Below are 42,256 nucleotides of genomic sequence, written 5' to 3' on the forward strand. Positions count from 1 at the left end.
CCGCCACCCGCTTCTGCCGGGCGCGACGGGCCAGCATGTTCAGCCCTTCGATGGCCGCCGAGAAGGCCATGGCCGCGTACACATAACCTTTTGGTACATGGGCACCGAAACCTTCGGCGATCAGCGTCATGCCGATCATGATCAGGAAGCCCAGGGCCAGCATGACCACCGTCGGGTTGTCATTGATGAACTTGGCCAGAGGATCGGCCGCCAGCAACATCACCAGTACCGACACCACCACCGCGATGATCATGATCGGCAAGTGTTCGGTCATGCCGACCGCGGTGATGATGCTGTCGATGGAGAACACCATGTCCAGCATCAGGATCTGGCCAATCGCCGCGGCAAAACCCAGGGACACGCCAGCGGTCTCGCTTTTGCTGTCCTGCGGCTCCGGGTCCATGCTGTGATGGATCTCCGTGGTGGCCTTCCACAGCAGAAACAGGCCGCCGGCAATCAGGATCATGTCCTTCCAGGAGAAGACCTGGCCGAAGACATCGATCACTGGTTCGGTCAGTTGCACGATGAAGGCGATGGTGCTGAGCAGCGCCAGACGCAGGATCAAGGCCATGCCGATACCGATCCGCCGGGCCTTGGCCCGGTGCTGCTCGGGCAGCTTGTTGGTCAGGATCGAAATGAAGATCAGGTTATCGATGCCGAGCACGATTTCCATGACCACCAGGGTTGCCAGGGCGACCCAGGCGGTGGGGCTGGCGGCGAGTTGTAAAAGGTATTCCATGGCTCAGTCCTGAGTCGGGGGTATGGGGGAATCAGATTTCCTGGGACGACGAGGTAGGCTCTTTGGCCTCGTCAGCCGGTTTTTCCTGCTTGCTGATCAAACCTTGGGTCGCGTCGCTGATCGCCTGTTCGGCAGCCTTGTGCGTGTCGTCGATCGCCTGCTTGGCGTTTTCAGCGGCCTTGCCCAACAGCTGTTGCGCGCTTTTTTCCGCCTGTTCGCAACCGGCGAGGGTGATCAAGGACAACGCCAGCAACGATGCGGCGATGGATTTATAGGTCATTGCGCTTTCCTCGTTAGAACGGACCGGGCCGTGATGATGGCCCGTCAATAGCGAGGCATTCTATGGAGGTGAACACTTCAGGAAAATTCGTATTTTTAACAGCTATACTTCGGTTTTTACGAATCAAAAGCCAGCCATGCTCAATTACCGCCAACTCCACTACTTCTGGGTCGTCGCCAAGACCGGCAGCATCGTCCGGGCCTGCGAGCAACTGAACCTGACCCCGCAAACCATCAGCGGGCAGATCACCCTGCTCGAACAGACCTACGGCATCGAGTTGTTTCGCCGGGTCGGCCGGCAGCTGGAACTGACCGAAGCCGGGCGCCAGACCCTGCCCTACGCCGAGCAGATGTTCCAGCTCGGCGGCGAACTGGAAGCCATGCTCCAGGCCCAGCCCAACGAGCAGCAGATCCTGTTCCGGGTCGGCGTGGCCGATGTGGTGCCCAAATCGATCGTCTATCGCCTGATCGCCCCGACCATGGAACTGAACGAACCGATCCGCATCACCTGCCGCGAGGACAAACTCGAACGCCTGCTGGCCGACCTGGCCATCCAGCGTCTGGACCTGGTGATTTCCGACAGCCCCATGCCTTCGCACCTGGATATCAAGGGCTACAGCCAGAAACTCGGCGAATGCGGCATCAGTTTTTTCGCCACCGAGGAACTGGCCGAGCGCTATGGAACGGACTTCCCCCACAGCCTGCATGGCGCTCCGTTGCTGATTCCCGGACAGGAAACAGTAGTACGCAGCCGCTTGCTGCGCTGGCTGGCCGAGCAACAGATACAACCCAGGATCATCGGTGAGTTCGACGACAGCGCCTTGATGCAGGCATTCGGCCAGTCGGGCAGCGGGATCTTTATCAGTCCCAGCGTGATCGCCGACGAAGTGCGGCGCCAATACGGCGTGCAACTGATCGGCCAGACCGACGCGGTCAGCGAGTCGTTCTACGCCATTTCGGTCGAACGCAAGGTCAAGCACCCCGGCATCGTGGCGATCACCGAAGGCGCCCGCCGCGAGCTGTTCACCGCCATGGGTGCTTGAGGAGGATCAGGCGCAGCTGGCCTGTGGCTTGAGGGTCATCAACAGCAGGGCCAGCAGGATCGACACCAGGATAAAACCGGCGGCGGCAAACCCCAGGCTGCCCAGCCCCAGGGTGTCGATCACCCGGCCGCCGACCATGGCGCCCAGGCCGATCCCCAGGTTGGCCCCGGCGATATTCAACGATGCGGCAAACGCTGGCGCCTGAGGCGCGGCCTTGATCAGGCGGACATGGCTGACCAGGAACAGCGCCGCCTGGGTCACGCCCCAGACACCCATGGCCGCCGCCAGGCCCAGCGGCGAGTGGATACTCGGCACCAGCGCCACCATGCCGCCGATCATCAAGGCGCAGAAGCCCATGGACGCCAGCAACGGATGACGGTCCACCGCCCGGCCGCCCAGCGAGTTGCCGATCAGCCCCACCGCGCCGAAGCCCATCAGGCACCAGCCCACCAGCGTGCCGTTGAAACCGGCCAGGCGCTCGAGGATATCCGCCAGGTAGGTGTAGGCGGTGAACATACCGCTGAACACCAGGATCGACAGCAGCACATGCCCCTGCATCAAGGGGCTGCGCAGGATGCCGAACTGCGAGCGCAGGCTGGCCTGCTCGTTGTGCACCCGGGTCTGCGGCAGGTAGACATACAGCAGCAACGCCTTGGCAAAGGCCACCAGCGCCAGGATGCCGAACGCGCTGCGCCAGCCGAAGGCATCGGAAATCAGCGTGCCCACCGGAATGCCGAACACCGTGGCGCAGACGATGCCGAAGCCGATCTTGGCGATGGCCCGCCCGGCATAGTCAGGGCCGACGATGTCCACCGCGGTTTCGCTGGCCAGGGCCCAGAACACCGGCAAGCCCAGCGCCGGGATCAGCCGCGCCACGGCCATCACCCAGATATTCGGCGCCAGCGCCGCCAGGGTGTTGGCCAGGCCGAACATCACCAGCACCGAAATGAACAGGCGCTTGCGCTGGAAACGGGCGAAATAGGCCGTGAGGAACGGCCCGAATGCCGCCACGGTGAAGGCGAACAAGGTCACCAGCAGGCCGGCCTGCGGCACGCTGACCGCAAGATCCCGGGCAATCGAAGGCAGCAGGCCGACAATGATGAACTCCGTCGTCAGCACGGTAAAACCGGCGGCCGACAACAGCAGAATGGGCAACAGCATGGAAAACTCCGAAAACGACGACATCAGCGATGGCCTGGGGGCCCGCTGACTGGAGATGAGAAGAGGATGGCGAATCCTAACAGAATGAGTCAGCGCCTGTCTGGGACAGCGGCGAAAAAACCGCAGGCTACTCTAGAAGGCTCAGGTGGCAGATCGTCACATCCGTGGGCGAACCCTGTGTGATAAAGTCCGCCCCCTGCCGCAACACCCCGTACCTTCAGCAACTCATCAGCACGGCGTCCCCCGTCGACGCACGGCATATTAAAAAAATCAGAGATACCGTTATGACTGCTTCACCCCCGTCGCTCCTGGAAAAACTCAAACGCACCAGCCTGGTCACGCAGATCGTCATTGGCCTGATCGCCGGTATCGCCCTGGCGCTGCTGGCCCCCGAACTGGCGAAATCCACCGCCTTTATCGGCAAGGTCTTTGTCTCGGCGCTGAAAGCCGTCGCGCCGATCCTGGTGTTCGTGCTGGTGATGGCCTCCATCGCCAACCACAAGCACGGCCAGGAAACCCATATCCGCCCGATCCTCTGGCTCTATCTGCTGGGCACTTTCGCCGCGGCGGTGGTGGCGGTGATCGCCAGCAGCCTGTTCCCCTCCGCCCTGGTGCTGAGCACCCATGACGTCGCCATCTCCGCCCCCGGCGGCATCAGCGAAGTCCTGCAAAGCCTGCTGCTGAGCGTGGTGGACAACCCGGTCAGCGCGCTGATGAACGCCAACTTCATCGGCATCCTGGCCTGGGCCATCGGCATGGGCGTGGCCATCCGCCACGCCGGCGACACCACCCGCACCGTGCTGGACGACCTGTCCAATGGCGTGACCCTGATCGTCCGAGTGGTGATTCGTTTCGCCCCGCTGGGCATCTTCGGCCTGGTGGCCTCGACCCTGGCCACCTCGGGCTTCGGCGCCCTGCTCGGCTACGTGCATCTGCTGGCGGTACTGATCGGCTGCATGCTGTTCGTCGCCCTGGTGATGAACCCGCTGATCGTGTTCTGGAAGATCCGCCGCAACCCGTTCCCGCTGGTGCTCATGTGCCTGCGTGAAAGCGGTATCACCGCGTTCTTCACCCGCAGCTCGGCAGCCAACATTCCGGTCAACCTGGAACTGAGCAAGCGCCTGGGCCTGCATGAAGACACCTACTCGGTGTCGATCCCGCTGGGGGCCACCATCAACATGGCCGGCGCCGCCATCACCATCACCGTGCTGACCCTGGCGGCCGTGCATACCCTGGGTATCGCCGTCGACCTGCCCACCGCCGTGCTGCTCAGCGTGGTCGCCGCCATCTGCGCCTGCGGCGCCTCCGGCGTGGCTGGTGGCTCGCTGCTGTTGATTCCGCTGGCCTGCAGCCTGTTCGGCATCCCCAGCGAAATCGCCATGCAAGTGGTCGCGGTCGGCTTCATCATTGGTGTGCTGCAGGACTCGGCGGAAACCGCGCTGAACTCCTCCACCGACGTGCTCTTCACCGCCGCCGCGTGCATGGCCCAGGAAGAGAAGGTCCGCCAGACCGCCTGAGCCTGCATGAACAGCGCGCACTAAAAAGCCCGGCAAGGCTCGCACCTTGCCGGGCTTTTTTATCGGCTTAGCAGCCGGCTACATCAGAAGACGGCTGTCTCAGAAAGCGCCCATATAGTCGCGCTTGCCGATTTCCACGCCGTTGTGACGCAGGATCGCGTAGGTGGTGGTGACGTGGAAGAAGAACTGCGGCAAGCCGTAGGTCAACAGGTAGGACTGGCCGCTGAAGCGCTTCTCTTTCGGAGTGCCCGGACGGGTGACGATCTCGATGCCTTCCTTGCCATCGATCTGCGCCGGCTGGATGCCGTCGATAAAGGCCAGGACCTTGGCCAGCAACGCCTGCAGCTCGGCAAAGGTGGTTTCAGTGTCGTCGTACTTCGGCAGCTCGACTTCGGCCAGGCGGGCCGAAACGCCCTTGGCGAAATCGACGGCGATCTGCACCTGGCGGATCAGCGGGAACATGTCCGGGTACAGGCGGGCCTGCAGGAAGGCATTCGGGTCGATGTTCTTTGCCGTGGCGTGGGCTTCGGCCTTGTTCAGGACATCGCTCAGGGCGTTGAGCATTTGCTTGAAGACAGGAACGGAGGCGGCGTACAGGGAAATGGTCATGGTGATCTCGACAGGCTGACGGAAAAAAGCGGAAACAAAGGTGGCGCGATTATAGACCTGCCTGGGCCTCGCCGGCGGCTTGTCTTTTATCCAGCAAGGATTAGGCTAGTCGCCTTCGACAGCATAGGGAAAGCGCGATGAGCATCGAGCAAGAAACCTCCAGCGAGCAATTGCAACTGAGCAGCACCGAACTGCGCATTCTCGGGTCGCTGATCGAGAAGCAGGCCACCAGCCCGGAAACCTATCCGCTGACCCTCAATGCCCTGGTCATCGCCTGCAACCAGAAAACCAGCCGCGAACCGGTGATGAACCTCACCCAGGGCCAGGTCGGCCAAAGCCTGCGCGCCCTGGAAAACAGCGGCTTCGCCCGCCTGGTGATGGGCAGCCGCGCCGACCGCTGGGAGCATCGCCTGGACAAGGCGCTGGAACTGGTGCCGGCGCAAGTGGCACTGGCTGGCCTGCTGTTCTTGCGTGGCCCACAGACCGTCAACGAGCTGCTGACCCGCAGCGGCCGCATGCACGACTTCGAAGACAGCGAACAGGTGATGCATCAACTGGAACGCCTGATCGCCCGCGGCCTGGCACTGCTGATCCCGCGTCAGGCCGGCCAGCGCGAAGATCGCTACATGCACGCCCTGGGAGACCCTGCGGATATCGAGGCAATCCTCGCCGCCCGACAGAACCCGGTGGAACGCAGTTCGGGCGGCGGCGTATCGGCGGAACGCATCGAAGAGCTGGAAGCGCGCATCGCCGCCCTCGAAGAACGCCTGGCGAAACTCGAAGGCTGATCGCCCCCCGCCCCTGCGGCAGCGCCTGGTAGCCGCTGCCGCAGTCGGCGCAACGCCTCGAAGGCTACAAAAGCCCCTACTCCCCCTCCCAGTAATCCACCCCGTCCGCATGCCGCGCCACCGCGACGAATCCCGAGGCATTGCCCTGGTCGTCGATCTTGAAGTCCTTCATCACCACATATTTGCCGGAATCCGGGTACTCGCAGATGTCCGGCGCTTCCTGGGTGCTGACCGCCAGGTAGCGCAACTCGCCCTGGCTGGTGTTGATGATCTGGTGCGCGGTGTCCATGTCGCCCGGCGGGCAGGCGATCACATCGCCGGCGCGGATGGCAAAACGCTCGGCGCCGAGGCGGATCTCGCCCTCGCCGGCCACTATGTAGAACATCTCTTCGTTGACGCGATGGTTATGGAAGGGGCTGGCGCGCATCCCCGGGCCCAGGGCAATCAGCCGGTAGCCGAGCTTCTGGGCGCCCAGTTGCTGGCCGATACGGGCGATGCGCTGGACATAACGGCCGGCGGTGTCGCCGGTGGGGCTCAGGGCTTCAGGCAGCGGCTGAAGGTCCGCCTGATCCAGATTGAGAATGGCAGGTGGCATAACAACGGTCCTCGATCAGGGTGGCGTGGAACAGAGGCAAGTCTTGGCTTGCTGGCGACCAGTATAGGCAGGGCTCCGCGCCCCACCGACCTGCCCCGTTCCACCCGCCGGTCAGGCCCGGGCGAAGGCCACCGCCTGCTGGAACTGCTCGGCGCTGGGGCGCACGCCGGTGTACAGCACGAACTGCTCCAGGGCCTGGATGGCGATCACTTCCAGGCCGGTGATCACCTGCTTGCCCTCCATCCGGGCGCGCAGGATCAGCGGGGTTTCCGCCGGAACCGCCACCACGTCGAACAGGGTGCGCGCGGCCTGGATCGCCTCGACCGGGAATGCCAGCTGGTCGGCCTCGGGACCGCCGTTCATGCCGATCGGGGTGACGTTGATCAGCATCTGCGGGCGCAGCTCGCCCAGCTCAGCCTGCCAGGCATAACCCAGGGAATCGGCGAGGGCCCGCCCGGCCCCGGCATTGCGGGCAACTATCACGCCATCGAGGTAGCCACCATCGCGCAGGGCGCTGGCCACCGCCTTGGCCATGCCGCCGCTGCCGCGCAAGGCAAAGCGGGTGTCCTTGGGGATCCGGTGGCTGTCGAGCAACTGGGCGACGGCGATGTAATCGGTGTTGTAGGCCTTGAGGTGGCCGTTGGTGTTGACGATGGTGTTGATCGACTGGATAGCGCTGGCCGAGGCGTCCAGTTCGTCCACCAGGGCAATGCAGGCCTCCTTGAACGGCATGGACACGCCACAGCCGCGAATGCCCAGGGCGCGGATCCCACCGACGGCGCCCGGCAGGTCCTGGCTGCTGAACGCCTTGTAGTAGAAGTTCAAGCCCAGCTGTTCATACAAATGATTGTGAAAGCGCAGGCCGAAATTCCCCGGACGCCCTGACAACGACATACACAATTGGGTGTCTTTGTTGGGGTTCATCTGCATGTTGATCTCCTTGGAACGCACTTTCGGATAGACGGGATTAGCCAGCCATCGGGTTCTGCCCGATCATATCGACGGTGCCTGAAAAACAGGCCCGCCGCCCACGGACGAGGGGTAAAGAAGCCGGTACAGACCTTACACAAAATTTACCCGGCGGCTGTGCAGTTTTTCGGAAAATAGCTGTCTTAGAAGTATCCCCGCGACAGTTCTCGCGTCTATTGCAGACCGAGCGCTGGGGTCGGAACCGAGGAATAGCCATGATGCGTAAAATCCCCAAGATAGCCTTGCTCATTGGTGCACTTGCTGTCGCCGGTCAAGCGTCCGCCCACGGTGGCGGTGGTTGGGGTGGACCGGCGGTAGTCGGTGCGGTGGTCGGCGCCGCGGTAGTGGGTTCGGTGATCGCCAGCCACAGCCGTCCGGTCTACGTGCAACAGCCAGTCTACGTTCAGCCGCAGCCGGTCTATGCCGCGCCACCACCGGTCTACTACCAGCCACAGCCGGTGTACGTGGAAGGTCCGCCGGTCTATTACCGCCCGGCCCCGGTGTACTACGGTCCACCTCGCGGCTACTACGGCCCGCCTCGCCACTACTATTACGGTCCTGGCCGTTGGTAAGCCAGGCAGCCAACCACCGACAGGCCCCGCTTTCGCAAGCGGGGCCTGTTGCGTTTGAAACAACCCTGAAACGTCTGAATAAATCTTGCAGAGGTCGCAGCCGGGACAGCTTTTGCGATTCAATCCGGCAATAGTGTTACCAAGCGGCAGCCCGTGTGCGCGAGCCCACGGCTGTCATATTTATGTCATGCCAGGTCCGCAAGATCGGATCTGTCCACAAAACGGCCCCATAACAACAAGGACGACGCCCATGCCGACCCAGAACCCCCACCACTCCCCCACCCTGGGCACCGCGAGCAAGGTGTACAGCGCCCTGACCGAACTCAAGCATCTGGAAGGCCACCGCAGCGCCAAGTTCCTGGCCCTGCTGGCCGAGCACCTGGTGCGCAAGGGCCTGCTGCATGATCCGGAAGTGGTCTACATGCTCGATCAGGTCGTCGACTGATCGGGCTGGCGCTTTTTTTTCGCCGGTATTGATGTCCACTATCGAGCGCAGTGATTTTTCGTAGAACCTCTCGGTCCGTAAGGTAGCCCCCATAGATCGATGGAGGTACTTATGCCCAAGGTTCAGATCATGTCCGTTATCGGTAGCGCCGTTCCCACCTCGCTCAGGGAGCTGGGGTTGCTGGCGTGTTGGTACCTGGTGCGCGACGGCGAGCCGGTCAGCGGCCCGCTCACTTCGCTGACCGCCGCCCAGGCCCTGTCGCAAAAGATCGAGCAGCGCGTCCTGCATGCCTAAGGCAACGGCAGCTGTGTCCGCGGCCGGGTATCGACGAACAGGCCCCAGCTCGAGATAAACAACGCGGCGATCAACGGTCCGATGACAAAGCCGTTCAGGCCGAAGATCGCCAGGCCCCCCAGGGTCGAAATCAGAATCAGGTAATCCGGCATCCTGGTGTCCTTGCCCACCAGGATCGGGCGCAGCACATTGTCCACCAGGCCGATCACGAACACCCCGTACAAGCCCAGCAGCACCCCTTGCCAGATCGCCCCGCTGAACAGGAAGTACAGGGCCACCGGGCCCCAGACGATCGCCACGCCCACCGCCGGCAACAACGACAGCAAGGCCATCAGCACCGCCCAGAGCAGCGGGCTGGGAATCTCCAGAAACCAGAAAATCAGCCCACCCAGCAGTCCCTGGCTGGCCGCCACCAGCACGTTGCCCTTCACCGTGGCCCGCACCACCCGACTGAACTTGAGCTGCAACCGGCGCTTCTGGTGCTCGGCCAGGGGCAATGCGATGCGCACCTTGCGTACCAGTTCGGGGCCATCGCGCAAAAAGAAGAACAGCAGGTACAGCATCACGAAAAAGCTCACCACGAACTTGAAGGTACCCTGGCCGACGCTAAAAGCCTGGGTGGCGAAGAACTGGCTGCCTTGCAGTGCGCCCTTGACGATCTTCTCGCGCACGCTCTCCAGCTCACCCAGGCCGAAGCGATCCAGCAACTGCTGGAAGTACGGCGGCAAACTGTGCTTGAACTGGTCCAGATGAGCGGCGATGTCCAGCTTGCCGCTTTCGATGCTCTGGTAGAGGTTGGCGCCTTCCTGCACCAGCAAGGTACTGATGATGGCCACCGGCAGAATGGCGCTCACCAGGCAGATGCTCAGGGTGCAAAAGGCCGTCAGGTTGCGTGGCCAACCGAACTTGATTTGCAGGCGCCGTTGCAGCGGATCGAACAGGATGCCGAGGATCACCGCCCAGAACACCGCGCCGTAAAAGGGCAGCAGAATCCAGATGAAGGCGACGGTCACCAGGGTCAGCAGAAGCAACAGGCTTTTGTGTTGGATGAGGTGCTGGTTCATGTCCGCTCCCCGTCAATAAGGTCCAGGACGCCGCAAAGCGCCCCTAAAGCGTTAGTCCGCCGGCGTTCGGCCAAGTGCCCTGTTTTATTCGTCGAGCATAGATCCAGGTCAATGAAAACCGCGGGCCCAGGCCTTACCCTCGCGACCTTTTGCCATCGACAATCGCCATGACGCCCCTGACCCGCCCCGAACTGCTCGCCCCCGCCGGCACCCTGAAAAACATGCGCTACGCCTTCGCCTATGGCGCCGATGCGGTATACGCCGGTCAGCCGCGCTACAGCCTGCGGGTGCGCAACAACGAATTCGATCATGCCAACCTGGCCCTCGGCATTCGCGAGGCCCAGGCCCAGGGCAAGCGCTTCTACGTGGTGGTCAACATCGCCCCGCACAACGCCAAGCTCAAGACCTTCCTCAAGGACCTGGAGCCGGTGATCGCCATGGCCCCTGACGCGCTGATCATGTCCGACCCGGGGCTGATCATGCTGGTGCGCCGGCACTTCCCGCAGATGCCGATCCACCTGTCGGTGCAGGCCAATACGGTGAACTGGGCCAGCGTCGAGTTCTGGCAGCAACAGGGCCTGAGCCGGATCATCCTGTCCCGCGAGCTGTCCCTGGAAGAGATCGAGGAAATCCGCCGGCAGGTGCCGGCCATGGAGCTCGAGGTATTCGTCCACGGCGCCCTGTGCATGGCCTACTCCGGGCGCTGCCTGCTGTCGGGCTACATGAACAAGCGCGATGCCAACCAGGGCACCTGCACCAATGCCTGCCGCTGGAAATACCAGGCCGAGGCAGCCACGGAGAATACCCTCGGCGAGATCGTCCAGCAGTTCCAGCCGGAACCGACCCTGGGCCTGGGGGCGCCGACCGACCAGGTGTTCCTGCTGCGCGAAGCCAATCGCCCGGACGAAGCGATGCCGGCCTTCGAGGACGAGCACGGCACCTACATCATGAACGCCAAGGACCTGCGCGCGGTGCAGCACGTCGAGCGCCTGACGCGCATGGGCGTGCACTCGTTGAAGATCGAGGGCCGCACCAAGTCGCACTTCTATTGCGCCCGCACCACCCAGGTCTATCGCCGGGCCATCGACGACGCCGTGGCCGGCCGCGAGTTCGACCGCAACCTGATGAACGACCTGGAGTCCCTGGCCCAGCGTGGCTACACCGAAGGTTTCCTGCGCCGCCACGTGCACGACGAATACCAGAACTACCTGAACGGCAGCTCGGTGTCGGAACGCCAACAGTTCGTCGGCGAACTCACCGGCGAGCGCCGTGACCGGCTGGCGGAAGTGAAGGTGAAGAACCGCTTTGCCCTGGGCGACCATATGGAGCTGATGACCCCCAAGGGCAACTTCCACTTCGACCTGCATCAGTTGCAGAACATCCATGGCGAGCCGATCGAGGTCGCACCGGGAGACGGGCACAGGGTGTACCTGCCGATCCCGGACGCGGTGGATCTGCGTTTTGCCTTGTTGATGCGCGATGTGACGCCAAACAGCGCGGCATAAGCCTGATCGAGATGGCGTCGTTGATGACGCCATCGCGGGCAAGCCTCGCTCCTACACCGCAATAATCCTGCCCCTGCATCACATACACCCCCTCCCCTGAATCCATCCGAACAGGCTGCGCCAACCGGCACCGCCCGATATCCACATGCGCCATTCTGACATTATTATTTTCAAAATGTTGATTTCTGAAATAATACATGTCATTTATAGCCACACGAAAATCACCAGGACCGAACCACGCCAGAACGGACGGCTTGTACCCGTACCACCCCAACGCCCCTCCAAGGAGTCAACAATATGAACAAGACAGAACTTCTAGGTGCTCTGGCGCTGTGCGCCGCAAGCTTCCTGGCCCACGCCGACGAAGACAGCCTGCGTATCGGCATCGAGGCCGCCTACCCGCCCTTTTCCTTCAAGACACCGCAGGGCAACGTCAGCGGTTTCGACTACGACATCGGCAACGCCCTGTGTGAAGAGATGAAGGTGAAATGCGAGTGGGTCATCCAGGAATTCGACGGCATGATCCCGTCGCTCAAGGTGCGCAAGATCGATGCCGTGCTGTCGTCGATGTCGATCACCGAGGACCGGATGAAGTCGGTCGACTTCAGCAAAAAGTACTACCACACGCCGGGCAAGTTCGCGATGAAAGCCGGCAACGTGATCAACGACCCGGTACAGGACCTCAAGGGCAAGAAAGTCGGCGTGCAGCGCTCCTCGACCTACGACCGCTTCGCCACCGAGCAACTGGCCAGCGCCGGGATCGAGGTGGTGCGCTACGCCTCGCAGAATGAAGCCTTCCTCGACCTCGCCTCAGGCCGCCTGGACGCCACCCTCGCCGACATCGTCAACACCGACGAGAGCTTTATCAAGACCGCGGCAGGCAAGGGTTTCGCCCTGGTCGGGCCGGACATCAACGACCCGAACTATTTCGGCAGGGGCGCCGGGATCGCCGTGCGCAAAGGCGATAGCGCCAACGTCGCGCGCCTCAATGCGGCCATCGACGCTATCCGCGCCAACGGCAAGTACCAGCAGGTAATGGCCCGGTACTTCGCGTTCGATATCTACGGCGAATAAGCCTTACCCAGGGCCCTGGCGCCGGCCCCTTGCCGGTGCCGCACCGGGCCTGCCTTGCGCCTCGCGGCGCTCGCTTGAGGAACTTCATCATGCTCCACGGCTACGGATCGAGCATTCTCGATGGCGCCTGGCTGACCATCAACCTGGCGCTGACCTCCATGACCCTGGCCATTGCCCTGGGCCTGGTCGGCGCGGCCTTTCGCCTGTCGCCACTGAAATGGCTGGCGATGCTCGGCGAAGGCTATACGACCCTGATTCGCGGGATTCCCGACCTGGTGTTGATCCTGCTGATCTTCTACGGCGGCCAGGATCTGGTGAACCGCATTGCCCTGGCGCTCGGTTACACCCGCTATTTCGACATCAATCCCTTTATCGCCGGCGTCTGCACCATGGGCTTCATTTTTGGCGCCTATCTCTCGGAGACCTTTCGCGGCGCCTTCATGGCGATCCCCAAGGGCCAGGCCGAGGCCGGCGCGGCTTATGGCATGAGTGGCACCCAGGTGTTCTGGCGAATCCTGGTGCCGCAGATGATTCGCTTCGCCATTCCCGGCTTCACCAACAACTGGCTGGTGCTGACCAAGTCCACCGCGCTGATCTCGGTGATCGGCCTGCAGGACATGATGTTCAAGGCCAAGAACGCGGCGGACGCCACCCACGAACCCTTCACCTTCTTTCTCGCCGTGGCGGCGCTGTACCTGCTGCTGACCAGCCTGTCGTTGCTGGTGCTGCGTTATCTGGAAAAACACTACTCGGTCGGCCTCAAAGCCGCCGAACTGTGATTGGGAGCCCCCATGATTCTCGACTACCACCTGATCTGGGAAAACCTGCCACTGTATTTCGGTGGCGTGCTGGTGACCCTCAAAGTGCTGCTGATTTCCCTGGCCTGCGGCCTGCTGCTGGCGGTTCCCTTGGCGCTGATGCGGGTGTCCCGCTCACCGCTGATCAACTTCCCGGCCTGGCTCTACACCTACGTGATCCGCGGCACGCCGATGCTGGTGCAACTGTTCCTGATCTACTACGGCCTGGCCCAGTTCGAAGCGGTACGCCAGAGCCTGCTCTGGCCTTACCTCTCCAGTGCCACCTTCTGTGCCTGCCTGGCCTTCGCGCTCAACACCGGCGCCTATAGCGCCGAACTGCTGGCCGGCAGCCTGAAGGCCACGGCCCACGGCGAGATCGAGGCCGCCAGGGCCATGGGCATGTCGCGCCTGACCCTGTACCGGCGCATCCTCCTGCCCTCGGCCTTGCGCCGGGCGCTGCCGCAGTACAGCAACGAAGTGCTGATGATGCTGCAAACCACCAGCCTGGCGTCCATCGTCACCCTCGTCGACATCACCGGCGCCGCGCGCACCATCAGTTCGCGCTTCTACCTGCCGTTCGAGGCCTTCATCACCGCCGGGCTCATCTATCTGGTCCTGACTTTCATCCTGGTGCGTCTGTTCAAGCTGGCCGAGCGCCGCTGGCTGGCGTACCTGGCACCACGCAAGCACTGAGGAGCTGTCATGGAGCACATTCAATACCGCTTGCCCTGGAGTGCCTCGGGCACCGAACGCCAGCTGACGCTGTTCCGTTTCGGCAGCGGGCCGCGCAAGGCCTATATCCAGGCATCCCTGCACGCCGACGAGCTGCCGGGCATGCGGGTGGCCGCCGAACTCAAGCGGCGCCTGCTCGAACTGGAAGAACAAGGTCGCCTGACGGGGGTGATCGAACTGGTGCCGATGGCCAACCCGATCGGCATCGCCCAGATGTTCCAGGCCACCCATCAAGGTCGCTTCGAATTCTCCAGCGGCAAGAACTTCAATCGCGACTTCCCGGAGCTGACCCAGGCACTGGCGCCGTTGCTGGAAGGCCGGCTGGGGGACGATGCCAGCGCCAATATCGCACTGATCCGCCGGGCCATGCTCGATGTCCTGGCGGACCTGCCGGCGCCAGCCTCGGAACTCGACGGCCTGCGCCGCCTGTTGTTGCAGCATGCCTGCGATGCCGACGTGGTGCTGGACCTGCACTGCGACTTCGAGTCGGTGATGCTGCTGTACGCCATGCCGCAGAACTGGCCACACCTGCGCTCTCTGGCCGCGCGCCTGTACGCGGGGGTCGCGCTGCTGGCCGAGGCCGCCGGCGGCAGCGCCTTCGATGAAGCCTGCGCCATCCCCTGGCTACAGTTGGCCGAGCGCTTTCCAGCGGCCGATATTCCGCTGGCGTGCGTGGCCACCACCATCGAATTGCGCGGCATGGCCGACACCGAGCGCGAGCCTTGCGCCGACAGCGCCCAGGCCATTCTCGGCTACCTCGCCGACCAGGGCCTGATCAGCGGCGGCTGGCCGACACCGCCACCCTGCATCTGCGAAGCGACGCCCTTCGCCGGCGCGCAGTACGCCTATGCGCCGCACCCGGGAGTGGTGAGTTTTCTGCAACCCCTGGGGGCCCGGGTCAAGGTCGGCGACCCGCTGTTCGAGGTCATCGACCCACTGACCGATCACCACAGCCTGGTGCGCGCCGAGACCAACGGCATCCTCTATGCCCGCGAGCGCCTGCGTTTTGCCCAACCCGGTCTGTGGCTAGCCAAGGTGGCCGGCACTACCCCCATTCGCCAGGGTCGCCTGCTCAGCGACTGACTCCAGAGAATCGCAACCATGTACAAACTTGAAATTCAGGACCTGCACAAAAGCTACGGCGCCCACCAGGTACTCAAGGGTGTGTCCCTGCAGGCGAAAGCCGGCGACGTGATCAGCCTCATCGGCTCCAGCGGCTCCGGCAAAAGCACCTTCCTGCGCTGCATCAACCTGCTGGAACAGCCCAGCGCGGGCAGCATCCTGCTCAATGGCGAACCCCTCAAACTGCGCGCCAGCAAACTCGGCAGCCTCAAGGCGGTCGATCCCAGGCAGTTGCAACGCATGCGTTCGCGGCTGTCGATGGTGTTCCAGCACTTCAACCTGTGGTCGCACATGAGCGCCCTGGAAAACGTCATGGAAGCACCGGTGCATGTGCTGGGTCTGAACAAGCAGGAGGCCCGGGAAAAAGCCGAGCACTACCTGGACAAGGTCGGCGTGGCGCACCGCATGGATGCCTGGCCGGCGCATATGTCGGGCGGCGAGCAGCAGCGCGTGGCGATTGCCCGGGCGCTGGCCATGGAACCGGAAGTGATGCTGTTCGACGAACCGACCTCGGCACTCGACCCGGAACTGGTCGGCGACGTGCTCAAGGTGATGCAGGACCTCGCCCAGGAAGGCCGGACCATGGTGGTGGTGACCCACGAAATGGGCTTTGCCCGCGAGGTTTCGAACCAGTTGGTCTTCCTCCACCAGGGCCTGGTCGAAGAACGCGGCGAGCCGCGCGAAGTGCTGGCCAGGCCCCAGTCCGAACGCCTGCGGCAGTTCCTCGCCGGCAGCCTGAAATAACCCGACGCAGCGCTCCCTGGCCTGGCGCTGCACGCCAGGGGGCGGCTTCGGATACACTCCGCCAACCTTGTGCCCTCTCCTCCAATCCTCAGGAACTGTTGAGCCGGATATGCCGACCCCACTGAAAGACACCACGGTCTATGCCGCGCCGGTGATGCGCAAACTGGCGGAAATCGTTGCCGACCTGCCGCCGTCGCTGCGCAAGGTCGCGGACTTTATCCTGCGCCATCCGTTGAAGGCCGCGACGCTGACCATCGAGGAGATGGCCCACGCAACCTCGACCTCGCCGGCGGCGGTCAACCGACTGGCCAAGACCCTCGACCTCGGCGGCTACACCGGCATGAAGGCCGAGCTGGTGACGACGCTGCAGCAAATGGTGTCGCCGGTCGACAAGCTGCGCAACGAACTGGCCCATAGGCCCGGTGGCGCCTTCGGCCTGCACGAGCAGATCCAGAGCGCCAGCAGCAACCTCGCCACGGCGGCGACCAACAACCACGAACAGACCTTCGACGCCTTCGTCACCAGCCTGGTCCAGGCGCGCAAGATCTACATCCTGGGCTTTGGCAACAGCGTCTATTTCGCCGGCCTCGCCGCCTCGACCCTGATGCCTTTCTGCGCCGACGCCACAGCCATCAGCATGGAGGGCGGCAACGAAAACGCCGCCTACCGCCTGGCCGCGATCACCGATCAGGATGTATTGCTGGCCATCTCCCTGCCGCGCTACTCCCTCGATACCCTGCAACTCGCCCGTTTCGCCAACGAACGCGGCGCCACGGTGCTGGCCATCACCGACTCCCCCGCCTCGCCGCTGGCCAGCATTGCCGAACATGTGCTGTTCGCCCCCGCCGACCATCCGGTCATGACCAGCTCCAATATCGCGGTGCTGGCCCTGATCGAAGGACTGGTAGCGGGGGTGATGGCGCGCAACAAGGAAGCGGTCAAACTGGCGACCGAGCTGACCGAAAGCGTGATGTCCTACCTGCATATCCCGGGCAGCGGCAAACCGCGGAAGAAGTGAGGCGGTACAGCCAGGCTCAAGCTTGGAGCTTGGAGCTTGGAGCTTGGAGCTTGGAGCTTGGAGCTCAATGTTGTCCTTTCGGACATCATCGCGGGCAAGTCGGATCGCCACCCGCTCGCTCCTACAGAAAACCGCAAACTGTAGGAGCGAGGCTTGCCCGCGATGGCGATCTCGATGACTCAGATACGGAACTGCCCCACCAGCTTGCCCAGGCGTTGGCCGAGGTCGGCCAGGCTGCGTGAGGTCTGGGCGCCGAGCTGGGTTTCGTCGGCGACGCTGTCCACCGCCACCGCGATCTGATGCACGCTGCGGTTGATCTCTTCGGCCACCGCGGTCTGTTCTTCCGCGGCGCTGGCGATCTGCGCGTTCATCGAGTTGATGGTGCCGATCAATTGCGCCATGGCATCCAGGGAAGCCCCGGCTTCGTTGGCCTGGTGCGAGGTGCCGTCGCCGGCATCGCTGGAGCGGCGCATGGCCTCCACGGCGGTGCGCGTGCCCTGTTGCAGGCGGTCGATCATGCCCTGGATTTCCTGGGTGCTCTGCTGGGTGCGGCTGGCCAGCGCCCTGACCTCGTCGGCCACCACCGCGAAACCACGCCCGGCCTCACCGGCCCGCGCCGCTTCGATGGCCGCGTTGAGGGCCAGCAGGTTGGTCTGCTCGGCGATGGAACGGATCACGTCCAGCACGCTGACAATCGACGCCACGTCTTTCTGCAGGCTGTCCAGGGAAGTGCCGCTGCTGCGGATATCGCTGACCAGCGCGTGAATCTGCTGGATGCTGCCATCCACCACGCGCTTGGCCGCCTGGCCTTCCTCGTCGGTCTGCTGCGCCGCCACGGCCGCGCCCTGGGCACTGCGCGCCACTTCCTGGGCCGCCGACGACATTTCATTGATCGCCGTGGCCACCTGATCGGTCTCGTGGCGCTGGCGCTCCATGGCCTGCTCGGAGCGCTGGGCCTGTTCGGACACCTGGGTCACCAGGCCGGTGAGCTGGCCGGTCATCTCGGTGATCTGCCGCACCAGGCCGTGGATCTTGTCGACGAAACGGTTGAAGGAACCGGCCAGGTCGCCCAGCTCGTCCTGGCTGGTGATGGCCAGGCGGCGGGTCAGGTCGCCTTCGCCGGCAGCGATATCGTCGAGGTTGAGCTTCATCAGGTTCAGCGGCCGCAGGATGGTATTGGCCACCAGCATGCCGATGGCGGCGATCACCAGCAGTACCACCACGGCGATGCCGATGATGCTCAGGACCATGCCCTGCATGCGTTCGTTGACGCTGGCCTCGACCTCGGCCACCTGGGCGTCGATGCCGTCCAGGTTCACCGAGGAGCCGACGATCAGGTCCCACTTGGGCAGGTATTCGGTGTAACCCAGTTTCGGCACCAGTACGTCGCTGCCCGGCTGGGTCGAGCTGTACTGCACATAGTGGGTGCCGTCCTTGCCGACCTTGACCAGCTCGCGGTTGACGTACACGCCGTTGGGGTCGCGGTTGTCCTTGAAGCTCTTGCCGACGCCGTCCGGGCTGTTGCCCTTGAACAGGCGCACCGTCTCGGAGTCGTAGCCGAAGAAGTAACCGTCCTTGCCGTAGGTGATGTTCGACAGCAGCTTCACCACCTGGGCACGGGTCGCGGTATCACCGGGCGCCGCTGCGTCGTAGAGCGGCTTGACGGTGCTCAGGGCCACCTCCACATAGCTCTGCAGCGTGGTCTTGGCCTCGCCGAGCAGGCGCTGGCGGGTCTCGTCCACCTCGCTCTGCGCCTGCTGCTTGAGCATGACGACCGTGGTCAGGCTGATCACCAGCGCAAACAACAGGACCGGGAGGACCGCGAGGGACAGGACTTTGCCCTTCAGACTTAGGCGCATAGGAGGCTCACTCTGGATTTTATTGGCGTGATACAGCCTTAACGGCACGCCGCCACAAAAGTTGAGCCCCACGGGACGATGCGCTGAATTTGCGGCCACGCAGCGCCCTTGAGAATTTTCGCGAGCAAGCTTCGCTCCTACAGAAGCAGCGTACTTGTAGGAGCGAAGCTTGCTCGCGATAAGGACAACGCGGTGCAACTGAAACCCCTGCGGGCTCAGAGCACCATCGCCGCGACCCAGCCGAACGCCAGCAGCGGCAGGTTGTAGTGCAGGAAGGTCGGGACCACGGTGTCCCAGATGTGGTGGTGCTGGCCGTCGATATTCAGGCCGGAGGTCGGGCCCAGGGTCGAGTCCGAGGCCGGCGAGCCGGCGTCGCCCAATGCGCCGGCGGTGCCGACGATGCAGACGATGGCCAGCGGGCTGAAGCCCAGCTGCACGCACAGCGGCACGAAGATGGTCGCCAGGATCGGAACGGTGGAGAACGACGAGCCAATGCCCATGGTCACCAGCAGCCCCACCAGCAGCATCAGCAAGGCGCCCACGCCCTTGCTGTGGCCGATCCAACTGGCCGAGGATTCCACCAGGCTCTTCACCTCGCCGGTGGCCTTCATCACTTCGGCGAAACCGGCGGCGGCGATCATGATGAAACCGATCATCGCCATCATCTTCATGCCTTCGGTGAACAGGTCGTCGGTCTCGCGCCAGCGCACGATGCCCGACACCGAGAAGATCAGGAAGCCGGACAACGCACCGATAATCATCGAATCCAGCAACAGCTGGATGACAAAGGCCGCGACAATCGCCAGGCCCGCCACCAGCAGCGTGCGCGGGTTGTATTGCACCGTCACCTGCTCGACTTTCTCGATCAGTTCCAGGTCATACACACGCTTCTTGCGGTAGCTGACAAAGGCCAGCAGCAGGCCGAAGACCATGCCCAGGGCTGGAATGCCCATGGCGTGGGTGACATTGATATTGCTGATGTCCACGCCGCTGCGGGCAACGTTGGCCAGCAAAATCTCGTTGAGGAAGATATTGCCGAACCCCACCGGCAGGAACATGTACGGGGTGATCAGGCCGAAGGTGATGACGCAGGCGATCAGCCGCCGGTCCAGCTGCAGTTTGCTCAGCACATACAGCAGTGGCGGCACCAGCAGCGGAATAAAGGCGATATGGATCGGCAAGATGTTCTGCGAGGCGATCGCCACCACCCACAACAGGCCGATCAGCAGCCATTTGACGTTGCCGCCGCCGTTGGCGTCCTGGCGGTCCACCAGCAGCAGGATCTTGTCCGCCAAAGCGTGGGCCAGGCCGGACTTGGCGATCGCCACCGCAAAGGCGCCGAGCAAGGCGTAGGACAGGGCCACCGTCGCTCCGCCGCCGAGGCCGTTATTGAAAGCCTTGAGCGTCGCCTCGATACCCAGGCCACCGGTCAACCCTCCCACCAGCGCGCCCACGATCAGCGCGATCACCACATGCACGCGGGACAGGCTGAGGACCAGCATGACGCCAACCGCGGCAATTACTGCATTAATCATCGTTACCTCATGGCACTGCGGCGGGAAAACGCCGCAAAAGGAATGAGTCCGGCCAGAGGGCATAGCTGCCGACGCCGGATTGAAAAAGGAGGGTCTTATTAGAGGGCGCGCACTTTGCAGCAGCGGGCAACGCTTGTCAAAACCCGGGCGCCGCCCTCTGCCCTCTGTAGCCGCTGCCGCAGGTTCGGGCCGCGTTCGGACGATAAGGTCCGATGGACCTTCCGAGGCCCTCAAAAGCAACGCCCACTTCGTCGGAATGCCGCCCAGATCGATCGCAGCCTGCGGCAGCCGCTACAGGGGACGGTGGCTTAGGGGCAAATCCGCAGCAAGACAGTCCCCGGGGAAAATTCGAACGAGCGTTTAAAGAAGGCCGTTCTTCGGCCGATACGTTGCAAAGTCTCAAATAAATATCGAATAAGGACGTCTCCATGTCGCTCAGACAACTTTCCATCCAGTGGAAAATCACCTTGCTTGCCGGACTCTGCCTGGCCGGCATCGTGACCCTGCTGGTGGGGCTTTCGCTGTACCGCATGGAGCACAGCTCCGCACTGGTGAAGGCTTCGAGCATGGAGATGCTCAACGAAGCCGCCCAGGCCCGCATCGAGGCCCAGGGCGAAGTCCAGGCGCTGGGCATCCGCCAGCAATTCATGGACGCCTATCAATACGGCCACGGCTTCTCGCGCCAGGTGCTGTTCCTGCGCGAACAGGCCGAGAAGCGCTTCCTCGATGCCTTCGACCTGCGCGAGGACCTGACCCGCCAGGTGAAGTCGGCGCTGCAGGCCAACCCCGACCTGCTCGGCCTGTCGCTGGTGTTCGAAGCCAATGCCCTGGACGGCAAGGACGAACTCTTCAGCGACCAGGGCGAACTGGGCAGCAACGACAAGGGCCGCTTCGCCCTGTACTGGTCGCAGCCGACCCCGGGCAAGCTGACCTCCATGGCGCTGCCGGAAAGCGACATGAGCGACACCACCACCGGCCCCAGCGGCCAGCCGGCCAACGCCTGGTTCACCTGCCCGCGCAGCACCCTCAAGCCCTGCGTGATCGAGCCCTATTTCTATGTGATCGACGGCCAGAACGTGCTGATGACCAGCATCGTGTTCCCGCTGCTGGTGAACGGCAAAGTCATCGCCTCGCTGTCGGTGGACATCAACCTCAACAGCCTGCAATCGGTCAGCCAGCAAGCGAGCAAGGAACTCTACGACGGCCAGACCACGGTCAGCATCATCAGCCCGGTCGGCCTGCTCGCCGGCTACAGCGCCGACGCCAGCAAGCTCAGCCAGCGCCTGGACCAACTGGACAAGGCCAACGGTGGCGAACTGATCCGTCTGCTGTCGGCCAGCACCCAGACCCAGAGCCTGCACAACGACAACGCCCTGAAAGTACTCGCGCCCTTCACCCCGATTCCCGACGGCAAGCCCTGGGGCGTGCTGCTGCAAGTACCGGAGCGGGTCCTGGTGGGCCCGGCCGAAGCCCTGAAGAACCAGTTGGACCAGAGCAATAAGGCCGGCACCCTGGTCGAACTGGGCCTGGGCCTGCTGGCCGCGGTGCTCGGCCTGCTGCTGGTGTGGCTGATGGCGCGCAGCGTGACCCGGCCGATCCTCGGCGTGGCGCACATGCTGGAAGACATCGCCAGCGGCGAAGGCGACCTGACCCGGCGCCTGGCCTACGACAAGAAGGACGAACTGGGCCAACTGGCCGGCTGGTTCAACCGCTTCCTCGACAAGCTGCAACCGATCATCGCCGAGGTGAAACGCTCGGTGCAGGATGCCCGCGGCACCGCCGACCAGTCCTCGGCCATCGCCACCCAGACCAGCGCCGGCATGGAGCAGCAGTATCGCCAGGTCGACCAGGTGGCCACCGCTTCCCATGAGATGAGCGCCACCGCCCAGGACGTCGCCCGCAGCGCGGCCCAGGCCGCCCAGGCCGCCCGCGATGCCGACCAGGCCACGCGCCAGGGCCTGAGCGTGATCGACCGCACCACCACCAGCATCGATCACCTGGCGGCCGACATGAGCACCGCCATGACCCAGGTCGAAGGCCTGGCCGCCAACAGCGAGAAGATAGGTTCGGTGCTGGAAGTGATTCGCGCCATCGCCGAGCAGACCAACCTGCTGGCCCTCAACGCCGCCATCGAGGCCGCCCGCGCCGGCGAGGCCGGGCGCGGTTTCGCGGTGGTCGCCGACGAAGTGCGCAACCTCGCCCGCCGCACCCAGGAATCGGTGGAGGAAACCCGCCAGGTCATCGAGGAGCTGCAAAGCGGCACCCAGGAAGTGGTCGGAGCCATGGGCAACAGCCATCGCCAGGCCCAGGGCAGCGTCGAGCAGGTCGGCCAGGCGGTCACCGCTCTGCGGCAGATCGGCGACGCGGTGACAGTGATCAGCGACATGAACCTGCAGATCGCCAGCGCCGCCGAAGAGCAAAGCGCGGTGGCCGAGGAGATCAACAACAACGTGGCGACCATCCGCGACGTCACCGAGTCGCTGTCGGAGCAGGCCAACGAATCGGCCCGGGTCAGCCAGTCGCTGAACAGCCTGGCCAACCAGCAGCAGAGCCTGATGGATCAGTTCCGGGTCTGATCTCACAACCCCCTCCCAATGGGGAGGGGGGTGGTTTTGTAGCCGCAGCCTCATTCTTCGGCAGCGGCTACAGATCGGTGTTAGCGCTTGGGCAACTCGATCAACACCCTCAGCCCGCCCTGCGGGCTTTCCAGCAAGCGCAGCGCCCCGCCCCAGCTCTCGACGATGTCGCGCACGATGCCCAGGCCGAGGCCGTGGCCGTCGGTCTGCTCGTCCAGGCGCGTGCCGCGGCTGAACACCTGGCTGCGCTGTTCCTCGGGAATCCCCGGTCCATCGTCGTCCACCGCCAGGCCATAACCCTGGGCGGTCTGCCAGACACTCAGCGCCACTTCGGCATCCGCCCACTTGCAGGCGTTGTCCAGCAGGTTGCCCAGCAGCTCCAGCAAATCTTCCCGGTCCCAGGGCAATTGCAGGCCGGGGGCCGCCTGGTAGCTCAGGTCCAGGTGCTCGCCATGGATCATGTTCAGGGTCGCCAGCAGTCCCGGCAGCTCGGCGTCGCAATCGAACAGCGCGCCGGGCAAGGCATCGCCGGCCAGGCGTGCGCGGTTCAGCTCGCGATTGAGCCGCTGCTGCACCTGCTCCAGCTGTTCTTCAAGCAATTGGCGCAACTCCGGGTGCGCTTGCAGCTTGGGGTTGGAAGCCAGGCTCAGCAGCACCGCCAGCGGGGTCTTCAGTGCATGCCCGAGGTTGCCCAGGGCATTGCGCGAACGCTTGAGGCTGTCTTCGGTATGGGCCAGCAAATGGTTGATCTGCGCCACCAACGGCTCCAGCTCCAGCGGCACCTGTTCGTCCAGTTGCGAACGCTGGCCGCGCTGCAATTGGGCGATCTGTTCACGGGCCTGCTCCAGCGGGCGCAAGGCGCGGCGCACGGTGACCCGCTGCAGGATCAGGATCAGCAGCAGGCCGGCCAGGCCCAGGCCCAGGCCAACCTGTTGCATGCGCAGGAAGCTCTCACGCACCGGGGTGTAGTCCTGGGCCACGCTGATGGAAATCGATTGCCCGAGGCGTCGGTAGTCGGTGCGCAGCACCAGCAGGCGCTGGCCTTCCGGCCCCAGTTGCAGGTTGCTGTGCAGGCCGGTCTGTTCCAGTTTTGGCAGGTCCTGGTCCCACAAGGAGCGGGAACGCCAGTGCACGTCATCGAAGTCGATGCGGAAGTAATGCCCGGAAAACGGCCGCTGATAGGCCGGCGACAGACGCCGCTCGTCCAGCTGCAAACCCTGGGGGCCACGCACCAGCGCCACCAGCAGGCTTTCGCTGTCGTTGCGCAGGCCGGCTTCCAGGTAGCGTTGCAAGCCCATCTCGAACAGCCACAGGCTGGTCTGCGCCAGCACCAGGCCGACAATCACCATCACACTGATCAGGCCCAGGCTCAGGCGGCGCTGGATCGACCTCACTGGGCGCTCCCGCCGAACAGGTAGCCCTGGCCGCGACGGGTTTCGATCACGCTGCGCCCGAGCTTGCGCCGCAGGTGGTTGACGTGGACTTCCAGCACGTTGGAGTCGCGCTCGGTCTCACCGTCGTAGAGGTGCTCGGCGAGGTGACTTTTCGAGAGGATCTGCTCCGGATGCAGCATGAAGTAGCGCAGCAGGCGGAACTCGGCGGCGGTCAGCTGGATATCCGCGCCGTCGCGCACCACGCATTGGCGGCCTTCGTCGAGGTGCAGCCCGGCGGCCTGCAGCGTTGGTTGGTTGGCCTGGCCATGGGAGCGACGCAACAGCGCCTGGATGCGCAGGTGCAATTCTTCCGGGTGGAAGGGTTTGGTCAGGTAGTCGTCGGCACCGGCCTTCAGGCCTTCGATGCGTTCGGCCCAGGAACCGCGGGCGGTGAGGATCAGCACCGGGGTCGCCAGGCCGCCGGCGCGCCATTTCTCCAGCACCTCCAGGCCCGGAACCCCCGGCAGGCCGAGGTCGAGCACGATCAGGTCGTAAGGCTCACTGGCGCCCTGGTACAGCGCGTCACGGCCGTCGGCCAGCCAGTCCACGGCGTAGCCCTGGCGGTTGAGCCCGGCCAGCAGTTCGTCGGCCAGGGAGACGTGGTCTTCCACCAGGAGCAGGCGCATCAGTCATCTTCCTTGTCTTTGAGTAAGCGGCCGGTGGCGGCCTCGAGGTCCAGCTCGCGGACCACGCCCTCGGCGGTCAGCAGCTCGACTTCATAGATGTAGACGTCGTGTTTTTCTTCCAGCTCGGCTTCCAGCAGCTTGGCCCCTGGGTAACGGTCCAGGGCCTGCTGCAGCAATTGCTCCAGCGGCAGGATCACCCCTTGCTGGCGCAGGCGCAGGGCTTCGTCCTGGTCCAGGTCGCGGGCCAGCGCCACCGAGCAAAAAGCCAGAAGCGCCAGGGCCACCCTGCTGCCGGCGCGTAGATTCACCTTCATTACGTATCCTGATGATCCTTGAGCACCTGGCCGCTCACCGCGTCCAATTCCAGGTCCCACTCAATCCCTTGGGGGTCGCGCACCTCGATCTGGTAGATGTACTTGCCGTACTCCTCTTCCAGCTCGGTTTCGGTGATGGTCGCGCCCGGGTGCTTGGCCAATGCCGTGGCATTGAGTTTTTCAAAGGACACAATGGTACCAGCGTCGCGCAGTCTCAGGGCCTCGTCGGGGCCCAGGTCGCGGGCATGGGCCAGGCTGGCGGTCATGCCGATAAGGCTGGCGGTGAACAGGGCAGTCAGGGATTTCATGGGGTGTCTCCACTTTCTAGTTATGTGTTGCTTACGGCGTTCAAGATAACGGCAAGATAACAAAGCGAACTTAATTGAAACTGAATGGCCATCATCGGCAGCGCGCAGGTTTCATTCGGCGCCGCCCGCCCGAGCTTTTATACTCACCTGTCGCTCGAGATTGAGGCCGGTATGACCGCTATCCACATCAAGTTCCCCGCCCTGACCCTCAAGGCCGGCCCGCGCGCCCTGGCGCGCATTCGCGCCAATGGCCTGAGCGCGGCCGAAGTCGGCACCCTGCCCGGCGCCGCCGGCGGGCCGAAAGCCCTGGGCATCCAGGGGCTGGACCTGGCGTTGTTCGGCGAATGGCTGCCGGCAGCGCCACGGGAGCGCTCGCTGATCGGCGCCTCGGTGGGTTCCTGGCGCTTCGCCAGCGCCTGCCTGCCGGACGCCGCCGAAGGCATCCGCCGCCTGGGCCAGCTGTACAACGCCCAGAGTTTCGCCAAGGGCGTGACCATGGCGCAGATCAGCCAGAGTTCGCAACGCATGCTGCACGAGCTGCTCGACGGCCGCGACGCGAGCATTCTCGACAACCCGCACTACCGGCTGAACATCATGGTGGTGAAAAGCCACGGCCTGCTCGCCGACGACCATCGCGGGCGGCTGGGCCTGGGGTTGTCCTCGGTGATCGCCGACAACCTGCGCAGCCGCGCGCGCCTGTCGCGGCACTTCGAACGCCTGGTGTTGCACGACCCGCGCCTGGCGCCGCCGCTACAGGCCCTCGACGATTTCCCCTCGCGCTTCGTGCCGCTGGACACCGGCAACCTGCGCCAGGCCCTGCTGGCCTCGGGTTCGATCCCGATGGTCATGCAAGGCGTGCGCGACCTGCCCGGCGCCGGGACCGGCACCTTCCGCGACGGCGGCCTGCTGGACTACCACCTCGACCTGCCCTACAGCGGCGAGGATATCGTGCTCTACCCGCACTTCACCGACCGGGTGATTCCCGGCTGGTTCGACAAGACCCTGCCCTGGCGCCGCGGCAACCCGGGCCGCCTGCAGGACGTGTTGCTGCTGGCGCCGTCGAAGGAATACCTGGCGCGCCTACCCTACGGCAAGCTGCCGGACCGCAACGACTTCAAGCGCTTCATGGGCGACGACGCCAGCCGCCAGAAATACTGGCGCAGCGCGATGGACGAAAGCCGGCGCCTGGGCGACGAGTTCCTCGAGCTGGCCGCAGGTGGTCGTCTCGGCGAACGGCTATTGACCCTTTAGTCAGTGTTTTCCCGCACCCGCACAACCAAGCTGGTAAACTCGCTGCCTGCCTTACATCGCCCGCGGCGATAGCCACCTGACCGAGCTGACCGACACTGTGGAAATCTTCAAAGAATTTACCTTCGAATCCGCCCACCGCCTGCCCCACGTACCTGAAGGCCACAAATGCGGACGCCTGCACGGCCACTCGTTCAAGGTGGCCATCCACCTGAGCGGCGATGTCGATCCGCACACCGGCTGGATTCGTGACTTCTCCGAGATCAAGGAGATCTTCAAGCCGCTCTACGAGCGCCTGGACCACAACTACCTGAACGACATCCCCGGCCTGGAAAACCCCACCAGCGAAGTACTGGCCAAGTGGATCTGGAACGAGCTCAAACCCCTGCTGCCGGAGCTGAGTGCGATCCGCATTCATGAGACCTGCACCAGCGGCTGCATCTATCGCGGCGAATAATTCCTACCTGTAGCCGCTGCCGAAGGCTGCGGTCCTGCGCAGCAGGCGGGCCTTCGCGCAGCCCGCCGCCGCGGCTACAGAGCACCACACCTCCCTGCCAATACCGCATCACCGCTCGTTTTGCCCTATGATCTGGCCTCTCTCGCCAAGAGGAACATCGCCATGAGCGACTGGCTTCTGGATCAGCAATATCGCTTCAACGGATACCGCGTGCGCTACGCCATTCACGGCGACGGCCCGCCCCTGGTATTGGTGCACGGCACGCCCTTCTCTTCCTACGTCTGGCACCGCATCGCCCCGCACTTCAGCGCCAGCCACCGGGTGCATTATTTCGACCTGCTGGGCTACGGCCAGTCGGAACAGGCCGCGGGCCAGGATGTGTCCCTCGGCGTGCAGAACCAGCTGCTGGCCGAACTGCTGGAGCACTGGGGCCTGGAATGCCCGGACGTGGTGGCCCACGACTTCGGCGGCGCCACCGCCCTGCGCGCCCACCTGCTCAACGGCAAGGACTACCGCAGCCTGACCCTGATCGACCCGGTGGCGCTGTCGCCCTGGGGCTCGCCCTTCGTGCAGCACGTGCGCCAGCATGAACAGGCCTTCAGCGGCGTGCCGGACTACATCCAGCGCGCCATTGTGCCGGCCTACATCCGCGGGGCGATCCAGCGCGAAATCCCCGACCAGGAGCTGGCACCCTATGTCCAGCCCTGGCTTGGCGCCAGCGGCCAGGCCGCCTTCTACCGGCAGATCGCGCAGATGGACGAGCGCTACACCACGGAAGTGGCCGGGCTTTATCCGAGCATTCGTTGCCCGACCCAGATCCTCTGGGGCGAGGACGATCAGTGGATTCCCATCGAACGCGGGCGCCAGTTGCACCAGCTGATCCCCGGCTCGCGGTTCCAGGCCGTGCCCAACGCCGGCCACCTGCTGCAAGAAGACGCACCGGAAGCCATCATCGCCGCGCTCCTGCGTTTTCTGCCCCAGCCCGGGAGCAAGGCATGAGCCCACGCATCTACCTCGCCGGCTTCGACCTGTTTCGCCGCGATGCCATCGCCCGCGGCGAATACCTCAAGAACCTGTGCCAGGCCCAGGGCCTGCAAGGCCTCTACCCCATCGACCATCAGGTGCCGGCCCAGCCGACGCCGGAGCAGACCGCCCAACTGATCTGCCAGCAGAACATGCAGATGATCCGCGACTGCGACGCGGTGCTGGCCAACCTCAACGACTTTCGCGGCCTGGAGCCGGACTCCGGCACCGCCTTCGAGGTGGGCATGGCCATCGCCCTGGGCAAACCGGTGTGGGCCTGGTTCGAAACACCCGCAACCCTGCGCGAACAAGTGCCCCATGACGCCGATGGCCGCGACGCCGAAGGTTTCCTGGTGGAGGACTTCAAGCTGCCGCGCAACCTGATGCTGGCCTGCACCTGGGCCGGCCACAGCCGCAGCGCCGAAGAAGCCTTGCCGCGCCTGGCCGCTTACCTCGCACGACAACGGCCGGCACGCCCCCTGTAGGAGCCAGCGTGCTGGCGATGCGCCCCCTGAGCATTGCATCGGCCTTGAAGACTTATCGCGAGCAAGCTCGCCCCTACAGTGACGGATTCAGCCCCAGCGATTACTTGAGGACAGCCACCATGGAAAACACCTGGCTCACCCACGCCAAACGCTTGCAGGCCCTCGCCTCCACCGGGCTGCATTTCTGCAAGGACCCCTTCGATCGCGAGCGTTACCAGGAAGTCGCCGACATCGCCCAGAGCATGCTCGCGCAACTGGCCGACGTGCCCCTGGAACGTATCGCCGGCCTGGTGTCGGACTTCGCCAAACGCTACTCGACACCCCTGGTGGATGTGCGCGGCGCCCTGATCGAAGACGACCGCATCCTGCTGGTCCGCGAGCGGACCGACGGCCGCTGGGCCATGCCCGGCGGTTATGCCGATATCGGCCTGTCGGCCGCCGAAAACATCGTCAAGGAGATCCACGAAGAGGCCGGGCTAAGCGTCTCGGCCCGCGCCCTCTACAGCGTCCGGCACAAGGCCAAGGGCCCCTTCACCCCCGACACCCGGGATTTCTACAAGCTGTATTTTCTCTGCGAGCGCGACGACCGCAGCGCCCCCGTGGCCGGTTCGGAAGTCAGCGACGCCGGGTTCTTCGCCCTCGACGCCCTGCCCGAGCTGTCCCGCGGCCGCACCGTGGAAGGCGATATCGAAGCGGCCTTTGCCTTCCATCGCGGCGAAACCCGCCTGACCCTGTTCGATTGAGCCCGCGACCAGTGATCCAATTTGTCTCACCGGTGCACCGCTTTCGCGCCTAAGCCGACAAATCGAATACACCGGAAAGCAAAAATCCGCTGCTTGTCTATAAATCTCCTGCAGGTTGCACAACGCCGGCTGGGCGCCCCTGCCCCTTGGGGCGTTGGCACGGCGACTGCAATGGGCCTGCGTCGCTTACGCACCAGGCCAGGCTTGGGCCAATCAGGGGAAGGCAGATGACGCAGAACGATCCAGGCAACGACTACCCGCTCAGCGAAGTCCCGATGCACGCGCGCAAGGGCCTGGCCTCCACGGCCATGGTGCTGCTGGGGTTCACCTTTTTCACCGCCACCATGTTCGCCGGCGGCAAGCTCGGCGTGGCCTTCAGCTTTGGCCAGATGCTCGGGGTGATCGTCCTCGGCAACCTGCTGCTGGGCCTGTACGCGGCGGGCCTGGGCTACATCGCCTTCAAGAGCGGCCTGAACTCGGTGCTGATGGGGCGCTTCTGTTTCGGCGAAGTGGGCAGCAAGCTCAGCGACCTGATCCTCGGCTTCACCCAGATCGGCTGGTACGCCTGGGGCACCGCCACCGCCGCGGTGGTGCTGGGCAAGTATTTCGAGTTGGGCCAGGGCACGGTGCTGGGGCTGATGGTGCTGTTCGGCCTGGTGTTCTGCGCCACCGCCTACGTCGGTTACCGCGGGCTGGAAATCCTCTCTTATATTGCGGTGCCGGCCATGGCCCTGCTGCTGTTGCTGTCGATGTGGGTGGCCACGGTCAAGGTCGGCGGCCTCGATGGGTTGCTGGCCGTGGTGCCGAGCGCCAGCCTCGACCTGTCCACGGCCATCACCCTGGTGTTCGGCACCTTTGTCAGCGGCGCCACCCAGGCCACCAACTGGACGCGTTTTTCCCGCTCGGCCAGGGTCGCGGTACTGGCCAGCTTGATCGGCTTTTTTATCGGCAACGGCCTGATGGTGCTGATCGGTGCCTACGGCGCCATCGTCTACCAACAGCCGGACGTGGTCGAAGTGCTGCTGTTGCAGGGCTTCGCGATGGCCGCCATGGCCATGCTCCTGCTGAATATCTGGAGCACCCAGGACAACACCATCTACAACTTCGCCGTCGCCGGCTGCAACCTGCTGCGTACCGGCCGGCGCAAGACCGTGACCCTGGTCGGCGCGGTGATCGGCACCCTGCTGGCGCTACTGGGCATGTACGACCTGCTGGTGCCCTACCTGATTCTGCTGGGCACGGTGATCCCGCCGATTGGCGGGGTGATCATGGCCGACTTCTTCTATCGCTACCGCGGCCAGTACCCGCGCCTGGCCGACAGCAAGCTGCCGGCGTTCAACTGGGCCGGCCTGGGCGCCTACGCCATCGGCACCGTGGCGGCCTTCGGCTCGCCCTGGGTCGCGCCGCTGGTGGGCATCGCGGCCGCCGCCCTGAGCTACATGCTGTTGAGCAGCCTGCTCGGCGCGCGCGCCACCACCGCGGCGGACATCCAGGCATGAGCCCGGGCCACGCGACGTTGCGGCCGCCAGCCCGAGCGCCGTACCCTGACCGCCTGGATTGAAAAAGGAATCGCTCCGATGCTCATCATCAACGCCCGCCTGCGCAACCGTGAAGGCCTGCATGAACTGCGCCTGGAGAATGGCCGCATCACCAGCATCGCCCGGCAGACCGAAGCCCAGACCCAGGCCCCCGACGACCTCGACGCCGGCGGCAACCTGGTGGTGCCGCCCTTCGTCGAGCCGCACATTCACCTGGACGCCACCCTCACCGCCGGCGAGCCGCGCTGGAACATGAGCGGCACCCTGTTCGAAGGCATCGAATGCTGGGGCGAACGCAAGGTCACCATCACCCAGGAAGACACCAAGGCCCGCGCCCGCAAAACCATCCGCGCCCTCGCCGCCCACGGCATCCAGCATGTGCGCACCCATGTCGACGTCACCGACCCGGAACTGACCGCGCTCAAGGCCATGCTCGAAGTGCGCGAGCAAAGCACGCATCTGGTGGACATGCAGATCGTCGCCTTTCCCCAGGAAGGCATCGAAAGCTACCGCAACGGTCGTGAGCTGATGGAAGAGGCGATCCGCCTCGGCGCCGATGTGGTGGGCGGCATTCCACACTTCGAGTACACCCGCGACCAGGGCGTGAGCTCAGTGAAGTTCCTCATGGACCTGGCCGAACGCACCGGCTGCCTGGTGGACGTGCACTGCGACGAGACCGACGACCCGCATTCGCGTTTTCTCGAAGTGCTGGCCGAAGAGGCCCGCAGCCGCGACATGGGTTCGCGGGTGACCGCCAGCCACACCACCGCCATGGGCTCCTACGATAACGCCTACTGCGCCAAGCTGTTCCGCCTGCTCGGCCACTCGGGCATCAGCTTCGTTTCCTGCCCCACCGAAAGCATCCACCTGCAGGGGCGCTTCGACAGCTTCCCGAAACGCCGCGGCGTGACTCGGGTCAACGAGCTGCTGGAAGCCGGGATGAACGTGTGTTTCGGCCAGGACTCGATCGTCGATCCCTGGTATCCCCTGGGTAACGGCAACATCCTGCGGGTGCTGGAAGCCGGCCTGCACATCTGCCACATGCTCGGCTACCGCAACCTGCAGAGCGCCCTCGACCTGGTCACCGACAACAGCGCCAAGGCCCTGGCCCTGGGCGAGCGTTACGGCCTGGAGGAAGGCCGGCCGGCCAACCTGCTGATTCTGTCGGCCGACAGCGACTACGAAATGATCCGCAGCCAAGGCCTGCCGCTGTACTCGATCCGCGACGGCAAGGTGCTGATGAAACGGCAGATGGCCCAGGTGGAGCTGCCGGGCGATGCGGGTTTTGTGTAACGGCAGCTGACGTCATCGCGGGCAAGCCTCGCTCCTACAAAGTCGCGGCGGGCACACCATTACGGCCAACCCAATCCCTGTAGGAGCGAGGCTTGCCCGCGATGGCGTACTTGAATACACCTCGATCTAAGCAATACCCACCGCCGTACCGAACAGGCTGACCCGCACCAACTCCCCGCCCCGCGCTTCCAGGCGCAACGGCGCGGTGCCGCCAGGCATCACCACCGCCACTTCGCCAGCCTTGATCCAACCGACCCGCCACGCCGCGCAGGCCACGGCACTGGCGCTGGTGCCGGAGGATGCGGTGGGGCCTTCGCCGCGCTCGAACACCCGGGCGGCGATACGCTGTGGGCCTTCCAGCCACGCCCATTGCAGGTTCACCCCCGCCGGGCAAGGTTCGCCGCTGCCGGTGGGCATGGCGTAGGCGATGCGGGTCAGGGCCTCGACCAGGGGCGCCTCGCTCATCTGCCGGTTGCTCGGCAAGGCGCTGGCGTCGCCGACCAGGGTCACGCAATGGGGGTTGCCGATGCGCACGAACTGGCTGCGGCTCCATTCCGAACGCAACCCTGCCAGCCCGCGCACCCGGCTCAGGTCGACACAGCTCGACCCCTCATGCTCGACCCCTTGTTGCGCCCCCACGGCTTGTGGACCGAACGCCGGTTGCCCGAGGTCCAGCCAGAAGCCGGGCACCCCGGCCACCTGTGCCGGCTCGACCAGGGTCGCCACCGGCGACACCCCATCCGGCTTGTCATGGTGCACCCGCAACTCCGTAGGCCCCTGAGCCGGCAGCGCCCCTTGCTCGGTCAGTGCCTGAGAAAAGATGGTCAGGCCGTTGCCACTGCGCTCGGCCAGGGTGCCGTCGGTGTTGACGATCAGCAGGTCGAACGGCGGCGCGTCCTGGAACGGCCCGACCAGCAAGCCGTCGCTGCGATGGGCCTTGGCCCCTTCGGGCCGGGTGCCGGGCGCCCAGCCGCACAAGGCCTCGATGGCCTGTTCGCTCCAGTCGGCCCGGGCTAACGCCGCCTCGGCCGCGCTGGCCGGCAGGGCGATCCCCAGCCGGCGTACCTCAGCGGGGGCCACCACAGCGTAAAGATTGCCGCGGGCATCGTAGAAAGAGGTCATTGCAAGGTTCCAAAAGCAGACGGGCCGCTGACATTACTGTGAATACAGCGGCCCGGCCAAGCCCATTGCCAAACCTCCCCTACCTGGGTCAGCGCACCAGGCACGGCTGCTTGTTGTCGAAACGCCAGCCCGGGATCAGGAACTGCATGGCCGCGCTGTCGTCCCGCGCCCCCAGGCCGCGGCTGTTGTACAACTCATGGGCGCGAGCCAGCGCATCCAGGTCCAGCTCGACCCCCAGCCCCGGCGTTTGCGGCACCGCCACACAGCCCCCGACGATCTGCAAGGGGTTGCGGGTCAGGTGCTGGCCGTCCTGCCAGATCCAGTGGGTGTCGATGGCGGTGATTTCGCCCGGTGCCGCGGCCGCCACGTGGGTGAACATGGCCAGGGAAATATCGAAGTGGTTGTTGGAATGCGAGCCCCAGGTCAGGCCCCATTCATGGCACATCTGCGCCACCCGCACCGAACCCTGCATCGTCCAGAAATGCGGATCGGCCAGTGGAATGTCCACCGCTTGCAACTGGATCGCGTGGCCCATTTCCCGCCAGTCGGTGGCGATCATGTTGGTCGCGGTGGGCAGCCCGGTGGCGCGGCGGAACTCGGCCATCACCTCACGCCCGGAGTAACCGTTTTCCGCGCCGCAGGGGTCTTCGGCATAGGCCAACACCTGGTGTTGGTCGCGGCACAAGGCGACCGCCTGCTTCAGCGACCAGGCACCGTTGGGATCGAGGGTGATGCGCGCCTTGGGAAAACATTCGGCCAGGGCGGTGACCGCCTCCATCTCCTCTTCGCCGCGCAGCACGCCGCCCTTGAGCTTGAAGTCGTTGAAGCCGTAACGCGCCTTGGCTGCCTCGGCCAGGCGCACGATGCTCTCGGCGTTCAGCGCCGGCTCATGGCGCAGGCGCAGCCAGGCATCGTCGGCCTCGGCTTCGTTGCGGTAGGCCAGGTCGGTCTGGCGCCGGTCGCCGATGTAGAACAGGTAGCCGAGCATCTTCACCGATTCGCGCTGCTGGCCTTCGCCGAGCAACGCCGCCACCGGCACACCGAGGAACTGGCCGAGCAGATCGAGCAGCGCCGCTTCCAGGGCGGTGACCGCATGGATCGCGATGCGCAGGTCGAAGGTCTGCTGGCCGCGGCCGCCGGCATCGCGCTCGGCAAAGCGCTGGCGCACCTGGTTGAGCAGCTTCTGGTAATGGCCGATGGGCTGGCCGACCAGCAGTTCGCGGGCCTCTTCGAGGGTCGCGCGAATCCGCTCGCCCCCCGGCACTTCACCGACCCCGGTGTTACCGGCGCTGTCGCTGACGATCACGATATTGCGGGTGAAGAACGGGCCGTGGGCGCCGCTGAGGTTGAGCAGCATGCTGTCATGCCCGGCCACCGGCACCACTTGCAGTCGGGTGATGAGCGGCGTCTGGCCAGGGTGATGGAGGGTGGATTCAAGCGTCATGGGTCGGTTCCTGTCGGCAGAAGTCAGTGGGATTTGTCCAGCAGCGGGCGGGTTTCGCCCAAGGGCGCCGGCGCGGCATGGGCCTTGGGCCGGGTGCGGGCGAAAAACACGATGATCGCGGCGATGATCGAGGTCGCCGCCAGGCCGTACAGCCCGCCCTGGATCGACCCGGTGCGCTGCTCCAGCAGGCCGAAGGTGGCCGGGGCGACGAAGCCGCCGAGGTTGCCGATGGAGTTGATCAGGGCGATCACCGCGGCGGCGATGCGTGCATCCAGGTAAGCCTGGGGAATCGGCCAGAACAGCGCGGACGCCGACTTGAAGCCGATGGCGGCGAAGCACACCGCAACAAAGGCGAACACCGGCCCGCCGGTGGTAGACAGGAACATCCCGACAGCCGCCACCAGCAAGGCGCTGGCGACCCAGGCCTGCTGGAACTTCCATTTGCCGGACGCCGCGGCGAAGGCGTACATGGCGATGATCGAGATCAGCCAGGGAATGGAGTTGAAGAAGCCCACCTGCAGGTCGCTGAGGTCGCCCATCTTCTTGATGATGCTCGGCAGCCAGAAGGTCGCGGCATAGATGGTCAGCTGGATGCAGAAGTAGATCAGGCAGAACAGCAGGATCTGCCGGTCCTTGAGCAGGGTCCACAGCGACGGCTTGACCGGCATCGCCGCTTCGCGCTCGCGCTGCTCGTTGTCGATCGCCAGCACCAGCGCTTCCTGTTCGGCGGTGCTCAGCCACTTGGCGTCGCGGGGCGTGGAGTCGAGCCAGAACCAGACAAAACCGCAAAGCAGCACCGAGGCCATGCCTTCGATGATGAACATCCACTGCCAGCCGTGCCACCCCAGGCCTTCGATCTGCAACAGCGCCCCGGACAGCGGGCCGGAGACCAGCGACGCCAAGGCCGACCCGCTCAAGAAAATGGCGATCGCCTTGCCCCGCTCCACTCCGGGCAGCCAGCGGGTGAAGTAGTAGATCACCCCGGGGAAGAACCCGGCCTCGGCCACCCCCAGCAGGAAACGCAGCACATAGAACTGGGTTTCGTTCTGCACGAAGGCCATGGCCGTGGCCACCAGCCCCCAGGTGAACATGATGCGGGTCAGCCAGATCCGCGCGCCGACCCGCTGCAACAGTATGTTGGACGGCACTTCGAACAGCGCGTAACCGATGAAGAACAGCCCGGCGCCAAAACCGTAGGCCGCGGCGCCGATGCCCAGGTCATGTTCCAGGTGGGTACGGACGAAGCCGATGTTGACCCGGTCGATGTAGTTGACGATGAACATGATCACGAACAGCGGCAGCACATGGCGCTTGACCTTCGCCACGGCACTGGCCAGCAGGGAATCGTCCCCGATGCCGGACGGATTAAGGGTGGTATTCACGATGCCTCTCCCACTTGTTTGTTGTTGTGTGCGGGTGACTGGGCGAGCGCCGCAGTTGACAGTCATCATACAAGCACAAAAATAACGTCACAAGCAGCAACTCGCGACAGAAACCTGCGCACAAGGCCTTCCAGAGCAAAGAGAACGTTGAAAAATAAAACTAAATAATTGATTTTATTTGATTAAATAAAATATCCAGCAACCGTGATATTTTTTCCATCGCCCCGCTCGCTGGGAAACCAGGTTGAATCCAGCAACAACTTATCCGACAACTTGTCATACATGTCAGATAAGTCTGACCAGTGATAAGCTCTTGGCTTTCCCCGCGCGACCTTGCCATGAGCACCGAATCCGATATCGCCCCGGGCCGCCGTCGCCCTTCCACCAACCTGGCCCATGAGCTGGTCAGCGACCTGACCCAGCAGATCATGCGCGGCATTCTCAAGCCCGGTGACAAGCTGCCGTCGGAAAGCACCATCGTCCGCGCCCATGGCGTCAGCCGTACCGTGGTGCGCGAAGCCATCTCCAAGCTGCAGGCCGCCGGCTGGGTGGAAACCCACCACGGCGTCGGCAGCTTCGTGCTGGAACGCCAGGACACCCATGGCCTGCGCCTGAATGTCGATACCGCCCTGAGCGTGCGCGACATCCTCGAACTGCGCCTGGGCCTGGAAACCCAGGCGGTGGCCCTCGCCGCCCGCCGGCGCAGCGCCGAGCAACTGGCGCAGATGCGCCAGGCGCTGGACGACTACCAGCAACTGCTGGCCAACAACGACAGTTGCGTGGAGGCCGACCAACGCTTCCACCTGCTGATCGCCGAAGCCACCGGCAACCCGTATTTCGTGCAGATCCTGCAATCTTTGGGCAACGCCCTGATCCCGCGGACCCGGGTGCGCGACGCCGAGCGCGGCGATGTCGACCTGGTGCAGCTGGCGACCCTGGCCAACCAGGAACACGAAGCCATCTACGCCGCCATCCGCCGCCAGGATCCGGATGCCGCGCGCGCAGCGATGTGGACCCACCTGAGCAATAGCCGGGAGCGGTTTTCGGCGGGGTAATCAGCTGAACCTGATCGCGAGCACGCTCGCGCCTACAGGTGGAACCGGGCGAAATATCGCCCCGGCGTCACCCCGAACTGGCGGCGGAACATGGCGATAAAGGCGCTGACATTGTCGTAGCCCAGGTCCAGCGCCACCCGGGTCACCGCATCGCCCGCCGCCAGGCGCTCCAGGGCCCGCAGCAAGCGTGCCCGCTGCCGCCACTGGCTGAAGGCAAAGCCGGTCTCGCCGACAAAACGCCGGGCCAGGGTTCGCGGCGAGATCCCCGCCCACTGTGCCCAGGCTTCCAGGCCGCGGTTGTCCGCCAGGTCGTCGGCCAGCGCCTGGCAGATCCGCCGCAACCGCGGGTCCATGGGCAACGGCAAACCCAAGGGTTCCACCGGCAAGCTGACCAGCTCATCGAGGATCACCCGGGCGATGTGCAGTTGCGGCTCCTCCAGCGCGCCTTGTGGCCAGCTCGCCGCGCGCATCACCGCCTCCCTCAACAGTCCGGAGGTGGCAATGATCCGTGGTTCTTGCGGCAGTTCGTGGCAGGCGTCGGGCTCGATATAGACGCTCCAGCCGTCGAACGGACCGTGGGAACGCAAGGTGTGTTCGCACCGGGGCGGCACCCACACCGCATGGGTCGCCGGCACCACCCACTGGCTGTCGGCCGCCGTCACCGACAGCAGGCCGCGCCGGGCGCCGAGCAGTTGGCCGCGGGCATGACTGTGGGCGGCGGTCTGCCGTTCGATCGGGCTCTGTTGCCAGGCCCCGACCAACAGCGGGCCGCCCTGGGCTTGAGCGAGCAAGGGGGAAACCAAAGGTTGGGACATTGGCTGTTTCACGTTATTCAACGGCATGAATCAGGCAGTTTAGCCAATCCCTTGACCACAGACTGAGCGCTCATTCACACGAGGACTGCTCCATGCGCGCCGAAGACCTGTTACCCGATCATCTCAACCATGCCGATTTCAACGGCACCCAAGTGCGCAAAGGCACGGTGGGGGCCTTCCTGATCAATGCCCGGCTGTGGGCCGAACCGGGCACGCCGACAGAGCAGCGGCGCGCCGCCGAGCAGGACCTGCTGGCCGCCCTGCCAGCGCTCCGCGCCCTGGGGCTGTTCGAACTGATGCAAATACGCGACCCGGCCTTGCGGGCGTTGTGCGGGCAGGACTGAGCCCAGCCGCTGACACCCCTGTAGCCGCTGCCGAGCCCGCGAGGCCGCGATAGATCCGCAGGGTCTCCAGCGCCCGCAAGATCGCCACAAGCGTGCCGCTCGAGCGCAGCCTGCGGCAGCGGCTACAGGTCAAACCTCAACTAGCGAATCGGCAAGGCAATCGGCCGAATCGGTGCGGCATCGGCACCGCGGAACTTCAACGACGCACCGATAAAGGCGAACTGGTACACCCGGTCCCGCGACAGGCCTTCGAGGTTGACCAGTTCCAGGATCGGCGCGCCCTGCATCGCCAGCAGGTAGGTGTGCAACGGCAGGTAGTTGCCTTCCACCTCCGACGGGAAGGTCTCGAAACTGAGGTTATCGGCGCCCACCACCATGGCGCCGCCCTCTTCCACCAGGAACTTCGCCGCGTCCAGGCTCATGCCCGGCGGGTTGGCCATATAGGCCTGGGCCTTTTCATAGTCACGCATGCGCCCGGTGCGAATCAGCACCACGTCGCCCTTTTCCAGGCTGACCTGTTGCGCCTTCAGCGCCTGTTGCAGGTCGGCGCGGGTCACCCGGTAATTGTCGGCCAGCATGTCCACGCCCTTGGCCGCGGCGACGTCGATCAGCACCCCACGGGCGACGATCGGCGGCAGTTTTTCCGCGCCGGTGACGTTCCAGCCACGGTCGCCCAGGTGCTGGTCGGCGCGAAAGCCGTTCCAGATCTTGCCATTGAGGCCGAAGTGGTTGAGCGCATCGATATGGGTGCCCATATGGGCGTACATCGACACCGCCGAGCCGGTATAGCTGACATGCCGGTTCATCGGCTCGCCGACCTGCATCGGGTCGGCGATCACGTTGCCGTGGGGGGTGTGGGTCATCCACATCTGGTAGGGCGGATCGCCCGCCGCCTGCCAGCTGGGCATGCCGACGTAATAGTCCACCGCCAGGTCGTAGGCCTGGCTGCCGTTGACCCGGGCCATGATCGCCGCCCGCGACTGCTCGGTGATCAGGTTCAGGCGGCCGATTTCATCCTTCGGCCCCCAGGGGCTGACGCCCACCTCGGCCTGGGGCGCGGCGCTGCACTGTGCACTGAACAGGGCGCTGAACAGCGACAAGGCGGCCAGGCCGGGGATGACACGCGACAAACGGGAAACAGTCATGACGACACTCCTGTGAAATGAAGTGCCCATGGTATGGATTAACAATTAGGCGATAATCAGGCGTTTCGTTAAGACATATTCAACCCAGGAGAAACAATATGGATGTGCTGGCAGCCATGCGCACCTTTCGCCGAGTGGTGGAGCGCGCCAGCTTCAGCCTGGCGGCCAACGACCTGGGGCAATCCACCGCCGCCGTCAGCAAGCAGGTGCGCCAGCTGGAGGAACACCTGGGCAGCCTGTTGCTGCTGCGCACCACGCGCCGCATGAGTTTGTCGGACGCCGGCCAGGCCTACTTCAGCGAGTGCTGCCACCTGCTCGACGAACTGGCGGCCCTGGAATGCGCGACCCGCGCCGGCACCCGCGAACCCGGCGGCCGCCTGCGGGTCAACGCGCCGCTGTCGTTCGGCCTCAAGGTGCTGTCGCCGATCCTTGCCGACTTCATGCAGCGCTACCCGCAATTTCGCATCGACCTGACCCTCGACGACCGCCTGCTGGATGTGGTGAGCGAAGGTTTCGATGTGTCGCTGCGGATACGCCGGCAATTGAGCGACTCGTCGCTGATCGCCCGGCGCCTGGGGGAAATCGAACAGGTGATCTGCGCCGCCCCGGCCTACCTGCAGGCCCATGGCAGCCCGCAGACGGTCGATGAGCTGCGCGACCACAGCTGCCTGGCCTATCGCCTGGCCGAGCATCCCGGCCACTGGCAGCTGGAAGGCCCGCAAGGCAGCAGCCGCCTGGAACTGCCGGTGCGTTTTGCCGTGGACAACAGCCTGATGCTCAGCGACATGCTCCAGGCCGGGCTGGGCATTGGCGCCCTGCCCTCGTTCATCGCCCAGCCGCTGCTCGACAGCGGCCAGTTGCAGCGGGTCCTGCCCTGCTACTCCATGCCAGGCCGCACCATCTACGCGGTGTACGCCAGCAATCGCCATGTGTCGCAGAGGATCCGCTTCTTCGTCGACTTCCTCGCCAAGGCCCTCGGCCCCGACGCGCAAATGCCTCAGGCGACGGCCTGAGCCTGGGCCACCAGCCGCTCGATCAGCCAGGACGCCGCTGGCCCCGGCGGCGTGTCGATGCGGTAGATGGCGTCGAAGCCGTAAGGCAGGCCTTGCCCCCCAGGCAGGTCGAGCTGGACCAGGCGCCCGCTGGCCAGGTCCTCCTCGACCATCGGCGTCGGCATGTTGCCCCAGCCGACCCCCTCCTTGAGCAGCATGTGCTTGGAGCCCAGGTCCGCCAGGCGCCAGCTGTGGGTACCGACCACGCCGAAATCCTGGTTGCGCGTCAGCTCTGAACGGTCCGACAGCACTAGCTGCACATGTTCGCGACCGGCGCCCGGCAGGTTGGGCCCAAGGGCCAGCGGATGCCCGGGGGCCGCCACCGGAATCAGCTGGACGAACCCCGCCTCCAGCCGTTCGATACCGGGAATATTGCGATGCATCATGCCGCTGACGCCCACCCCCGCACGCCCCTCCAGGACCATCTGGGTCACCGCGCCCAGCGCCTCCATATGCAAGTGCAACTGCACCGTGGGGAATTCGGCGCGAAAGCTCTTCAGCGCGTCGACAATGCGCGCCGCCGGGAACATCACGTCGATCACCAAGTGGATCTCCGCCTCCAGCCCCTGCAGCAGGCCCTTGACCTTGGCCCGCAGGCCGTCGATGCCGTTGTAGATGCTCCGCGCCTCGGCCAGCACCGTGCGCCCGGCCTCGGTAAGCTGCGGCTTGCGGGTGGTCTTGCGGTCGAACAGCGTGACCCCCAGCTGCAACTCCAGGTTGGCCATGGAATAGCTGATCACCGATGTCGCGCGATGCAGCTTGCGCGCCGCACCGGCAAAGCTGCCGACCTCGACGATGGTGAGGAATATGCGCAATTGATCGAGGGTGGGGGTGCCGGGGTTGCTGGACATGGTACTGTTCTCGCAAAGGCTACGTTCTAAAAAATAGAACCTGATACTCGAAATTATTCGGCTATTGCGTTCATAACGCCAGTGGCAAACTTCTCTCCATCGCGGCGCACCAGAGTGGTGAAGCCGAACCCACTGAGAGAATCCAGCATGTCCACACTGACCAACACCCTGTCCGCTACCTCGAACACCAACGCCAGCATCAGCCTGATCGGGCGCGTCCTGCTCAGCGCCATCTTCATCCTGTCGGGCTTCTCGAAAGTCGCCGCGCCAGCCGCCATGGTCGGTTACATCCAGTCGGTCGGCCTGCCCTTCCCGCAACTGGCCCTGGGCATCGCCATCGCCGTGGAACTGGGTGGCGGCCTGCTGCTGATCGCCGGCTACCGCACCCGCCTGGTAGCCCTGGGCCTGGCGGTGTTCAGCGTGGCCACCGCCCTGGCCTTCCACAACAACCTGGGCGACCAGAACCAGTTCATCCACTTCTTCAAGAACATCGCCATGGCCGGCGGCCTGCTGCAAGTGGTGGCCTACGGTGCCGGTCGCT

Annotated in this window: 43 protein-coding genes and 2 pseudogenes; 26 read left to right on the forward strand and 19 right to left on the reverse strand. The window is 64.6% G+C overall.

The features are described from left to right. Both J4D52_RS24930 and J4D52_RS24935 read right to left on the reverse strand, forming a co-directional pair. Positions 1–739, reverse strand: a 739-nt coding sequence (locus J4D52_RS24930; RefSeq protein WP_207272166.1) for a TerC family protein, incomplete at its 3' end; no start/stop codon positions are given. A 31-nt stretch (positions 740–770) separates the two neighbouring features. Further along, complete coding sequence (locus J4D52_RS24935) at positions 771–1,019, reverse strand: hypothetical protein (protein WP_025804783.1); 249 nt, start codon at positions 1,017–1,019, stop codon at positions 771–773. 136 nt (positions 1,020–1,155) lie between these two features. Here J4D52_RS24935 and nhaR point away from each other — a divergent pair, with 136 nt between their 5' ends. Further along, entirely contained in the window at positions 1,156–2,061 is a 906-nt protein-coding gene (nhaR, locus tag J4D52_RS24940) for a transcriptional activator NhaR (RefSeq protein ID WP_023964284.1), read from the forward strand. A 6-nt stretch (positions 2,062–2,067) separates the two neighbouring features. Here the strand turns inward: nhaR and J4D52_RS24945 are convergent, their stop codons facing one another. Next, a complete protein-coding gene (locus J4D52_RS24945; RefSeq protein ID WP_009049859.1) occupies positions 2,068–3,222 on the reverse strand; it encodes an MFS transporter in 1,155 nt (384 codons plus the stop codon). 284 nt (positions 3,223–3,506) lie between these two features. Between J4D52_RS24945 and sstT the strand changes: the two genes are divergently transcribed. Beyond that, positions 3,507–4,739 carry a serine/threonine transporter SstT gene (sstT, locus tag J4D52_RS24950; protein ID WP_063432093.1) on the forward strand — a complete coding sequence of 411 codons (1,233 nt, stop codon included), beginning with the start codon at positions 3,507–3,509 and terminating at the stop codon, positions 4,737–4,739. A 99-nt stretch (positions 4,740–4,838) separates the two neighbouring features. On the opposite strand, the gene J4D52_RS24955 is transcribed toward sstT, so the two are convergent. Next, positions 4,839–5,348: a DUF1993 family protein gene (locus tag J4D52_RS24955; protein ID WP_007927228.1), complete on the reverse strand. Its 510-nt coding sequence runs from the start codon at positions 5,346–5,348 to the stop codon at positions 4,839–4,841. 137 nt (positions 5,349–5,485) lie between these two features. Here J4D52_RS24955 and J4D52_RS24960 point away from each other — a divergent pair, with 137 nt between their 5' ends. Continuing rightward, positions 5,486–6,136 carry a YceH family protein gene (locus tag J4D52_RS24960; RefSeq protein WP_063432095.1) on the forward strand — a complete coding sequence of 217 codons (651 nt, stop codon included), beginning with the start codon at positions 5,486–5,488 and terminating at the stop codon, positions 6,134–6,136. Between the two features lie 76 nt (positions 6,137–6,212). Here the strand turns inward: J4D52_RS24960 and J4D52_RS24965 are convergent, their stop codons facing one another. Then, positions 6,213–6,731: a cupin domain-containing protein gene (locus tag J4D52_RS24965; protein ID WP_063432097.1), complete on the reverse strand. Its 519-nt coding sequence runs from the start codon at positions 6,729–6,731 to the stop codon at positions 6,213–6,215. A 111-nt stretch (positions 6,732–6,842) separates the two neighbouring features. Continuing rightward, the gene (locus J4D52_RS24970; protein WP_063432099.1) at positions 6,843–7,661 is read right to left on the reverse strand and encodes a shikimate 5-dehydrogenase; all 819 of its coding nucleotides are present in this window, start codon (positions 7,659–7,661) and stop codon (positions 6,843–6,845) included. Between the two features lie 254 nt (positions 7,662–7,915). Here J4D52_RS24970 and J4D52_RS24975 point away from each other — a divergent pair, with 254 nt between their 5' ends. The 3 genes from J4D52_RS24975 to J4D52_RS24985 all read left to right on the forward strand — a co-directional run bounded on the left by J4D52_RS24975 (position 7,916) and on the right by J4D52_RS24985 (position 9,011). Continuing rightward, positions 7,916–8,272 (forward strand): hypothetical protein, encoded by a 357-nt coding sequence (locus J4D52_RS24975; RefSeq protein ID WP_007927233.1) that lies wholly within the window; start codon positions 7,916–7,918, stop codon positions 8,270–8,272. A gap of 250 nt (positions 8,273–8,522) precedes the next feature. Continuing rightward, entirely contained in the window at positions 8,523–8,717 is a 195-nt protein-coding gene (locus J4D52_RS24980; RefSeq protein ID WP_007927235.1) for a hypothetical protein, read from the forward strand. Between the two features lie 111 nt (positions 8,718–8,828). Next, complete coding sequence (locus J4D52_RS24985) at positions 8,829–9,011, forward strand: hypothetical protein (RefSeq protein WP_007927236.1); 183 nt, start codon at positions 8,829–8,831, stop codon at positions 9,009–9,011. Here J4D52_RS24985 and J4D52_RS24990 read toward each other — a convergent pair. Further along, positions 9,008–10,075 (reverse strand): AI-2E family transporter, encoded by a 1,068-nt coding sequence (locus tag J4D52_RS24990; RefSeq protein WP_063432101.1) that lies wholly within the window; start codon positions 10,073–10,075, stop codon positions 9,008–9,010. The genes J4D52_RS24985 and J4D52_RS24990 overlap by 4 nt on opposite strands. 167 nt (positions 10,076–10,242) lie before the next feature. Here J4D52_RS24990 and yegQ point away from each other — a divergent pair, with 167 nt between their 5' ends. The 7 genes from yegQ (at position 10,243) to J4D52_RS25025 (ending at position 17,067) form a co-directional block, all read left to right on the forward strand. Beyond that, positions 10,243–11,580 carry a tRNA 5-hydroxyuridine modification protein YegQ gene (gene yegQ / locus J4D52_RS24995; protein WP_063432103.1) on the forward strand — a complete coding sequence of 446 codons (1,338 nt, stop codon included), beginning with the start codon at positions 10,243–10,245 and terminating at the stop codon, positions 11,578–11,580. A gap of 297 nt (positions 11,581–11,877) precedes the next feature. Beyond that, a complete protein-coding gene (locus J4D52_RS25000) occupies positions 11,878–12,654 on the forward strand; it encodes an ABC transporter substrate-binding protein (protein ID WP_063432105.1) in 777 nt (258 codons plus the stop codon). Between the two features lie 89 nt (positions 12,655–12,743). Continuing rightward, positions 12,744–13,433: an ABC transporter permease gene (locus tag J4D52_RS25005; RefSeq protein ID WP_063432107.1), complete on the forward strand. Its 690-nt coding sequence runs from the start codon at positions 12,744–12,746 to the stop codon at positions 13,431–13,433. A gap of 12 nt (positions 13,434–13,445) precedes the next feature. After that, positions 13,446–14,144, forward strand: coding sequence for an ABC transporter permease (locus J4D52_RS25010; RefSeq protein WP_063432109.1), 699 nt, complete (start codon positions 13,446–13,448; stop codon positions 14,142–14,144). Between the two features lie 9 nt (positions 14,145–14,153). After that, positions 14,154–15,266 carry a succinylglutamate desuccinylase/aspartoacylase family protein gene (locus tag J4D52_RS25015; protein ID WP_063432111.1) on the forward strand — a complete coding sequence of 371 codons (1,113 nt, stop codon included), beginning with the start codon at positions 14,154–14,156 and terminating at the stop codon, positions 15,264–15,266. Between the two features lie 18 nt (positions 15,267–15,284). Further along, positions 15,285–16,049, forward strand: a complete 765-nt coding sequence (locus tag J4D52_RS25020; protein WP_102676998.1) for an ABC transporter ATP-binding protein — start codon at positions 15,285–15,287, stop codon at positions 16,047–16,049. A gap of 109 nt (positions 16,050–16,158) precedes the next feature. Further along, positions 16,159–17,067 carry a MurR/RpiR family transcriptional regulator gene (locus J4D52_RS25025; RefSeq protein WP_102676999.1) on the forward strand — a complete coding sequence of 303 codons (909 nt, stop codon included), beginning with the start codon at positions 16,159–16,161 and terminating at the stop codon, positions 17,065–17,067. 179 nt (positions 17,068–17,246) lie between these two features. Here the strand turns inward: J4D52_RS25025 and J4D52_RS25030 are convergent, their stop codons facing one another. Both J4D52_RS25030 and J4D52_RS25035 read right to left on the reverse strand, forming a co-directional pair. Further along, positions 17,247–18,926: a methyl-accepting chemotaxis protein gene (locus J4D52_RS25030; RefSeq protein ID WP_102677000.1), complete on the reverse strand. Its 1,680-nt coding sequence runs from the start codon at positions 18,924–18,926 to the stop codon at positions 17,247–17,249. A 215-nt stretch (positions 18,927–19,141) separates the two neighbouring features. Continuing rightward, on the reverse strand, positions 19,142–20,458 hold the full coding sequence (locus J4D52_RS25035; RefSeq protein ID WP_162096424.1) for a Na+/H+ antiporter family protein: 1,317 nt from the start codon (positions 20,456–20,458) through the stop codon (positions 19,142–19,144). 650 nt (positions 20,459–21,108) lie between these two features. On the opposite strand from J4D52_RS25035, the pseudogene J4D52_RS30820 reads away from it, so the two are divergent. Continuing rightward, positions 21,109–22,179: pseudogene (locus tag J4D52_RS30820) on the forward strand (HAMP domain-containing protein); the annotation flags it as partial. 342 nt (positions 22,180–22,521) lie between these two features. Further along, a pseudogene (locus J4D52_RS30825) lies at positions 22,522–23,037 on the forward strand (methyl-accepting chemotaxis protein); the annotation flags it as partial. 80 nt (positions 23,038–23,117) lie between these two features. Here J4D52_RS30825 and J4D52_RS25045 read toward each other — a convergent pair. From J4D52_RS25045 to J4D52_RS25060, 4 genes are read right to left on the reverse strand one after another with little or no spacing between them, the layout of a single operon-like run. Next, positions 23,118–24,431 (reverse strand): sensor histidine kinase, encoded by a 1,314-nt coding sequence (locus J4D52_RS25045; RefSeq protein ID WP_053279983.1) that lies wholly within the window; start codon positions 24,429–24,431, stop codon positions 23,118–23,120. Next, entirely contained in the window at positions 24,428–25,096 is a 669-nt protein-coding gene (locus tag J4D52_RS25050) for a response regulator transcription factor (RefSeq protein WP_102677002.1), read from the reverse strand. Before J4D52_RS25050 ends, J4D52_RS25045 begins: the two co-directional genes overlap by 4 nt. Continuing rightward, positions 25,096–25,410, reverse strand: a complete 315-nt coding sequence (locus J4D52_RS25055; RefSeq protein WP_016701955.1) for a PepSY domain-containing protein — start codon at positions 25,408–25,410, stop codon at positions 25,096–25,098. Before J4D52_RS25055 ends, J4D52_RS25050 begins: the two co-directional genes overlap by 1 nt. Beyond that, entirely contained in the window at positions 25,410–25,718 is a 309-nt protein-coding gene (locus tag J4D52_RS25060) for a PepSY domain-containing protein (RefSeq protein ID WP_102677003.1), read from the reverse strand. Before J4D52_RS25060 ends, J4D52_RS25055 begins: the two co-directional genes overlap by 1 nt. 171 nt (positions 25,719–25,889) lie before the next feature. On the opposite strand from J4D52_RS25060, the gene J4D52_RS25065 reads away from it, so the two are divergent. The 7 genes from J4D52_RS25065 (at position 25,890) to codA (ending at position 32,505) form a co-directional block, all read left to right on the forward strand. Further along, a complete protein-coding gene (locus J4D52_RS25065; protein ID WP_063432174.1) occupies positions 25,890–26,969 on the forward strand; it encodes a hypothetical protein in 1,080 nt (359 codons plus the stop codon). Between the two features lie 97 nt (positions 26,970–27,066). Then, entirely contained in the window at positions 27,067–27,423 is a 357-nt protein-coding gene (gene queD, locus J4D52_RS25070; RefSeq protein WP_063432120.1) for a 6-carboxytetrahydropterin synthase QueD, read from the forward strand. 162 nt (positions 27,424–27,585) lie between these two features. Continuing rightward, complete coding sequence (locus J4D52_RS25075) at positions 27,586–28,422, forward strand: alpha/beta fold hydrolase (RefSeq protein ID WP_063432122.1); 837 nt, start codon at positions 27,586–27,588, stop codon at positions 28,420–28,422. Next, positions 28,419–28,931 (forward strand): nucleoside 2-deoxyribosyltransferase, encoded by a 513-nt coding sequence (locus J4D52_RS25080; protein WP_063432124.1) that lies wholly within the window; start codon positions 28,419–28,421, stop codon positions 28,929–28,931. Before J4D52_RS25075 ends, J4D52_RS25080 begins: the two co-directional genes overlap by 4 nt. Before the next feature lie 119 nt (positions 28,932–29,050). After that, positions 29,051–29,674, forward strand: coding sequence for an NUDIX hydrolase (locus J4D52_RS25085; RefSeq protein WP_102677004.1), 624 nt, complete (start codon positions 29,051–29,053; stop codon positions 29,672–29,674). Positions 29,675–29,901: 227 nt separating this feature from the next. After that, on the forward strand, positions 29,902–31,173 hold the full coding sequence (gene codB / locus J4D52_RS25090) for a cytosine permease (protein WP_063432128.1): 1,272 nt from the start codon (positions 29,902–29,904) through the stop codon (positions 31,171–31,173). Positions 31,174–31,251: 78 nt separating this feature from the next. Beyond that, positions 31,252–32,505, forward strand: coding sequence for a cytosine deaminase (gene codA / locus J4D52_RS25095; protein ID WP_102677005.1), 1,254 nt, complete (start codon positions 31,252–31,254; stop codon positions 32,503–32,505). Between the two features lie 126 nt (positions 32,506–32,631). Here the strand turns inward: codA and J4D52_RS25100 are convergent, their stop codons facing one another. The 3 genes from J4D52_RS25100 to J4D52_RS25110 form a co-directional block, all read right to left on the reverse strand. Beyond that, complete coding sequence (locus J4D52_RS25100) at positions 32,632–33,627, reverse strand: DeoR family transcriptional regulator (protein WP_025804818.1); 996 nt, start codon at positions 33,625–33,627, stop codon at positions 32,632–32,634. An 88-nt stretch (positions 33,628–33,715) separates the two neighbouring features. After that, positions 33,716–35,071: a glucarate dehydratase gene (gene gudD / locus J4D52_RS25105; RefSeq protein ID WP_025804819.1), complete on the reverse strand. Its 1,356-nt coding sequence runs from the start codon at positions 35,069–35,071 to the stop codon at positions 33,716–33,718. Between the two features lie 23 nt (positions 35,072–35,094). Next, positions 35,095–36,453 (reverse strand): MFS transporter, encoded by a 1,359-nt coding sequence (locus tag J4D52_RS25110; protein ID WP_025804821.1) that lies wholly within the window; start codon positions 36,451–36,453, stop codon positions 35,095–35,097. Between the two features lie 338 nt (positions 36,454–36,791). Between J4D52_RS25110 and J4D52_RS25115 the strand changes: the two genes are divergently transcribed. After that, a complete protein-coding gene (locus J4D52_RS25115; RefSeq protein WP_025804822.1) occupies positions 36,792–37,508 on the forward strand; it encodes a FadR/GntR family transcriptional regulator in 717 nt (238 codons plus the stop codon). A 32-nt stretch (positions 37,509–37,540) separates the two neighbouring features. Here the strand turns inward: J4D52_RS25115 and J4D52_RS25120 are convergent, their stop codons facing one another. After that, positions 37,541–38,323 (reverse strand): helix-turn-helix domain-containing protein, encoded by a 783-nt coding sequence (locus J4D52_RS25120; RefSeq protein WP_025804823.1) that lies wholly within the window; start codon positions 38,321–38,323, stop codon positions 37,541–37,543. 92 nt (positions 38,324–38,415) lie between these two features. On the opposite strand from J4D52_RS25120, the gene J4D52_RS25125 reads away from it, so the two are divergent. Continuing rightward, positions 38,416–38,667: a hypothetical protein gene (locus J4D52_RS25125; RefSeq protein ID WP_025804824.1), complete on the forward strand. Its 252-nt coding sequence runs from the start codon at positions 38,416–38,418 to the stop codon at positions 38,665–38,667. A 140-nt stretch (positions 38,668–38,807) separates the two neighbouring features. Here J4D52_RS25125 and J4D52_RS25130 read toward each other — a convergent pair whose 3' ends face one another. Continuing rightward, a complete protein-coding gene (locus tag J4D52_RS25130; RefSeq protein ID WP_025804825.1) occupies positions 38,808–39,812 on the reverse strand; it encodes a cyclase family protein in 1,005 nt (334 codons plus the stop codon). A 98-nt stretch (positions 39,813–39,910) separates the two neighbouring features. Between J4D52_RS25130 and J4D52_RS25135 the strand changes: the two genes are divergently transcribed. Continuing rightward, positions 39,911–40,825: a LysR family transcriptional regulator gene (locus tag J4D52_RS25135; protein ID WP_025804826.1), complete on the forward strand. Its 915-nt coding sequence runs from the start codon at positions 39,911–39,913 to the stop codon at positions 40,823–40,825. On the opposite strand, the gene J4D52_RS25140 is transcribed toward J4D52_RS25135, so the two are convergent. Beyond that, a complete protein-coding gene (locus J4D52_RS25140) occupies positions 40,810–41,715 on the reverse strand; it encodes a LysR family transcriptional regulator (protein ID WP_025804827.1) in 906 nt (301 codons plus the stop codon). The two genes, J4D52_RS25135 and J4D52_RS25140, sit on opposite strands and share 16 nt — an antisense overlap. 147 nt (positions 41,716–41,862) lie before the next feature. On the opposite strand from J4D52_RS25140, the gene J4D52_RS25145 reads away from it, so the two are divergent. Continuing rightward, on the forward strand, positions 41,863–42,256 hold a 394-nt coding region (locus tag J4D52_RS25145), incomplete at its 3' end, for a DoxX family protein (RefSeq protein WP_207272167.1).

It is taken from the genome of Pseudomonas sp. GW460-12-10-14-TSB1, from assembly GCF_017349775.1.
Taxonomy (GTDB): Bacteria; Pseudomonadota; Gammaproteobacteria; order Pseudomonadales; family Pseudomonadaceae; genus Aquipseudomonas; species Aquipseudomonas piscium.

What these genes read in the sequence shown, in the direction of transcription:
- J4D52_RS25055 (WP_016701955.1), bottom strand. Translation starts at nt 25,410, where the DNA reads ATGAAGGTGAATCTACGCGCCGGCAGCAGGGTGGCCCTGGCGCTTCTG.
- gudD (WP_025804819.1), bottom strand. Translation starts at nt 35,071, where the DNA reads ATGACGCTTGAATCCACCCTCCATCACCCTGGCCAGACGCCGCTCATC.
- J4D52_RS25060 (WP_102677003.1), bottom strand. Translation starts at nt 25,718, where the DNA reads ATGAAATCCCTGACTGCCCTGTTCACCGCCAGCCTTATCGGCATGACC.
- J4D52_RS24980 (WP_007927235.1), top strand. Translation starts at nt 8,523, where the DNA reads ATGCCGACCCAGAACCCCCACCACTCCCCCACCCTGGGCACCGCGAGC.
- J4D52_RS24985 (WP_007927236.1), top strand. Translation starts at nt 8,829, where the DNA reads ATGCCCAAGGTTCAGATCATGTCCGTTATCGGTAGCGCCGTTCCCACC.
- J4D52_RS25015 (WP_063432111.1), top strand. Translation starts at nt 14,154, where the DNA reads ATGGAGCACATTCAATACCGCTTGCCCTGGAGTGCCTCGGGCACCGAA.
- codB (WP_063432128.1), top strand. Translation starts at nt 29,902, where the DNA reads ATGACGCAGAACGATCCAGGCAACGACTACCCGCTCAGCGAAGTCCCG.
- nhaR (WP_023964284.1), top strand. Translation starts at nt 1,156, where the DNA reads ATGCTCAATTACCGCCAACTCCACTACTTCTGGGTCGTCGCCAAGACC.
- J4D52_RS24990 (WP_063432101.1), bottom strand. Translation starts at nt 10,075, where the DNA reads ATGAACCAGCACCTCATCCAACACAAAAGCCTGTTGCTTCTGCTGACC.
- J4D52_RS25065 (WP_063432174.1), top strand. Translation starts at nt 25,890, where the DNA reads ATGACCGCTATCCACATCAAGTTCCCCGCCCTGACCCTCAAGGCCGGC.
- J4D52_RS25085 (WP_102677004.1), top strand. Translation starts at nt 29,051, where the DNA reads ATGGAAAACACCTGGCTCACCCACGCCAAACGCTTGCAGGCCCTCGCC.
- J4D52_RS25140 (WP_025804827.1), bottom strand. Translation starts at nt 41,715, where the DNA reads ATGTCCAGCAACCCCGGCACCCCCACCCTCGATCAATTGCGCATATTC.
- J4D52_RS25075 (WP_063432122.1), top strand. Translation starts at nt 27,586, where the DNA reads ATGAGCGACTGGCTTCTGGATCAGCAATATCGCTTCAACGGATACCGC.
- J4D52_RS25080 (WP_063432124.1), top strand. Translation starts at nt 28,419, where the DNA reads ATGAGCCCACGCATCTACCTCGCCGGCTTCGACCTGTTTCGCCGCGAT.
- J4D52_RS24965 (WP_063432097.1), bottom strand. Translation starts at nt 6,731, where the DNA reads ATGCCACCTGCCATTCTCAATCTGGATCAGGCGGACCTTCAGCCGCTG.
- J4D52_RS25135 (WP_025804826.1), top strand. Translation starts at nt 39,911, where the DNA reads ATGGATGTGCTGGCAGCCATGCGCACCTTTCGCCGAGTGGTGGAGCGC.
- J4D52_RS25020 (WP_102676998.1), top strand. Translation starts at nt 15,285, where the DNA reads ATGTACAAACTTGAAATTCAGGACCTGCACAAAAGCTACGGCGCCCAC.
- J4D52_RS25005 (WP_063432107.1), top strand. Translation starts at nt 12,744, where the DNA reads ATGCTCCACGGCTACGGATCGAGCATTCTCGATGGCGCCTGGCTGACC.
- sstT (WP_063432093.1), top strand. Translation starts at nt 3,507, where the DNA reads ATGACTGCTTCACCCCCGTCGCTCCTGGAAAAACTCAAACGCACCAGC.
- J4D52_RS24975 (WP_007927233.1), top strand. Translation starts at nt 7,916, where the DNA reads ATGATGCGTAAAATCCCCAAGATAGCCTTGCTCATTGGTGCACTTGCT.
- yegQ (WP_063432103.1), top strand. Translation starts at nt 10,243, where the DNA reads ATGACGCCCCTGACCCGCCCCGAACTGCTCGCCCCCGCCGGCACCCTG.
- J4D52_RS24960 (WP_063432095.1), top strand. Translation starts at nt 5,486, where the DNA reads ATGAGCATCGAGCAAGAAACCTCCAGCGAGCAATTGCAACTGAGCAGC.
- J4D52_RS24935 (WP_025804783.1), bottom strand. Translation starts at nt 1,019, where the DNA reads ATGACCTATAAATCCATCGCCGCATCGTTGCTGGCGTTGTCCTTGATC.
- J4D52_RS25120 (WP_025804823.1), bottom strand. Translation starts at nt 38,323, where the DNA reads ATGTCCCAACCTTTGGTTTCCCCCTTGCTCGCTCAAGCCCAGGGCGGC.
- J4D52_RS25025 (WP_102676999.1), top strand. Translation starts at nt 16,159, where the DNA reads ATGCCGACCCCACTGAAAGACACCACGGTCTATGCCGCGCCGGTGATG.
- J4D52_RS24945 (WP_009049859.1), bottom strand. Translation starts at nt 3,222, where the DNA reads ATGCTGTTGCCCATTCTGCTGTTGTCGGCCGCCGGTTTTACCGTGCTG.
- J4D52_RS25100 (WP_025804818.1), bottom strand. Translation starts at nt 33,627, where the DNA reads ATGACCTCTTTCTACGATGCCCGCGGCAATCTTTACGCTGTGGTGGCC.
- J4D52_RS24970 (WP_063432099.1), bottom strand. Translation starts at nt 7,661, where the DNA reads ATGCAGATGAACCCCAACAAAGACACCCAATTGTGTATGTCGTTGTCA.
- codA (WP_102677005.1), top strand. Translation starts at nt 31,252, where the DNA reads ATGCTCATCATCAACGCCCGCCTGCGCAACCGTGAAGGCCTGCATGAA.
- J4D52_RS25000 (WP_063432105.1), top strand. Translation starts at nt 11,878, where the DNA reads ATGAACAAGACAGAACTTCTAGGTGCTCTGGCGCTGTGCGCCGCAAGC.
- J4D52_RS25130 (WP_025804825.1), bottom strand. Translation starts at nt 39,812, where the DNA reads ATGACTGTTTCCCGTTTGTCGCGTGTCATCCCCGGCCTGGCCGCCTTG.
- J4D52_RS25050 (WP_102677002.1), bottom strand. Translation starts at nt 25,096, where the DNA reads ATGCGCCTGCTCCTGGTGGAAGACCACGTCTCCCTGGCCGACGAACTG.
- J4D52_RS25125 (WP_025804824.1), top strand. Translation starts at nt 38,416, where the DNA reads ATGCGCGCCGAAGACCTGTTACCCGATCATCTCAACCATGCCGATTTC.
- J4D52_RS24955 (WP_007927228.1), bottom strand. Translation starts at nt 5,348, where the DNA reads ATGACCATTTCCCTGTACGCCGCCTCCGTTCCTGTCTTCAAGCAAATG.
- J4D52_RS25115 (WP_025804822.1), top strand. Translation starts at nt 36,792, where the DNA reads ATGAGCACCGAATCCGATATCGCCCCGGGCCGCCGTCGCCCTTCCACC.
- J4D52_RS25010 (WP_063432109.1), top strand. Translation starts at nt 13,446, where the DNA reads ATGATTCTCGACTACCACCTGATCTGGGAAAACCTGCCACTGTATTTC.
- J4D52_RS25030 (WP_102677000.1), bottom strand. Translation starts at nt 18,926, where the DNA reads ATGCGCCTAAGTCTGAAGGGCAAAGTCCTGTCCCTCGCGGTCCTCCCG.